At 43.0% G+C, this 56,597-nt stretch carries 62 protein-coding genes, 2 tRNA genes and 1 other RNA gene (2 of these 65 cut by a window edge); 36 read left to right on the top strand and 29 right to left on the bottom strand.

From position 1 onward, the window contains the following. On the bottom strand, nt 1-703 hold the 5' portion of the coding sequence (gene trhO, locus MAMP_RS09575; RefSeq protein ID WP_007145831.1) for an oxygen-dependent tRNA uridine(34) hydroxylase TrhO. It extends 290 nt beyond the left edge of the window; 703 of the gene's 993 nt are visible here — the first part of the coding sequence; it begins with the start codon at nt 701-703; its stop codon lies beyond the left edge, outside the window. Between the two features lie 183 nt (nt 704-886). Here trhO and MAMP_RS09570 point away from each other — a divergent pair, with 183 nt between their 5' ends. Beyond that, a complete protein-coding gene (locus tag MAMP_RS09570) occupies nt 887-1,294 on the top strand; it encodes a hypothetical protein (RefSeq protein ID WP_007145830.1) in 408 nt (135 codons plus the stop codon). Here MAMP_RS09570 and MAMP_RS09565 read toward each other — a convergent pair. Genes MAMP_RS09565 through MAMP_RS09550 form a run of 4 tightly spaced genes read right to left on the bottom strand, consistent with a single transcriptional unit; the run spans nt 1,291 to nt 4,511 of the window. Beyond that, the gene (locus tag MAMP_RS09565) at nt 1,291-1,833 is read right to left on the bottom strand and encodes a DUF882 domain-containing protein (RefSeq protein WP_007145829.1); all 543 of its coding nucleotides are present in this window, start codon (nt 1,831-1,833) and stop codon (nt 1,291-1,293) included. The two genes, MAMP_RS09570 and MAMP_RS09565, sit on opposite strands and share 4 nt — an antisense overlap. A gap of 41 nt (nt 1,834-1,874) precedes the next feature. Next, nucleotides 1,875-2,834 (bottom strand): FecCD family ABC transporter permease, encoded by a 960-nt coding sequence (locus MAMP_RS09560; RefSeq protein WP_007145828.1) that lies wholly within the window; start codon nt 2,832-2,834, stop codon nt 1,875-1,877. Continuing rightward, complete coding sequence (locus tag MAMP_RS09555) at nt 2,831-3,604, bottom strand: ABC transporter ATP-binding protein (RefSeq protein WP_007145827.1); 774 nt, start codon at nt 3,602-3,604, stop codon at nt 2,831-2,833. The genes MAMP_RS09560 and MAMP_RS09555 overlap by 4 nt, the downstream gene beginning before the upstream one ends. Beyond that, nucleotides 3,597-4,511 (bottom strand): ABC transporter substrate-binding protein, encoded by a 915-nt coding sequence (locus MAMP_RS09550; RefSeq protein ID WP_007145826.1) that lies wholly within the window; start codon nt 4,509-4,511, stop codon nt 3,597-3,599. Before MAMP_RS09550 ends, MAMP_RS09555 begins: the two co-directional genes overlap by 8 nt. Before the next feature lie 59 nt (nt 4,512-4,570). On the opposite strand from MAMP_RS09550, the gene MAMP_RS09545 reads away from it, so the two are divergent. Continuing rightward, nucleotides 4,571-5,110 (top strand): hypoxanthine-guanine phosphoribosyltransferase, encoded by a 540-nt coding sequence (locus MAMP_RS09545; RefSeq protein ID WP_040576266.1) that lies wholly within the window; start codon nt 4,571-4,573, stop codon nt 5,108-5,110. Beyond that, the gene (locus tag MAMP_RS09540) at nt 5,111-5,857 is read left to right on the top strand and encodes an S-methyl-5'-thioinosine phosphorylase (RefSeq protein WP_007145824.1); all 747 of its coding nucleotides are present in this window, start codon (nt 5,111-5,113) and stop codon (nt 5,855-5,857) included. Here the strand turns inward: MAMP_RS09540 and MAMP_RS09535 are convergent. After that, a complete protein-coding gene (locus MAMP_RS09535) occupies nt 5,854-6,489 on the bottom strand; it encodes a CsiV family protein (RefSeq protein WP_007145823.1) in 636 nt (211 codons plus the stop codon). The genes MAMP_RS09540 and MAMP_RS09535 overlap by 4 nt on opposite strands. A 142-nt stretch (nt 6,490-6,631) precedes the next feature. On the opposite strand from MAMP_RS09535, the gene MAMP_RS09530 reads away from it, so the two are divergent. The 4 genes from MAMP_RS09530 to MAMP_RS09515 are packed head-to-tail and all read left to right on the top strand — an operon-like array spanning nt 6,632 to nt 9,771. Beyond that, nucleotides 6,632-7,555 carry an SPFH domain-containing protein gene (locus MAMP_RS09530; RefSeq protein WP_007145822.1) on the top strand — a complete coding sequence of 308 codons (924 nt, stop codon included), beginning with the start codon at nt 6,632-6,634 and terminating at the stop codon, nt 7,553-7,555. 2 nt (nt 7,556-7,557) lie between these two features. Further along, nucleotides 7,558-7,998, top strand: a complete 441-nt coding sequence (locus MAMP_RS09525) for an NfeD family protein (RefSeq protein ID WP_007145821.1) — start codon at nt 7,558-7,560, stop codon at nt 7,996-7,998. Nucleotide 7,999: 1 nt separating this feature from the next. Continuing rightward, on the top strand, nt 8,000-8,602 hold the full coding sequence (locus MAMP_RS09520) for a histidine phosphatase family protein (protein ID WP_007145820.1): 603 nt from the start codon (nt 8,000-8,002) through the stop codon (nt 8,600-8,602). After that, nucleotides 8,599-9,771, top strand: a complete 1,173-nt coding sequence (locus MAMP_RS09515) for a cupin domain-containing protein (RefSeq protein ID WP_007145819.1) — start codon at nt 8,599-8,601, stop codon at nt 9,769-9,771. The genes MAMP_RS09520 and MAMP_RS09515 overlap by 4 nt, the downstream gene beginning before the upstream one ends. On the opposite strand, the gene MAMP_RS09510 is transcribed toward MAMP_RS09515, so the two are convergent. Further along, a complete protein-coding gene (locus MAMP_RS09510; protein ID WP_007145818.1) occupies nt 9,768-10,283 on the bottom strand; it encodes a zinc ribbon-containing protein in 516 nt (171 codons plus the stop codon). The genes MAMP_RS09515 and MAMP_RS09510 overlap by 4 nt on opposite strands. 71 nt (nt 10,284-10,354) lie before the next feature. On the opposite strand from MAMP_RS09510, the gene MAMP_RS09505 reads away from it, so the two are divergent. Next, entirely contained in the window at nt 10,355-10,858 is a 504-nt protein-coding gene (locus MAMP_RS09505) for a disulfide bond formation protein B (protein ID WP_007145817.1), read from the top strand. Nucleotides 10,859-10,946: 88 nt separating this feature from the next. Here the strand turns inward: MAMP_RS09505 and infA are convergent, their stop codons facing one another. The 8 genes from infA to ffs all read right to left on the bottom strand — a co-directional run bounded on the left by infA (nt 10,947) and on the right by ffs (nt 16,773). Then, on the bottom strand, nt 10,947-11,165 hold the full coding sequence (gene infA / locus MAMP_RS09500) for a translation initiation factor IF-1 (protein ID WP_007145816.1): 219 nt from the start codon (nt 11,163-11,165) through the stop codon (nt 10,947-10,949). Between the two features lie 55 nt (nt 11,166-11,220). After that, complete coding sequence (locus MAMP_RS09495) at nt 11,221-11,922, bottom strand: arginyltransferase (RefSeq protein ID WP_007145815.1); 702 nt, start codon at nt 11,920-11,922, stop codon at nt 11,221-11,223. Continuing rightward, nucleotides 11,919-12,641 (bottom strand): leucyl/phenylalanyl-tRNA--protein transferase, encoded by a 723-nt coding sequence (aat, locus tag MAMP_RS09490; protein ID WP_007145814.1) that lies wholly within the window; start codon nt 12,639-12,641, stop codon nt 11,919-11,921. The genes MAMP_RS09495 and aat overlap by 4 nt, the downstream gene beginning before the upstream one ends. Before the next feature lie 3 nt (nt 12,642-12,644). Then, the gene (locus MAMP_RS09485) at nt 12,645-13,835 is read right to left on the bottom strand and encodes an EAL and HDOD domain-containing protein (RefSeq protein WP_007145813.1); all 1,191 of its coding nucleotides are present in this window, start codon (nt 13,833-13,835) and stop codon (nt 12,645-12,647) included. 32 nt (nt 13,836-13,867) lie between these two features. Beyond that, on the bottom strand, nt 13,868-14,467 hold the full coding sequence (recR, locus tag MAMP_RS09480; protein WP_007145812.1) for a recombination mediator RecR: 600 nt from the start codon (nt 14,465-14,467) through the stop codon (nt 13,868-13,870). A 9-nt stretch (nt 14,468-14,476) separates the two neighbouring features. Beyond that, nucleotides 14,477-14,785 carry a YbaB/EbfC family nucleoid-associated protein gene (locus tag MAMP_RS09475; protein WP_007145811.1) on the bottom strand — a complete coding sequence of 103 codons (309 nt, stop codon included), beginning with the start codon at nt 14,783-14,785 and terminating at the stop codon, nt 14,477-14,479. A 16-nt stretch (nt 14,786-14,801) separates the two neighbouring features. Next, entirely contained in the window at nt 14,802-16,631 is a 1,830-nt protein-coding gene (gene dnaX / locus MAMP_RS09470) for a DNA polymerase III subunit gamma/tau (protein ID WP_007145810.1), read from the bottom strand. 45 nt (nt 16,632-16,676) lie between these two features. Continuing rightward, nucleotides 16,677-16,773, bottom strand: an RNA gene (gene ffs, locus MAMP_RS15915) — signal recognition particle sRNA small type. A gap of 277 nt (nt 16,774-17,050) precedes the next feature. On the opposite strand from ffs, the gene MAMP_RS09465 reads away from it, so the two are divergent. Beyond that, nucleotides 17,051-20,389: an EAL domain-containing protein gene (locus tag MAMP_RS09465; protein ID WP_007145809.1), complete on the top strand. Its 3,339-nt coding sequence runs from the start codon at nt 17,051-17,053 to the stop codon at nt 20,387-20,389. A 25-nt stretch (nt 20,390-20,414) separates the two neighbouring features. Here MAMP_RS09465 and MAMP_RS09460 read toward each other — a convergent pair. From MAMP_RS09460 to MAMP_RS09420, 9 genes are all read right to left on the bottom strand, one after another. Next, nucleotides 20,415-20,505 (bottom strand) — tRNA-Ser (locus MAMP_RS09460). 21 nt (nt 20,506-20,526) lie between these two features. Continuing rightward, nucleotides 20,527-21,546, bottom strand: a complete 1,020-nt coding sequence (locus MAMP_RS09455; protein ID WP_007145808.1) for a type III pantothenate kinase — start codon at nt 21,544-21,546, stop codon at nt 20,527-20,529. Continuing rightward, the gene (locus MAMP_RS09450; protein ID WP_007145807.1) at nt 21,543-22,346 is read right to left on the bottom strand and encodes a biotin--[acetyl-CoA-carboxylase] ligase; all 804 of its coding nucleotides are present in this window, start codon (nt 22,344-22,346) and stop codon (nt 21,543-21,545) included. Before MAMP_RS09450 ends, MAMP_RS09455 begins: the two co-directional genes overlap by 4 nt. Nucleotides 22,347-22,436: 90 nt before the next feature. Then, a complete protein-coding gene (locus MAMP_RS09445) occupies nt 22,437-22,664 on the bottom strand; it encodes a hypothetical protein (protein ID WP_007145806.1) in 228 nt (75 codons plus the stop codon). Nucleotides 22,665-22,708: 44 nt separating this feature from the next. Beyond that, nucleotides 22,709-23,080 carry a DUF2069 domain-containing protein gene (locus MAMP_RS09440; RefSeq protein WP_007145805.1) on the bottom strand — a complete coding sequence of 124 codons (372 nt, stop codon included), beginning with the start codon at nt 23,078-23,080 and terminating at the stop codon, nt 22,709-22,711. Then, nucleotides 23,070-23,666, bottom strand: a complete 597-nt coding sequence (gene wrbA / locus MAMP_RS09435) for an NAD(P)H:quinone oxidoreductase (protein WP_040576265.1) — start codon at nt 23,664-23,666, stop codon at nt 23,070-23,072. Before wrbA ends, MAMP_RS09440 begins: the two co-directional genes overlap by 11 nt. Nucleotides 23,667-23,672: 6 nt before the next feature. Further along, entirely contained in the window at nt 23,673-24,023 is a 351-nt protein-coding gene (gene arsC / locus MAMP_RS09430; RefSeq protein ID WP_007145803.1) for an arsenate reductase (glutaredoxin), read from the bottom strand. After that, nucleotides 24,020-25,201 (bottom strand): lipopolysaccharide assembly protein LapB, encoded by a 1,182-nt coding sequence (gene lapB, locus MAMP_RS09425; RefSeq protein WP_007145802.1) that lies wholly within the window; start codon nt 25,199-25,201, stop codon nt 24,020-24,022. The genes arsC and lapB overlap by 4 nt, the downstream gene beginning before the upstream one ends. A gap of 3 nt (nt 25,202-25,204) precedes the next feature. Then, nucleotides 25,205-25,498: a LapA family protein gene (locus tag MAMP_RS09420; protein WP_007145801.1), complete on the bottom strand. Its 294-nt coding sequence runs from the start codon at nt 25,496-25,498 to the stop codon at nt 25,205-25,207. A 165-nt stretch (nt 25,499-25,663) separates the two neighbouring features. On the opposite strand from MAMP_RS09420, the gene fdxA reads away from it, so the two are divergent. Continuing rightward, nucleotides 25,664-25,987 carry a ferredoxin FdxA gene (gene fdxA, locus MAMP_RS09415; protein WP_007145800.1) on the top strand — a complete coding sequence of 108 codons (324 nt, stop codon included), beginning with the start codon at nt 25,664-25,666 and terminating at the stop codon, nt 25,985-25,987. 53 nt (nt 25,988-26,040) lie between these two features. On the opposite strand, the gene rpoH is transcribed toward fdxA, so the two are convergent. From rpoH to ftsY, 4 genes are all read right to left on the bottom strand, one after another. Next, nucleotides 26,041-26,901 (bottom strand): RNA polymerase sigma factor RpoH, encoded by an 861-nt coding sequence (gene rpoH, locus MAMP_RS09410; RefSeq protein WP_007145799.1) that lies wholly within the window; start codon nt 26,899-26,901, stop codon nt 26,041-26,043. A 100-nt stretch (nt 26,902-27,001) separates the two neighbouring features. Further along, the gene (gene ftsX, locus MAMP_RS09405) at nt 27,002-27,928 is read right to left on the bottom strand and encodes a permease-like cell division protein FtsX (protein ID WP_007145798.1); all 927 of its coding nucleotides are present in this window, start codon (nt 27,926-27,928) and stop codon (nt 27,002-27,004) included. 1 nt (nt 27,929) lies between these two features. Then, nucleotides 27,930-28,580 (bottom strand): cell division ATP-binding protein FtsE, encoded by a 651-nt coding sequence (gene ftsE / locus MAMP_RS09400; protein WP_007145797.1) that lies wholly within the window; start codon nt 28,578-28,580, stop codon nt 27,930-27,932. Beyond that, nucleotides 28,577-29,647, bottom strand: a complete 1,071-nt coding sequence (gene ftsY / locus MAMP_RS09395) for a signal recognition particle-docking protein FtsY (RefSeq protein WP_007145796.1) — start codon at nt 29,645-29,647, stop codon at nt 28,577-28,579. Before ftsY ends, ftsE begins: the two co-directional genes overlap by 4 nt. A gap of 65 nt (nt 29,648-29,712) precedes the next feature. Between ftsY and MAMP_RS09390 the strand changes: the two genes are divergently transcribed. From MAMP_RS09390 to MAMP_RS09275, 24 genes are all read left to right on the top strand, one after another. Continuing rightward, nucleotides 29,713-31,080, top strand: a complete 1,368-nt coding sequence (locus MAMP_RS09390) for a M16 family metallopeptidase (protein ID WP_007145795.1) — start codon at nt 29,713-29,715, stop codon at nt 31,078-31,080. Then, nucleotides 31,070-32,374 carry a M16 family metallopeptidase gene (locus MAMP_RS09385; RefSeq protein ID WP_007145794.1) on the top strand — a complete coding sequence of 435 codons (1,305 nt, stop codon included), beginning with the start codon at nt 31,070-31,072 and terminating at the stop codon, nt 32,372-32,374. Before MAMP_RS09390 ends, MAMP_RS09385 begins: the two co-directional genes overlap by 11 nt. Further along, nucleotides 32,358-32,954 carry a 16S rRNA (guanine(966)-N(2))-methyltransferase RsmD gene (gene rsmD, locus MAMP_RS09380; RefSeq protein ID WP_007145793.1) on the top strand — a complete coding sequence of 199 codons (597 nt, stop codon included), beginning with the start codon at nt 32,358-32,360 and terminating at the stop codon, nt 32,952-32,954. The genes MAMP_RS09385 and rsmD overlap by 17 nt, the downstream gene beginning before the upstream one ends. Beyond that, on the top strand, nt 32,951-33,439 hold the full coding sequence (gene coaD, locus MAMP_RS09375) for a pantetheine-phosphate adenylyltransferase (protein ID WP_007145792.1): 489 nt from the start codon (nt 32,951-32,953) through the stop codon (nt 33,437-33,439). The genes rsmD and coaD overlap by 4 nt, the downstream gene beginning before the upstream one ends. A gap of 39 nt (nt 33,440-33,478) precedes the next feature. Next, nucleotides 33,479-33,733, top strand: coding sequence for a YfhL family 4Fe-4S dicluster ferredoxin (locus MAMP_RS09370; RefSeq protein ID WP_007145791.1), 255 nt, complete (start codon nt 33,479-33,481; stop codon nt 33,731-33,733). A gap of 149 nt (nt 33,734-33,882) precedes the next feature. Then, nucleotides 33,883-36,339 (top strand): leucine--tRNA ligase, encoded by a 2,457-nt coding sequence (gene leuS / locus MAMP_RS09365; protein WP_007145790.1) that lies wholly within the window; start codon nt 33,883-33,885, stop codon nt 36,337-36,339. 16 nt (nt 36,340-36,355) lie between these two features. After that, nucleotides 36,356-36,853, top strand: a complete 498-nt coding sequence (locus MAMP_RS09360) for an LPS-assembly lipoprotein LptE (protein WP_007145789.1) — start codon at nt 36,356-36,358, stop codon at nt 36,851-36,853. A gap of 3 nt (nt 36,854-36,856) precedes the next feature. Then, nucleotides 36,857-37,900 (top strand): DNA polymerase III subunit delta, encoded by a 1,044-nt coding sequence (gene holA / locus MAMP_RS09355; RefSeq protein ID WP_007145788.1) that lies wholly within the window; start codon nt 36,857-36,859, stop codon nt 37,898-37,900. Continuing rightward, nucleotides 37,901-39,157: a glutamate-5-semialdehyde dehydrogenase gene (locus MAMP_RS09350; RefSeq protein ID WP_007145787.1), complete on the top strand. Its 1,257-nt coding sequence runs from the start codon at nt 37,901-37,903 to the stop codon at nt 39,155-39,157. It begins immediately after the preceding gene. Further along, on the top strand, nt 39,138-39,812 hold the full coding sequence (nadD, locus tag MAMP_RS09345; RefSeq protein ID WP_007145786.1) for a nicotinate-nucleotide adenylyltransferase: 675 nt from the start codon (nt 39,138-39,140) through the stop codon (nt 39,810-39,812). Before MAMP_RS09350 ends, nadD begins: the two co-directional genes overlap by 20 nt. After that, nucleotides 39,805-40,629: a YdcF family protein gene (locus tag MAMP_RS09340; protein WP_007145785.1), complete on the top strand. Its 825-nt coding sequence runs from the start codon at nt 39,805-39,807 to the stop codon at nt 40,627-40,629. The genes nadD and MAMP_RS09340 overlap by 8 nt, the downstream gene beginning before the upstream one ends. Nucleotides 40,630-40,704: 75 nt before the next feature. Beyond that, nucleotides 40,705-41,061, top strand: coding sequence for a ribosome silencing factor (gene rsfS / locus MAMP_RS09335; RefSeq protein WP_007145784.1), 357 nt, complete (start codon nt 40,705-40,707; stop codon nt 41,059-41,061). Further along, on the top strand, nt 41,058-41,528 hold the full coding sequence (rlmH, locus tag MAMP_RS09330; RefSeq protein ID WP_007145783.1) for a 23S rRNA (pseudouridine(1915)-N(3))-methyltransferase RlmH: 471 nt from the start codon (nt 41,058-41,060) through the stop codon (nt 41,526-41,528). Before rsfS ends, rlmH begins: the two co-directional genes overlap by 4 nt. Further along, on the top strand, nt 41,525-42,103 hold the full coding sequence (locus MAMP_RS09325; RefSeq protein WP_007145782.1) for a Maf family protein: 579 nt from the start codon (nt 41,525-41,527) through the stop codon (nt 42,101-42,103). The genes rlmH and MAMP_RS09325 overlap by 4 nt, the downstream gene beginning before the upstream one ends. Beyond that, nucleotides 42,100-43,572 (top strand): ribonuclease G, encoded by a 1,473-nt coding sequence (gene rng, locus MAMP_RS09320; RefSeq protein ID WP_007145781.1) that lies wholly within the window; start codon nt 42,100-42,102, stop codon nt 43,570-43,572. Before MAMP_RS09325 ends, rng begins: the two co-directional genes overlap by 4 nt. Before the next feature lie 7 nt (nt 43,573-43,579). Further along, nucleotides 43,580-47,392 carry a YhdP family protein gene (locus MAMP_RS09315; protein WP_007145780.1) on the top strand — a complete coding sequence of 1,271 codons (3,813 nt, stop codon included), beginning with the start codon at nt 43,580-43,582 and terminating at the stop codon, nt 47,390-47,392. 47 nt (nt 47,393-47,439) lie between these two features. Then, the gene (tldD, locus tag MAMP_RS09310) at nt 47,440-48,882 is read left to right on the top strand and encodes a metalloprotease TldD (RefSeq protein ID WP_007145779.1); all 1,443 of its coding nucleotides are present in this window, start codon (nt 47,440-47,442) and stop codon (nt 48,880-48,882) included. 13 nt (nt 48,883-48,895) lie between these two features. Continuing rightward, complete coding sequence (locus tag MAMP_RS09305; protein ID WP_040576499.1) at nt 48,896-49,948, top strand: tRNA (5-methylaminomethyl-2-thiouridylate)-methyltransferase; 1,053 nt, start codon at nt 48,896-48,898, stop codon at nt 49,946-49,948. Next, a complete protein-coding gene (locus MAMP_RS09300) occupies nt 49,945-50,172 on the top strand; it encodes a sulfurtransferase TusA family protein (protein WP_007145777.1) in 228 nt (75 codons plus the stop codon). Before MAMP_RS09305 ends, MAMP_RS09300 begins: the two co-directional genes overlap by 4 nt. A 178-nt stretch (nt 50,173-50,350) precedes the next feature. After that, entirely contained in the window at nt 50,351-51,760 is a 1,410-nt protein-coding gene (gene glnA, locus MAMP_RS09295; RefSeq protein WP_007145776.1) for a glutamate--ammonia ligase, read from the top strand. Between the two features lie 96 nt (nt 51,761-51,856). Then, nucleotides 51,857-52,369 (top strand): DUF4124 domain-containing protein, encoded by a 513-nt coding sequence (locus MAMP_RS09290; protein ID WP_007145775.1) that lies wholly within the window; start codon nt 51,857-51,859, stop codon nt 52,367-52,369. 202 nt (nt 52,370-52,571) lie between these two features. Next, nucleotides 52,572-53,645: a nitrogen regulation protein NR(II) gene (glnL, locus tag MAMP_RS09285; RefSeq protein WP_139031856.1), complete on the top strand. Its 1,074-nt coding sequence runs from the start codon at nt 52,572-52,574 to the stop codon at nt 53,643-53,645. Further along, complete coding sequence (gene ntrC / locus MAMP_RS09280; protein WP_007145773.1) at nt 53,635-55,044, top strand: nitrogen regulation protein NR(I); 1,410 nt, start codon at nt 53,635-53,637, stop codon at nt 55,042-55,044. Before glnL ends, ntrC begins: the two co-directional genes overlap by 11 nt. Before the next feature lie 53 nt (nt 55,045-55,097). Continuing rightward, nucleotides 55,098-55,174, top strand: a tRNA-Met gene (locus MAMP_RS09275). Nucleotides 55,175-55,229: 55 nt separating this feature from the next. Here the strand turns inward: MAMP_RS09275 and MAMP_RS09270 are convergent. Further along, entirely contained in the window at nt 55,230-55,616 is a 387-nt protein-coding gene (locus tag MAMP_RS09270; protein WP_139031855.1) for a hypothetical protein, read from the bottom strand. A gap of 366 nt (nt 55,617-55,982) precedes the next feature. Between MAMP_RS09270 and rimP the strand changes: the two genes are divergently transcribed. Together rimP and nusA are read left to right on the top strand one after the other, a co-directional pair. Beyond that, a complete protein-coding gene (gene rimP / locus MAMP_RS09265) occupies nt 55,983-56,429 on the top strand; it encodes a ribosome maturation factor RimP (RefSeq protein ID WP_007145771.1) in 447 nt (148 codons plus the stop codon). Between the two features lie 75 nt (nt 56,430-56,504). Further along, nucleotides 56,505-56,597: the start of a transcription termination factor NusA gene (nusA, locus tag MAMP_RS09260; protein ID WP_007145770.1), read on the top strand. It continues 1,416 nt past the right edge of the window; only the first 93 of its 1,509 coding nucleotides appear in the window; its start codon is at nt 56,505-56,507; its stop codon lies off the right edge, out of view.

Raw genomic sequence — 56,597 nt, 5'->3', positions numbered from 1 at the left:
TGTGATTCACCGTGACGCGGTCATCAAACACAAAACATTCACCTTCCCACATGGATTCTTCTGCGGGGACTTCTTCCAGGTATTTCAGAATGCCGCCTTCCAGATGGTATACCTCTTCAAACCCTTGTTCTTTGAGGAATGCGGTAGATTTTTCACAGCGAATACCGCCGGTGCAGAACATCGCAACCCGTTTGTGTTTTTCAGGATCCAGATGCGATTTCACATAATCAGGAAACTCTCTAAAGCTCTCTGTTTGTGGGTTAACTGCGTTTTTGAAAGTACCCACCTGAACTTCATAATCATTACGGGTATCGATTAATAACACATCTGAGGCAGAGATCAGTTCGTTCCACTGTTTGGGTTTTACATACGTGCCGACGACTTGTTTTGGATCAATACCTTCTACACCCATGGTGACGATTTCTTTTTTGAGTTTGACCCGGGTGCGCATAAAGGGCGCAGTATCCGTGTAGGATTCTTTGTAACTTATCGGGTCCAGTCGCGGATCCTGTTGCAAATAAGCCAGCAAGGCATCGATCGCTTCTCTTGAGCCTGCAACGGTACCGTTAATGCCTTCTTGTGCCAGTAATAAAGTGCCACGAACCTCGTGTTCGAGCATGAAATCAAGTAATGGCGCTTTTAACTCGGTGTAATTGTCTAGCGTGACAAATTTATATAACGCACAAACGACAATATGGGACATGGTGTTTCCTGAAACTGAAATAAATCTCGTTATTTTACGTTTATTTAACGTTGCTGTCCTGCTATGAATCATTCATAAAAAGCCGGGCGAATTTACTGTGTCGGTTTGTCAGTATTAGGGGTAATATTTTTGTCAGACTACAAAAGAGATAAAGCGAGCAGCAAGGGGGCTGGAGTGAACACTATGGAAGAAAGGGAACAGCTAAAACAATATAACCTGCAATGGCAGGAGGATGATCAGCGCTGGCAGAAGGAAATTGAACACTGGCAGCACTCAACACAGCGTATGGTGGCGCTCATTTATCTTCTGGAAAAATCCTTACCAGAGCATTCATCGAGTATTGAGAAACATAAAAAACGCATTGATGAACATAATGCGGAACTTGTCCATTATGAGTGTGGCCTTGATGAACATTGTTTAACGACTTGCCCGAGTCATATCAATCTGGAAAAACATCAGAAAATGCATCGAAAAATGCAGTTAAGGCACGAGGAAATGAAAAAAGAGCATGAGCGCTTTTCCCGAAATTATCAGAAACAAATGCAGCGTGTCAGAGAGCTGGCAGAGCGATTGCTGAAAGAGTTAGATTAACCTTGCCAGTGCCGCGGACGACCGGTATCCAGGTGGATAAAATTCGATTTTGGATAATAACCAACACCCCCTACATTCAACTCCAGTGCTGCCTGACGAAGTTGAGCCAGTTCCACATCAGCTAAGCGCACATCAATCGCTTTACCGACCATATGCAGACTCTTTTTGGCCACACCATCGCTGGTTTTTCTGAGCATGGAATTCGTTTGACTGGAGCGATAACCCGAGATGATTTGAAACGGTTTTTTACTCTCGACTTTTTTATGTAATACGTTAAGTAAATCAATCAGATGTCGGTCGATGGGCATTTGTTCACCAGTTCGATGATCACGCAGAATATAATTAAGCAGCTTTAATGCATCAGTCTGATAAAAACCATTTTCCCAGTAAGTCAGCTCAAGTTTTTCACCGGTATGCAGATTATCAAAAGCAATATGTCTGGGCGGCTGTTTTAGCTTTTCCGCCAGTGATAAAGGCGCTTGTAAAAGCAATGTTGAGGTTAGCCCCCATTGTAGAAACTGTCTTCTTGATGTCTGCATCAGCGTTCTCCTGAGATCCTGGCAGAGTAGCAGATCCTGAATTAGCGTTGTCTACGTTTAATTAACAGCCACAGAAAAAAAGGGCCGCCGAGCAGGGTAGTAATAACGCCGACAGGGATTTCTGCGGGAGCAATAAGCAGTCTGGCAATACCATCGCACAGAATTAAAAAGCCACCGCCAAACATAAGGGTTGCTGGTGTCAACCAGCGATGATCTGTACCGATTAACAATCGACAGATATGAGGCACCATCATGCCTATAAAACCAATTGGGCCACACAAGGCGACAATGCCACCTACGCATAAAGAGGTGGAGAAAAATAACAGGTAACGTACCTGCTTCACTGAAACACCACGACTTAGAGCAATATCGTCACCGGCCATTAACAAATTTAATTCACGGCTCAGCCATAAAATGATAGCCGTACTGATCGTCACTATCGGAATAAGCTGTAACAGCGAATGATAACTGGCTGAACTCAATCCTCCCATCAGCCACCGCATGATCATAAAAGAATCGGTCATATCACTGAGGTATTGAATAAACAAAATCAGACTGGAGAAAAAGAAACTGGTCGCTACACCGGTGAGTAGTAAGGTTTCACTGGAAAAACCACGTTGTAATTGGCTGATAAAAAAGACAAAGGTAATGGCGACCAGCGCGCCAATAAAAGCACCTATGGTAATAACGTCAAATCCAAGTAATGTGACATTTAATCCCAAAAATACTGTACAAGCGGCGCCAAAAGAAGCGCCACTGGCGACGCCGAGTGTAAAAGGCGTGGCTAAAGGATTATGAAACATGGCCTGAAACACCATGCCACAGAGGGATAAGCCTGCACCGGCAACAAAGGCAAACAACACCCGTGGCAGGCGAATATCCAGCAGAATTTGTTGTTGAACAATCTCATTTTTAATATCACCGAGGCCTATCCAGGGTGCAGCAAAAGCAACGACAAAACTGCTCAGGGTAATAAATATCAGTTTATGCAATGACGTCATGGTGTTTCTGCCAGTGCAAATAAGCGCTGATTAGTCGGATGTACAACAAAGGTAAAATCTTGCTGGTAGAGTTGCTTCAGTCGCTGTTTATCGAGTAACTCCGGGCCGCTGCCTTGCCACAAGACTTTCCCTTCGCGTAAAGCTAATACCTGTTTATCAGGATGTGCGGCATGATTAATATCATGACTCACTTCAATAACGGTCATCTGATGTGTTTTGTTGAGCTGATTAATCAGCTGATGGATTTCTACCTGATGGTGAGGATCAAGATAGCTGGTGGGTTCATCCAACAAGATGAGCGGTGTTTGTTGGCTTAAGGCGGCCGCAATCATCACGCGCTGACATTCACCGCCGCTAAGGGTTTTCATCAGACGTGTGCGAAATGACTGGGTGTCAGTAATCACCAAGGCTTCTTCAATGGCCTGTTGATCTTGCTTGGACCATTCTGATAACGGGGAGTGATAGCTATAACGTGACATCTTCACAAACTCTTCAACGGTGAAAGGGAATTCCCGACCACTGTTTTGCGGCACATAACTCATCAATTGTGCCCGCTCACGTTGTTTGTATTGCTTGATATGACGTTGATTCAGGGTAATTTGACCGGAGTGAGGAGCTTGAATACCCATTAGGGTTTTCAGTAAGGTACTTTTGCCTGAGCCATTGGGACCGACAATGACCCAGTAATCGCCATCAGAGATATCAAGTTGAATATTCTCCAGCAATATTTTGTCCTGGATGTGTACTGAGAGGTTTTTGACCTTAATCATTGAGCTGATGATCCTGCCAGTCCAGTTCTGGATGTAATAACTGCGCCATCTCAGGTAATAATTTAAAAATCCGGGGGCCGGGAATGCTCGCATAATCATGTTCAATGATATAAATCCGCTGCTGTTTTACTGCATTGACATTGCGCAGGGATTGCCATTGCTTGATGACCTGTTTCATATCGGATTGATGATCTTTTTGTTCCGGAAAAACGTCAATAATGGCATCCGGATTCATCCGAATAATCCCTTCTGCTGATACGGAAGGGACTTTAACTGTGGTATCGGTGTATACGTTAACACCGCCGGCAAGTTTAAGTAATTCATTATAAAAGTCATGTTGTCCGGCAATATAAACTGTATCAAGTTGATCGCTATTTACATAGTGAGCAATACCCACCAAGGTTCTGACCGGGACAAGGCCACGGACTTTGTTGTGTACATAGTCAATCTGAGCCTGAATGCTGGTAAGTAATTTATCTGCTTCGTTTTGCCTGCCAGTCAGATCCGCTATTCTTTGAATGGTTTCTTTAATATCAGCAATCGTCGAGTTATCAAGTACTAAGGTTTTTATTCCTAATTGTTCCAACTGTTGTTGCCGCTGCTGTTGACCGTTTAACATAATGACCAAGTCGGGTTGCAGACGGGTAATGGCTTCAAGGCTGGTATTGGTGTAACTTCCGACGCTTGGTAAAGCTTGAGCTTGTGCTGGATAATCGCAATAATCGGTGACCGCGACAACATGATCTCCCAGGCCTAATGCAAACACGGTTTCTGTCAGGCTAGGGGATAAGGTAATGATCCGCTGATAGTTTTTTACTGTAGATAAAGGCTTCTGTGCATTATCTGCCAGTAGCCAGACGATGCAAAAAATCATTATAAACACGACTAAAGGCCAGAAACGGCGCATAAATTATCCTAAGCACAAATCGGTCATTATAAGGCCTGAATTACAATAGAGAGTATGCAATGACAGAGTATGACGAACTGCTATCCAAGTCGGATTTGCTTTTTGATATGGACCAAATAAGCGCGGCACTGGATAGTCTGGCAAATCAGTTACAGCAGGATTACGCCGATAAGCTACCGGTCATGCTGTGTGTGATGAATGGTTCGGTTATCACTGCGGGTCATTTATTACCTCGCCTGAACTTCAAGCTGGAACAGGATTATATTCATGCTACGCGTTATGGTGATAAAACCGTGGGTGGTGATATTCGTTGGCAAGTGAAACCCGTCACCCAATTACAAGGACGGCATGTGGTACTGATTGAAGATATTTTTGATGAAGGTGTGACCTTGGCTGCACTGAGAGAATATTGTGTCGGTGAAGGGGCTGCTTCAGTGAAATGTGTGTGTTTATTTGATAAAGACCACAATAATAAAGTTGGCATTCGTCCTGAATATATTGGTCTAACGGTACCCAACCGCTATGTATTTGGATTTGGTATGGATATGGCTGGTTTCTGGCGTAATCTGCCCGCTGTATATGCTCTGAAGGAGTCGTAAATGCGTTTATTAGGCATCATTGGCGGAAGTGGTCTGACGCAGTACCCAGGTTTGGAAATAACGGAACAAAAACACGTCGAAACACCTTATGGTGATCCCTCATCAGCGATAAAAATGGGCACGTTGAACGGTAAACAAGTAGCTTTTTTACCACGTCATGGCGATCGGCATAATATTCCGCCGCATCGCATTAATTACCGAGCGAACATTCATGCATTGAAAACCATCGGTGTCACCGATATTTTGGCTGTTGCCGCGGTGGGCGGTATTACAGATAAGTTTGCACCGGGTGTATTGGCTGTGCCGGATCAAATTATTGATTACACCCATGGTCGGGAACAAAGCTTTTTTAGTGAACAATTCCGCGCTGATAATCATATTGATTTTACCTGGCCTTATGATCGAGAACTGCGTGAAATATTATTAAAAGCTGCGGCTGATGCGGGCCTGACAGCTTTAGATGGTGCAACATATGCCGCGGTTCAGGGCCCGAGACTGGAAACTGCTGCGGAAATTCGTCGTTTAGAAAGAGATGGTTGTGATTTGGTCGGGATGACAGGAATGCCGGAAGCCTGCCTGGCCAGAGAAGCTGAGCTTTCTTATGCGACATTGGCTGTCGTGGCTAATTGGGCAGCGGGCATTACAAATAATGTGCTGACAATGGATGAAATTCAACAAACCCTTGCCGGTGGCATTGATGATGTGAAAACCATCATCGCCAATGTGATGAAACAGCTATCAGGCTAGTTTTCAGGTAAAGAATAAGTTTCCGGTGTTTTTGATACCGCTGAAGCCGGTGTCGCTACCGGAACAATCTCCAGAATGGCTGCCACACGTGGGTGATCAAAGTAAATTAAGTTTTTACTACGGATACGACGAATTTGGCTCAGATGTGGGTTATTGGGGTAGGTTTGTGATTCAGTCGCTGTGCCAGTACTGCTGACAGGCAGATTACCGTTTTCTTTAAACCAGACATCAATATCAGCATGCAGATAATTAACCCGATACAGTTTGATTTGGCCTTCGACCAGACCATTACTTGAATTAATTTGAATACTTCTTGCACTGCCTTTACTCATAATCGGTTGTTGCCAGGCTTGGTGGTAGAGCACGCGATAATTGGACGCATTATTGAGTCGTGATACAACGCCAGATAATAAATCGGTACCAGCCGGTTTGATGAGATTATTGTTGGCACTCGGGCTCAAGCTGCCATTGTTAATGGCGCGCATTTCAGGCCAGTGTTCAGCATTTGCACCACTATATCTTTCGAAAACCACTAATTCTGCTTTATACCACTGTTGAGCTGCTGCAGAGGTGCTTACCATCGAAAGCAGGAAGAAGATAAACAGTGAAAAAAACTGTGCTTGTGTTTTCATAATGACTCTATTCGGGAAGTATTTCTATGTATTGTCCACTGAATAAAACCTATTATTCAAGTGATAAACAATCTGAAGTAGCAATGCTGCTATTATTTCAACAATATGTTTGATCAATGTCGATGAACGAGAGGGTGTAATAATGGATGGATTTTCTAGTTTTGTGTTAATTATTGTTGTGCTGATGGTGGTCGTCATCATGATGGGCGTCAAGGCAGTTCAACAGGGACGCGAATATACCGTTGAACGTTTTGGCCGTTACACTAGAACATTATCGCCCGGCTTGCATTTGATTGTACCTGTCATTGATCGAATCGGTGCCAAGATAAATATGATGGAGCAGGTGCTGGATGTGCCTTCTCAGGAAATTATCACCAAAGATAATGCCACCGTGCGCGTAGATGGTGTGGTCTTCTTTCAGGTGATTGAAGCGGCTAAAGCAGCATACGAAGTCAGCGGACTGGATAACGCTATCTTAAATCTCACCATGACCAATATTCGTACCGTGATGGGCTCTATGGATCTGGATGAATTGTTATCAAAACGTGATGATATCAATGCGCGGTTACTCAACGTTGTGGATGACGCCACCACACCTTGGGGAGTCAAAGTCACGCGGATTGAAATTAAAGATCTGGAACCGGATCAGGGACTGGTTGAGGCGATGAGCCGCCAGTTAAAAGCAGATAGAACAAAACGTGCTTCTATCCTTGAAGCAGAAGGGCATCGTCAATCTGAAATTTTACGTGCAGAAGGTGAAAAACAGGCCGCAGTATTAGAAGCGGAAGGTCGTCTTGAAGCCGCTATGCGTGACGCTGAAGCGCGTGAACGTCTTGCCGAAGCGGAAGCAAAAGCCACCATGATGGTGTCAGAAGCCATTGCGAAAGGTGATGTTCAAGCCATCAACTACTTCGTCGCACAAAAATACGTGGAAGCCTTAAAAGATATGGCTTCAGCCGATAATCATAAAATCATTATGATGCCACTTGAAGCCAGCAATGTGATTGGATCCGTTGCCGGTATCGCGGAACTGGCAAAAGAAGCGTTCAATAAAAAAGGAGCGTAATCATGCCCTTTATTGTTGATTTCTGGCATTGGTGGATATTAGGTGTTGGCCTGATTATTATCGAAATACTATTGCCAACATTTTTTGCTTTATGGATGGGAATTGCTGCGTTTATAACGGGGCTATTCCTCTTACTTTTTCCAGACTTATCGTGGCAATATCAGTTATTAATATTCGCACTCTTATCGATAGTGAGCATTCTTGTCTGGCGACAGTATTATCGCGATCATCCTCTGTTAAGTGATCAACCTAATTTAAACAAGCGTGGCGAGCAATATATTGGTCGTATCATTACTTTACAAACCCCTATTGTTGATGGCGTCGGTAAAATAAAATTGGATGATTCAACATGGAAGATACAAGGCGTTGATAGTCCCGTAGGTAAAAAAGTCAGGATTGTGGCTTTAAACAATGTGGTATTTACCGTGGAGTCTATCGACTGAAATGTCTGTGACCACGATTGATTTATTACGACATGGTGAGACGGAAGGTGAGGGTGTTTATCGTGGTCAGCTGGATTATTCGCTGACTCGCATGGGTCTTGAACAGATGCGAGAGCATCTGAAAAATGACTTGCCCTGGCAGCAGATTATTACCTCACCTTTAAATCGTTGTGCCAGTTTTGCTGAAGAGCTGAGTCGTGATACCGGACTTTCTCTGACGTATGTTCCCGGCTTTATCGAAATGGGGTTTGGTGAATGGGAAGGTAAAACTGCTGAAGAATTACAGAAAACAGATCAGCAACGGTTCTTTGCTTTCTATGAGGATCCTATACGTAATACACCACCACAAGCCGAGTCGTTAATCGTGTTTCAACAACGATGTATAACTGCCTGGCAGGACATGCTGCAACAATATCAGCAACGTCATATCTTGCTTGTGACACATGCAGGCGTTATTCGTTTATTGTTGGCACATATTTTATCAATGCCGCTTGAAGCCGTATTTCACATTGATGTGCCCTATGCCTGTCTAAGTCGAATCGAAGTCTATCTTGATGGCAAAAATGAATTTGCAAGATTGTTATTTCATGCAGGACAGCTATGACTGAGTTTTTTAATACAGGTTTATCTCAACAGGCTTTTTTAGATGAATACTGGCAAAAAAAGCCATTACTGATCAGACAAGCTTTTCCTGACTTTGAATCTCCGATTACACCTGATGAACTGGCTGGTTTTGCCTGTCAGGATGATGTCGAGTCCCGTCTTATTGAAGAACATACCAACTCTGGTCCCTGGAAGTGTCGACATGGACCTTTTACGGAAGAAGATTTTTCTCAGTTGCCTGAGTCTCATTGGACGTTATTGGTTCAGGATATGGATAAACATGAACCTGTTTTGGCTGATATAACACGCCAGTTCAGCTTTATTCCCGAATGGCGGCGTGATGACTTGATGATCAGTTATGCGCCTGTAGGTGGAAGCGTAGGGCCGCATACAGATGGTTATGATGTATTTTTATTGCAAGCCAAAGGTATAAGGCACTGGCAAATAGGTGCTGAGCCCATATTAGATGCTGATTTAATCGATGGTTTAGATCTGAAAATTTTGGCTGATTTCAATGCAGATGAAAGTTGGGAACTCGAACCCGGCGATATGCTTTATTTACCACCACACTTTGCACATCATGGTGTCGCCATGAATGACTGTATGACGTTTTCTATTGGTTTCAGGGCGCCAACACAAACAGAAGTGTTAGATGCGTATTTACAGGAACTAGCAGAGTCAGTTGTTGGGGAAAGGCATTATAGTGATCCTGATTTGCGTCTTAATGTTAGTGAGACGCAAATTGATGGGGCGGCGATCGCACGTTTTAAACAAAGTCTGATTGATACTATTAATCATTCTGACGCGCTTTTACAGTCTGCATTAGGCCGTTTGGTCACCCAGACTAAACCCTCGCTGGAATGGTTGGCTGATGAATATCATACAGATGATAATACCCTGTCAATATCTGCCCAGTTTGAAGCGGGAGCAGAGTTACAGCGTAACCCATATATTCGATTAGCCTGGACAGTTGCTGAGCAAAATATTTTCCTGTTTGTTGCAGGAGAAAGGCTGGTTGTTGATCCATCGTATAAGGCGGTTGTCGATATACTCACTGGCAGCTCTGCAATTAAAGGTGAACAATGGCGATTACTTCAGCAGCATGAAGGAGCAGAGCGGGTACTGAGTTCTCTTGTTGAACACGGTGCATGGTACTGGCTAAGCCGTTAGACCAGTTTTTTCCTGTTAAAAGTAGTTTTATGACATTTCGGACAGGGTGGGATACGGCTTGTTTTCTTAAAGTGCATTTCACAACCACACGATTCACAATAGAGCGTACCGATGCCGGTAATTTCCCCCGTGTGATATTGCTGTGATTTTTCGGCTTGTTGGGCGAGCTGTTCTAATTCCAAGCGAGTTTTATCAGCCACACTAGCAAATAATTCGAGCATACGTTCTTCGACAAGTTGTAAGTCAAAGGTCAGCCAGTTTGAAAATGTTTTGCCTGATGATTCAAGATACTCAGCCGCATCATGTAAGTCACGGCGGAGATAAGCTGCTACTTTTTCTGCTTCATCATGTGTTAACTCTTTTAATTCGATGGCTTGTTGTTTGGCTTTATCAAGATTACGTTGAAGCGTCGGTAGCGCCTGTTGTTCCGCATCATCCAGAAAGTCATTCAGGCGTTCCATCATTTTGTCGTAGGCAGCGGTCAGTTTTTTTTCGAAATTTTCGTCATCCATCTCCGTAATCCTTTTATCCTTGCGTTTTTTAGGTTAACTTAACACAGATTAATTGACTTAAGGAGTCTGTTTTGAATTCATTTCGTGGCGTCTTTCTCGTTGGGTTTCTGGCCTGTTTGAGTATGTTGCTTATTGCTGGTTATTTTCAGTTTATTGAGCATTTAGAACCCTGCCCTTTATGTATATTGCAACGAGTCATGGTTTTTGTCGCTGGAGTGTTCTTTTTAATTGGCGCCATTCATAATCCCGTTACGACGGGACGACGGGTATACGGCTTTTTAGTCTTATTAGCTGCTGGAATCGGTGCGGCAATATCTGCACGTCATGTATGGATACAGAATCTCCCCGAAGATCAGGTGCCTAGTTGTGGTCCTGGATTGAATTTTATCTTGGAAAATTTTCCATTGAGCCAAGCTGTTGATATGGTGCTGAAAGGGTCTGGTGAGTGCGCTGACGTATTGTGGACATTCCTCAATCTAAGCATTCCAGCCTGGACATTCATTGCTTTTATTGTGATGTGTCTGGTGGGCTTAAAACAGCTGTTTGGGCATCATAAACATCCTGACTTCATCTGAATTAATTTTAATTCAGATGAAAATCATGGAGAGTTCAGAGTTTATTGTTTTTTCGCTGTGCCACATGACGTGGCTTATGGAAGAAGTTTTAGCGAGCGCGGTAGACGATGCGACCTTTGGTTAAGTCGTAAGGTGTAAGCTGGACAGTGACTTTGTCACCAGTAAGAATACGAATATAGTTTTTACGCATTTTTCCTGAAATATGCGCTGTTACCACATGACCGTTTTCCAGTTCGACACGGAAAGTGGTGTTAGGCATGGTATCAATTACTGTGCCTTCAAACTCAATATGTTCTTCTTTTGCCATAAACTCTAATGTTCTTGAATTAAAAAGACCATTTTGCCGTAAAATCACTGATTATTCAAAGTTTTTTATCTAACTTCTTCCAATCTGTGTAATAACCTTCCAATCCTGAAAAGTTTGTTTTATATGACATTTTAGGACTTTCAGCAATCCAGTAACCAAGATAAAGCCATGAAAGATCATAGTTTTTTGCTAATTCAATTTGTTTAAGAATGGCAAATGTACCTAAACTTCGTTTGGCAAGTTCAGGATCAAAAAAAGTATAAAAAGCAGAAGCTCCATCGGCAACGAAATCAGTTACGGCAACGCCGATCAGTTTATTTTCCAGCCAAAATTCAAGAAAAGCAGTATCGCACCAGCTACTAGTAAGAAAGTTCGTATAGCTAGATGGGGTGGGGTTATCCATCCCACCGCCAAGATGACGACCTGCGATATAGCGTTCATATAATTCAAAATGCACCGAGCTATATTCAGCGGGATGAATTCTAGTCTGTACGTCTTGATTTCGCTTCAAACAGCGTTTTTGGCTTCTGTTAGGTTTAAATTCTTTTATATTGATGCGCACAGGGACACAGGAATCACATTCCGCGCAGAAAGGACGATAGATGTGATCGCCACTTCTTCTGAATCCATGTTGAATAAGGTGACTGTAGAGATGTTTGCTCGCCGGTTTATTGGGATCCGGATACAGGTTTCTTGCTTGTCTGCCGCTTAAATATGAACAGGCATGTGGTTGATCTTGATAAAAATTCAGGCTCATAGTGAGTAAGGTAAATCAGTGTCTAAGTGCCATTGTTTAGGTGGTGTTTCATCAGCGCATAGGGGGCTAAGTTTTTTTATAAACTGAGTTCGGGAAATTTCTTCTGCCCCCATACGGGATAGATGATCGGAATAAATCTGGCAATCAATCATCGGCATATCCCAACGTTGTAATTGTTGACATAATGCGATGAGCGCTACTTTTGAGCTGTCAGGCACAAAACTAAACATAGATTCACCAAAAAACGCTTTGCCTATGGATACACCATACAACCCACCCACTAGCCTATCATCTTGCCAACACTCAATACTATGGGCATAACCCTGGTGATGTAAATCTGTATAAGCGTCGATCATATTGCTGTGTATCCAGGTTCGATTATCTGGATCGGTTGGCTGATTCTGCCGAGGCGCTGAACAGGCTTTCATGACTTGCTCAAAAGCCTGGTCGATAGTCACCTTGAAAACACCTTTGCGTATGACTTTATTCAAGCTCTTGCTGATATGTACTTTATCGGTAAACAGCACCATTCGAGGATCCGGACACCACCATAAAATCGGATCATTTTTATTAAACCAGGGAAAAATACCGTGTTGATAAGCCTTTAATAATCGTGTTGCTGATAGATCTCCCCCCGCAGCCAATAGGCCATGTTCTGTTGCTTTTTCTACAGGTGGGAAAATACTTTCAGGGCTGGCGGCCAACCATGTGATAGACATAACTTAATCTTGTAATTGTATGGTGAGTTGTTTTGCCCATTGAATAGATTCTAAATAGGTTCTGACTAATATTTCTTTGGGAATGGGAGACGATGATACTGTTTCCCAGTCAGCTTGTTCGTAACTAAGTGTATCAGCTAATGCTCTACCTGCAGGGCCTTGTTTATCAATCAGGGCAGTTTTGAGTTCTGCAGTCAGCGGTAAGGGTTCAATAATATCGGCAAGTGAGCTATCCAACATTGCATCAAGTACTGACAAAAGACCAACGGTGAAAAACATATCGGAATGGCCTTTATAATATTTGGCAAGCAGTTCACACATTCTGCCACGAAACATGGCTACATTACGTAGTTCATTGGGTTTATCATCCATACCTGACAGACATAATAAGCTTGCCCAGGTTTTGATTTTATTTAAGCCCAGCATGAGAATGGCTTGCTTGGTACTTTCCACTTTTTTTGGCAAACCAAAAAAAGCTGAATTGATCAAACGCAGGAGTTTATAGCTCAGACTAATATCCTGATTGATAATGTCGGTTAAATCTTCAGTTTCTACATCCTCTTCCTGCAGCCTGACTAATAAGGACATTAATGTCTGAGTCGAAGGGTGCAATGGCTGTCCAGCATGTTTGTCTGGTTTGGTATAAAAAATACCTTCTAACAGATCCAGCCGGTGAGACTTGCAGTAATGATACTGTTCAATATCATTAACATTGATAGCGCAGAGAATGTCATGGTGCTGTCGCCATGCTCGAATATCACTCTCGCTGAGTTGTTGAAGATTATCTAACGCGAGATCGATCAATAAGGTCTGATGGTCATGACCATTTGCCGATGTATTTAATCGTTTGGCATATCGAATGGCACCGTTATGCTGTGAAGAGGGGAGTGAATTAATATTAATATCAAGCGTTAACGATGCGCTTATTTTAGGAAGCGCAAGCAATGCCTGCTGCCATGAGTGCGGAATGGAGAGAAGTGCGTTTGGATTGTGATTGATATCTAAAATGATTTCAGGCAGATGTTGGACAAAGTCAGGAACTGCACTATCGTCATCTAACTTTTCGCCATTTTGATCGAAAAAGCTAATGTGATAGCCGGCAACATCCAGTTCATCATTGATGAATAAGGGCTGACGATGAATTAAACCTGAGAAGGTTTTTAATTGTTCTAATGCAACTACATCCTGCGCCATAAGCAAATGCTCTCTCTAAGCTAGCCATCACCTCAAAGCGACTCCCTACCTGAGAATGCGTGAGAAAGGGTGCTGCTGTCAATAAATTCAAGCTCCCCCCCCAATGGAATTCCATGAGCGAGTCGACTGACTTTGATATTGCGGGTTCTGGCGAGTTCACCAATGAAGTGAGCTGTTGCTTCACCTTCAATAGTGGGATTGGTGGCTAAAATAACTTCTTCTATTGTATTTTTGTCCAGCCATTCAATGAGCTTTGGAATACCTAAAGCATCGGGACCGATGCCATCCAGCGGTGATAAATGTCCCGATAACACAAAGTATTGTCCCTGGTATTGAGTCGCTTGTTCAATGGCCAATACATCACTCGGCATTTCGACAATACACAAGATATCTTGTTGTCGTCTGTCATCATTACAACGTGAGCAGAGTTCTGTTTCGGACAGAATTCTACAGCGTTGGCAATGTTTAACATTGTCTAATGCATGAGAGAGGGCTTGAACCAGACGCTGGGCACCATCGCGATTACGTTCAAGCAGATGAAAGGTCATGCGCTGCGCTGATTTGGGACCAACACCAGGTAAACAACGTAAAGCGCTGATAAGCTCATCAATACTGGGACCAAGCTTTGCCATATTATCGCACTAAAATGGCATTTTCATGCCAGCTGGCAACATGCCTGACATACGTTCTTGTGTTGTTTGTTCTACCTGACGGTTTGCATCATTAACTGCAGCAGCAAGTAAGTCTTCCAGCATTTCTTTGTCGTCTTCAAATAACGCATCTTCAATCTGAACACGCTTGACATCATGTTTACCGGTCATGGTGATTTTAACCATACCACCGCCAGCTTGTCCGATGACTTCAACCGATGCTAATTCTTTTTGTGCTTTTTCCATATTGGCCTGCATTTGCTGGGCCTGTTTCATCAGATTGCCTAATCCACCTTTCATGGAATGTCCTCTTTGATTAATCGATAGGTTTTATTGTGCTTTCTATTATACGAGCATTAAATGTATTTTTTATCACTTCAATAGTGGGGTCATTTTGAATCGATTCAATGGCCTGTTGCTGTTTTAAAGCTAATTGCTCGGCTCTTTCTACAGCTACGGTAGGGCCTGACTGCGCACTATCTGCATTATGATTAAATACGACACTGACATCCTGATCGAGTTTCTTTTGTAAGGCTTGTTCAAGTCGTTCTTTGGATTTGCTTGTTGCTAAGTGGGCAAGTTCCGATGATAAAGCGAGTTGTAGCGTTCTTTCTTCACAGCGAATAAAAGCACTGTTTTCAGCTAATTGTCGTGTTAATGCAGATAACTGCAATTCTGAAATAATTTGCGTCCAGTTTGCCGGTGAAAGATCAACACTGATTAACGTATCCTTATTGACCTCTGGCATGGCTTCGTTCACTTCCGTGGTAACGAATTTCTCTGCGTGTAGAGATGGTGAAGCCGTTTCAGGATTGATGTCAGCTCTTTGTTGTTTATCTGAGCCAGTTGACAATGCTGCTGAGGCTGTATGAGTTTCAGCCAGCGTATCATGTGTATTTAATGATGTTTGTTCTGAAGTAGCGGCAGGAGTGATTGTTGGTGTTTCAACATCTTTGTGGCCACTGGTGTTGTCATTCACGGCGGTCACCGGCGGTACATTGACGGCCGGCTTACGGAGCGTATCAGACTTTTTTCTTGGAAGACTCTCCGTAGTATTCGCGTCACTACGCGGCTGAAAACTTAGCATTCGCAGTAAGGTCATTTCAAAGCCGCTTTTCGGATCAGCCGCCCAAGGCAGGTCACGCTTACCATGCAGCGCAATTTGATAGAGCAGTTGTACCGTTTCAGCATCAAATGCGTTAGCTAACTCTTTCAGCTTGGGTGACTCATGTTCTTCCGAAGCTAAATCTGGGATTAATTGATGTGTAGCAATTTTTTGTAAACCATCCAGAATGGCATTCAAAATCACTTCAAAATCACGACCAAGTGCGGCTAGCTCTGCGGATTGTTGCAGCAGCCCCTTTGCATCTTGTTGGTACAAGGCGCTCAGCAGTTGATCGATTTGATCCTGATCGATACTTCCGAGCATTTGAAAAACAACATCGCCAGTCACATTGCCGGCACCAAAGGCAATAGCCTGATCTAACAGGCTAAGTGCATCACGCATGCTTCCATCAGCAGCGCGAGCAAGCTGCATCAGGGCGGCATGTTCAAAAGAAAGTTGTTCTTCACCCAAAATAAACGACAGGTGTTCACTGATCTGAGTGACATCTAAACGTCGGAGATTAAATTGCAGGCAACGCGATAATATCGTTACCGGTAACTTTTGCGGATCAGTTGTAGCAAATAAAAATTTAACGTGAGGAGGTGGCTCTTCCAGCGTTTTTAATAAAGCATTAAAACTGCTAGTGGAAAGCATGTGCACTTCGTCGATAAGGTAAACCTTATAACGACCACGGCTGGGCGCATATTGCACATTATCCAGGAGTTCCCGGGTATCATCGACTTTGGTTCTGGAAGCAGCGTCGACTTCGATTAAATCGACGAAGCGGCCACTGTCTACTTCTACACAACTTTGGCATTCACCACAGGGCTGTGAGCTGACACCTTGTTCACAATTGAGAGATTTGGCAAAAATTCTTGCCAGAGTGGTTTTACCTACGCCGCGTGTGCCTGAGAAAAGAAAGGCATGATGCAGTCGGTTTTGATCAAGACCGTTGATTAACGCACGCAATACATGCTGTTGCCCAACCACTTGTTCAAATGTTTTAGGTCGCCACTTACGGGCTAAAACCAGATAACTCATCGGTTATTAGACACCCGGTTAACTTAATATGTTTAGGGTGGCGACCCACACCAGCCGAATCTCGGCGCCCGAGTCCGAAGGCTCCGCTGCTCCCTTCCGGGCCTGACGGGGTGACCAACATATCGTCGCGAGGAGACCAATGCAGGCCACCATAGAACGACACATTCTATGTGTTTGTTACCGTTTTTTCCATCCCCTTTTAGTTTTACAACCGCATCATCACCACAAACAAGCAGTTAGGGTATTAAAAAGCATGAATGTCATATTGATAAGCTTGTTGATATGCGCATACTAACCGGAGGTGGTTACAAATTTAAGTTTATGAAACAAGGTTAATGGTCGATAAATAATGATATTGAAATGGTGATTATAGGTATCAGCGTGGATCATTTTTCACTGTGACTGAACATGAAAAATAAATGAAAAAGACATTTTTTACCGCTGCTTTTATTAACTTTATTATTACGCTGGCTTATGTAGTTACAGGCTGGCTTAGTATTCAGTTAGCGACATTTGAGCATTTTTCAGCATTGGTTTTTTTTCCTGCTGGAATTGCATTGGCATCATATCTGACATTTCGCCCTGTTTATGTCTTACCCGGTCTGTTTTTTGGGACATTTTTATTGGCAGTGGCAGTATGGTCAGAACTAAATTTAGCCTTCTCTAAAGTCATTGTTATTGCATCTACTATTTCGCTATCAGTCTGTTTACAAGTCGTTATTGGAAAATACATTTTCCGTCGATTTATTAAATATCCAATTACACTTAGTCGTGATCGCGATATTTTTCTATTCCTGCTACTGGTTCCTCTTATTTGTATAGCAACAGCCAGCATCGGCTTCGGGATCATTTATCTTTTCAATTTAGCAGAAATAGATTTTTTCCGAGTCTGGTTGACCTGGTTGGGAGGCAACATTATTGGCATCTACGTGATGCTGCCTTTGGCTCTTAGCTTTATAGGACGACCTCGATCTGTATGGAAAACAAGGCGTTGGTTTATAGGCACGCTTTTTGTGCTTTCTGTGATTATTATCAGTTCTGTTGTATGGAGTATTCGTCAGTTTGAAGTTAATCGCCTTGCTGATCAATTCAAAATAAGAACTCAGGAAGCATCTGAGCTGTTTAAAGTCGCCTTAAAAACGGAAGAGTTGATACAAGATGGCGTATCACGTTTATTTGCCTCTTCCGAAAAAGTCACACGAGAAGAGTTTAAGAATTTTGTGAACTGGACTACTTATCATGATCAGCATATCCAGGTCGTTGAGTGGTTGCCTCGTATAGAGCATTCACAACGTATAGCCTATGAAGAAGAACAAAAAAAATATTTTGGTGATGACTTTGTTATTACCGAAATTGTTTCACCAAAAACACTCGGAGCAGCAAAGCAACGCGATGTTTATTATCCGATTACCTATCTTGAACCTGAACTTGATAATTCGCTATCACGAGGATTTGATCCATACTCATCCGTTGTTTCAAGGAAAGTGATTGATCAAGCTATTGAAACCGGTCAGGCAATGGCCAGAAGTCCGTTGAAAATGATACGCAGGCAAGATCAAATCAATTCTTTAGTGATTTATCGCCCTATTTATCAGACCCCCTCAGGGAAGATGAGTGTTGAGAAAGAGGGAAACCAAGTTATTGGTCTAGTGAATATGATTATTCGGGTCGAAGAGTTTGTAGAAGATATTTTGAAGCAAGCAAGAAAGCCTGAGTTCGAAATAAATTGGCTTGATGTTCAAAGCGGTGAGTATTTTTATCAACAAAACGCTGAAAGCAACTCAGATATCAAGCACTACGTTGATTTCGAATTGGCGGGTCGTAAAATGCAATTACAATTTTATCCCACCATAAATTTTATCAATACCTATTCAACCAGTCTGGCATCTCTGGCATTGGTTTGTGGCTTTTTGATAACGACATTATTTACTTTGTTATTTCTCAGTATTACTGGCAGAACATATCGGATATCAACAGAAGTCATATTACGAACTCGTGAGTTGTCAAAAGCTACCTCACGAGCTCAGGAATCAGAAAGGCGTATCAGAGATGTACTGAAGAAAATGCAGCTGACGGAACAGCAGTTACATCTTTCTGATGTGGCGTTTAATTCCACCAGTGAAGCTATGATGATCACCGATGCTAATAAGTACATCATTGCAGTCAATCAGGCATTTATTGATATTACTGGATACAGTCAGGAAGAAGTGATGTATCAGTATCCTGATTTTTTAGTGACGGGAGTTTCACTATCTGAACCAATCAGACTGACACATGAGCTGTGGGATATCATGCAGCAGAAAGGCACATGGAGAGGAGAGGTCAGGACGATAACAAAATCGGGTGACTCTCTGCCTTCATATTTAGCCATATCAGCAATTTATGATGCAGAACAATCACTAACTAATATGGTGGCTGTTTTTACGGATATGACTGATGTCAAAGAAGCTCATGCCAAGATCGAAAGGCATGCTAACTTTGACACACTGACCAATTTGCCGAATCGACGTTTATTTACTGATCGTCTGCATCAGGAGATTAAGCGTTGTGAAAGACAAAAAGAAAGAATCTGTTTGATGTTTCTTGATTTAGACCGCTTTAAAGATGTCAACGATACGTTGGGGCACGACTTTGGCGATGAACTGCTTCGAGAAATGGCCACCAGAATTTCAAGCTGTATCCGGGAGATGGATACGGTGGCCCGACTCGGTGGTGACGAATTCACCATTATTTTATCTGAGTTTAATAACAAAGCGCATGCGATTACTGTAGCAAAAAGCCTGATTACTGAAATAGAAAAACCTGTAATTATAAAGGGCCAATCTATCCGGGTATCAACTAGTATTGGGATGACGTTTTTTCCAGATGATGCTGAAGAACCTGGTTTGTTAATTCAAAATGCCGACAGAGCGATGTATGCCGCAAAAGAAATGGGGGGCAGCGCATTCAAGTTCTACAATGCAGAGCTCGAGTCAAGCTGGTTGGCCAGGACATTTATCATTAATGAGTTAGAGTCTGCATTACTTAATGGGGAACTTGATGTTCATTATCAGCCCATTATTTCAATGAGTGAACATGAGCATTTATACGCTGAAGCACTAGTGCGGTGGAATCATCCGGAAAGAGGTATGATCCCGCCCTCAGATTTTCTACCCCAAGCCGAACGAATGGGGATGATTGATAAGATTGACGATTACGTGTTCAAGCGAGTTTGTCGAGATCTCAAACGATGGCAGAGCAAAGCTACTAAAACACCTCATATTTCTATTAATCGTTCAGCACATAATTTTGGTGGACAGCGTGGACGATTAGATTGGCTTGCTTATTTAGCGGAGCTATCGCTCTCAAGTGAACTTATTACACTGGAAATTACCGAAAGTACGCTAATGCAAAAACAATCGGAAAGTCGAATGTTGCTACATCGTTTACGTGATGCTGATATAAAAATCGCTGTGGATGATTTTGGGACGGGGTATTCATCGCTATCGTATCTGAAAGAAATGGATGTTGATTTTTTAAAAATTGATCGCTCGTTTATTCATGATATTGAAGAGAGTGAAGATGACAGAGCCATTGTAGAAGCGATTACGGAGATGGCTAAACGATTAGATATAAAAGTCATTGCAGAAGGCGTAGAAACAGCTACGCAGGCTGATATTTTGAATAATATAGGCTGCCATAGTCTGCAAGGTTTTTACTATTCTAAACCCTTACCTGTGGCTGAATTTGAAGTTTATATGTTTGGAATTGATAAGTGACGCAGGTAAGGCGGTATCACTTAAATGGCGGAGAACGAGGGATTCGAACCCTCGATAGGCTATTAACCTATACACACTTTCCAGGCGTGCGCCTTCAACCACTCGGCCAGTTCTCCTTAAGGGAGCGAAAGATTACCCTAGATTGCTTCTTCTGGCAATGATGTATCAGAAGCTTGGGTTTCTGTTTTTGCGGCCGCTTTTGGTTTTGTTGCTCTTGTTTTACGTGGTTTACGTGCGGGTTTCGGCTTGTCTTTCGTTGAACTGTCAGTCACCGGTTGAGCGTCATTTTGTGTATTTTCTTTTGCTGGTGGCGCAGATTCACTCTCTAGCTTGGCATCAGTATCAGACTCTTTGACAGCCGCCGTAGCTTCATCTTGTTCAGGTTTTGTTTTCTTTCTTACTGATGTTTTTGTTTTATCCTGTCTAGCGTAAAAGGCGAGACCTCTAAGCACAATATCTGGATAGTGGTGCACATCGTCGGATAGTAAAGGCAATAAAGCTTCTGCATCACCACCTGTGATGATAAAACGAATTCGATTGTTAAAGCTTTCTTTTAGATCGCTGATGATACGTTCTATCGTAGCGGTTACCGCATAAAGTGTGCCTGTATGAATGGCACTGTAGGTATTCGTTGCTAAAGTTTTGAACTCTTGGTTGTCTGTATCTGCAGTGAGTGCATCGGTATTGTTGACCAAGCTGCTTTTCATAATGCTGATACCAGGAATAATCATTCCACCTTGGTGCTGACCAGCTTTGGTCACAATATCAACAGTGATTGCGGTCCCGCAGTCGATAATGCATTGAGCAAGACGGGCATGTTGTCTGGCGGAAATAAGCGATAACCAGCGGTCTACACCGAGCTTTTCCGGCTCATCATAAGCGTTGATAACACCAAAATGTTTTTTCTCAGCTTGAATAAATTTTGGTGTCAGATTCCATTGTTTTTGTGTCCAGTCGCTGAGTTGTTCAGCTATTTTTTCTCCAGCAACATTGGCTACATAGATGGCCTTGATATCTGCTAATGTTTTCCATGCCTTATTTAGCGAGGCTTTAATACCGGATTTGTTTCGGTCAAAACTTTGGCTTTCAGTAAGACCATTATCATCCATAATGGCCCATTTAACTCGACTATTGCCAATATCTACCAGTAATTTCATGAGGCAAACCTAATGCTGATGTGGCTATTAGACAGCAGTTTTATTTCATTGTTTTGTAAATAACGTAATTCGCCCTGATCATTAATACCACAGGCTATTGCTGTCGATTTTTGAGCGCCATCGATCAAAGTAATCGCTTGCTCATGTAAGGCATCATACTGAGGCCAAAGTGGGACAAAGTCAGTAAGACCTCGATGTTCAAACAGTTCTATGGTTTCTATCATGTTCTGAAGTATTTTTCCTGCCAGCCAGTTACGACAGGGGACCGGGTCACAAAGCTGTTCGAGGCTGGTAGATGGTTGTTGAATTAATGTTTTTGTGGCTTCTGGAAGCTTGAAATTAAGGCCGATGCCCACAACGGTATATTGTCTGGTATTGAATCTTGATTCTACAAGAATTCCAGCAAGCTTTTGTCTTTTATGTAATACATCGTTAGGCCATTTTAGCGCTAACTGATTGATTCCAGACTGCTTGAGGGTATTTATTAAACTGATACCGACAGCAATGCTAAGTCCATGTCGGGCTTCTTCTGCGCAGTGAGGCCAAAATAGAGAAAGATATAAATTCCCCACTGCTGGTGATTGCCAGGCATCACCACGACGGCCTCGTCCCGCGGTTTGAGTTTCAGCAATACAAGCTGCTGGTCCTAATTCTCCTTGACTAAACCGTTGCCAGAGAATGTCATTGGTGGATGTTACTTCAGGCAGAATAAGAATCTCAGAAAGTGTATTAAAATTCCGAGGTTCCATAGCGCTGACAATGGCAGCATGCGATAGCGGTGAAAAAGTTGGATTGTTCAAAAGAGTGTTCGATTTGTGAAACGAAAGAGCAGTTTAACAGGCTAAGAGGAGTTACGGGAGTCTCCTCATAAATTTTATATTGGGTGATGGTTAGACTTTGATATCTAAGATGCTACCAACCATTTCATTGCTTGCTTTGACTACTTTTGCAGAAGCTTCAACTTGTCTTGCGTTGGCATCCAGTTCAAGCATCGCTTTGGTTAACTGTTCGTTAGAACCGGGATCCGCAGAAGCAATTTTGGCGCTACTTTGTGCCGCACCGTACATGCCACTCTGAATACCCGCTACACCTGATTGAAAAGCAGAAATGCTACTCATAAAATCTCTCCAGTTATGTTGACTTTATACCATTTTCCAACTAACTAGTTTGTGACTGAAGTCGCTTTTTTGTTTTTTGCGTTAGCTTTGACATAAATGATAGTAGAACAAAAACAAATACTACTGCAAATTAAAGCTAGCAATGGATAAATTGAAACCGCTGGCGCACTGTAGAGTTCTCCTACCGCATGACTGAAATAGAATAACATCAGAAAGCTTGTCCAGGCATGTGTATATGGACGACCATAAAGCAACCCACGCATGGGAAATAACAGTGGGACCAGACCGATGATTAGCATTGCTGCGACAGGATAATTTTCTGCATGTGGTGCAATGAATATCCAAGCCAGTAGCGTGAGCATTAACCCAAAAAAGCTGATTAACGTCAGTGCTCTGAATAATTTCTCAAGATTCATGTAGTTTCTTTGCTGTATTTGCGATCCGTCGACCTATTGCTTTACACAATTTTATCTCGTCGTCATCTAGGTTTCGTTTATTATCAGGTTCGGCTAAATGACTTGCTCCATAAGGCGTGCCTCCGCCTTTTGTTGTCATTAACTCAGGTTCACTATAGGGAAGCCCCATTAACAACATACCATGATGAAATAACGGTAACATCATCGACAATAAAGTGGATTCCTGACCACCATGCAAGCTGCCTGTTGAAGTAAAAACCGCTGCAGGTTTTCCTGATAAAACACCTGAAAGCCAGCTATCGCTAGTTGAGTCGATAAAGTACTTAAGAGGCGCGGCCATGTTGCCAAATCGCGTTGGACTGCCTAATACCAGTCCTGCACATTGTTTCAAATCTTCATGGCTGACATAAAGATGGCCTTCATTTGGAATGGTATCTTGAGTGGCTTCACAGACAGTGGATACAGGAGGAACCGTTCTAAAAACGGCTTCACAGCCAGTGACGGACTCAACGCCACGTGCTATCTGCTCGGCCATCGCTTTTACATGTCCTGTTCGGCTGTAATAAAGAATTAGAATTTTTGTCATGATAATTTAGAGGATGTCTAAAACAGACTCTGGTGGACGACCAATTTTTGCTTGATTGCCGTGGATAACGATCGGTCTTTCTATCAGTTTAGGGTGACTAACCATAGTCTTTATGATTTCATCATCACTTAAGGAATCATTTTTCAAATTAAGCGTTTTATATTCTTCTTCCCCTTTTCGTAATAAGTCTCTCGGACTGATTCCAAGTTTAGTAATAATCGCTTTTAACTCATCAAACGTTGGCGGTGTATCCAGATATTTTACAACGTCAGGATTAATGCCGTTTTCTTCAAGTAAGTTCAGTGTTTGTCTGGATTTGCTGCAACGCGGGTTATGCAAAATTGTGATAGTGCTCATCGGGAGGGTTCCAGTAGTTTTTCTAATGCGGATAAATGAATTTCGATTGGCCGAATTGTGGCCCATTGTGAACAGCCGGGACATAACCAGTGCATAGTTCGACCTGAAAAACCACAGTTTTTACAGGTATAACGATCACCTTTATGTATTAACGTAGTGGTGACCTCTTTTATCAGAGGTATTAAGGCCTGATGATTGTCCTCACCCAACATGATAAGTTGATGTAAGCCTTCAACGGATGGGTGCTGATGTAGTTGTCGATATAAAAAGCGTTGAGCAGCTTCTGTACCTTGTTTTTGTTCAACGAGTCTTGTCAGCATTAACCTTGCGGAAGTCAGGTGATGATGTCTTGTTAGTAGTGATTCTAACCAGTCTTTGAAATCATCCAGGTTATTTGTGTTGTCAAAGCAGGTATAGAGCAGTGGTAAGGCTTCGGGCAGAAAATAATGATTTTGTTTTTCGACATGCTGGAGGACGCGAACCGCTTTTCGATATTGTCTCATCTTGATTAGTATGCGGCCTTCCAACAGGCTTGCTCTGACACAGTCAGCATCATAATGATGCGCGCTGCGTAATAAATTCAAAGCCTGATGTTGATCTTTTTCTAACAGTGATTCTGCCAGTTCACAATAAAATTGAGCAATGAGTGCCCGTGTATTGGTTTTATTATTCGCCGGAATTTGCTTTGCCATATCGATGGCTTGCTGCCATTTTTTTTCTTGCTGATAAATACGTAATAATTGCTTGGGGGCTTCAGGTGGAGTGCCTGGTTGTTGTAATAATTCCAGAAATAATACTTCGGCCCTGTCCAATACACCGGCACTCATATAATCCAAGCCCAACTCAACCAGAGCCTGGCGCCGTTGTTGCGCGCTAAGTGATGGTCTGGCGATTAAGTTCTGGTGAATCCTGATGGCGCGATCACTTTCCCCGCGTCTTCGGAATAGGTTCGCTAATGCCAGGTGAGTTTCAACGGTTTCACTATTGACTTCCAATAGACCGATAAAGACATCAATCGCTTTATCAGGCTGTTCGTTTAATAAATAATTCAGGCCTTTGAAATAGTCAGGACTAAAAGAAGATTCTTGCGGACGATATCGACGTTTGTAATGACGACGAGCCATTATCCACCCAGAAAGGGCGGCAACAGGTAATAAGAAAAATAACCAGCCAAGCATCAATTAATGTGCGTCTTTAATCGGTAATATTCGTAAACTGTTAATTTCCTGTTCGGAAACAGAAAGTTTAGATTGTAGTCTGCGATTTTCGTAACGAAGTTTCATGGTACTGAATAACAAGATAACAGCACCTATGATGACACCAGTGAGCATGGATAGCGCGACCAGAACTGATAGAGGAATTGTTAATTCACCGAAATAATAATTCACCGTAACACTGCTCATGTTAAATGCGGCAAAAGCGGCACTCAATAAGAAAATAAGTCCGAATATCAGGAGTAATATTATTTTTCGCATTGTGCGGTGTTCCTTAAAATTACTGATGTTTTCTCGTTAATTTCATTCAACAGGGATCATACCCTAAAATCGAACCTTGCCCAGAATAAGGCGAAATCATGTAGAATTACATTTTTATTTTGACAGGTCGGTCCTGTATCAACTCGTGATTTTGGAGAATTCACCATGACCTTTGTTGTCACAGAAAACTGTATTAAATGTAAATATACTGATTGTGTTGATGTCTGCCCAGTAGATTGTTTTCACGAAGGTCCTAATTTCTTGGTTATCGATCCTGATGAGTGCATCGATTGCACACTTTGTGAACCAGAGTGTCCGGCAGAAGCTATTTTCTCTGAAGATGATTTACCTGATGAGCAAATGGAGTTTTTGCAAATCAACGAAGAATTATCTCGGGTATGGCCTGTGATTTCTGAAAAGAAAGATGCACTTCCAGATGCAGAAGAGTGGGATGGTAAATCTAATAAAACACCTTTACTGGAAAGATAAAAGCATTATCGAATGACATAAAAAAAAGCCCGCTTTCGCGGGCTTTTTTGTTTTTATACCATAAGATGTTTGAGTTTTTTCATGGCATTATTTTCAATCTGGCGAATACGTTCAGCCGAAACTTGATACTGATCTGCCAGCGTGTGCAATGTCGCTTTATTATCTTCATTTAACCAACGCTGCATAATGATATCTCGGCTACGTTCGTCTAGTGTTGCTAATGCGTTTGATAATTTTTGTTGCTGATAATCTGTGTAATTATCATCTTCTAATTGATTAGAAGGATCTGAATTATCATTAGCCGCTAAGTAGGCGACAGGCGAGTAATTATTTTCATCATCATCAACATCGTTGGGTAAATCAAAAGATGTGTCTGGTTGAGCTAATCTACGCTCCATTTCCATCACATTATCTGCTGTCACACCTAGGTCTTCTGCAACGGCTTCAACTTCTTCTTTATTTAACCAACCAAGACGCTGCTTGGCGCTACGAAGATTAAAAAATAATTTACGTTGTGCTTTGGTTGTTGCGATTTTTACAATGCGCCAGTTACGGATCACATATTCGTGTATTTCAGCGCGAATCCAGTGAACAGCAAATGAAACCAGACGAACCCCTTTTTCTGGGTTAAATCGTTTCACCGCTTTCATCAGGCCGATGTTGCCTTCTTGAATTAAGTCGGCAACGGGTAATCCGTAACCACTGTATCCTTTGGCAATACGAACTACAAAACGTAAGTGAGATAAGACCAACCGTTGGGCGGCTTTAAGATCACCTTCAGTTTGCAGGCGATTCGCAAGATCGTATTCTTCTTCCTCAGTTAATACAGGAATGGTATGCACAAGACTGGTGTAAGCATCTAAATTACCAATAGGTGCTAAAGCCATATCATATTGAGCTACATTCATTGTCATCTGTTCTTGTCTCCTGAGAGTCATTCCTTTAATCATAACACTAAAGGATTAATATCAACTATAAGAAGCTTATTTTTAGAAAAAGTTCCTGTATTTGCCACTATGTGGGTTCGATATCATTCAAGTGCCGGCCAACGGCTAGCCATGCGCCCGACACCCCCAATAGAAGCCCAAAAAGTGGTAGAGACAGAAACATTTGTCCAAGCATCCACTGGAGTGAAAACTGGCTATCATAGAGGGCTGTTAACCTAGTGATAGGTCCATTAATAGCGAGTAAGGCTATTAGTAAAGTGAACCAGGCAATAGCTCCACCTAACAGGCCGTACCAAAATCCCGTGTATAGAAAAGGCCTTCTGACAAAAGCGTTAGTACCACCAACCAGTTTTATCACGCGTATTTCAGTTTGCCTGCTAAGAATGGCTAGACGAATCGTATTGCCAATAACTAACAGCACACTCAAAGATAATAGAGTTGCAAGAATAGTAATGCCTCGTTCACCTGTTTGATTAATCGTTTTTAGACGTTTCAGCCAAGCCATATCAAGCTGGGCTAAGTCAACTTCCTGCATGTTTTGTAAACGTTCGAGTAAACCCTGAATAGCTTCTTCGTGCTCTGTTTCAACGGGTTTAATGATAATGACCGGCGGTAAGGGGTTCGTAGGTAGACTATCTAGAATCTCATCTAGCCCTGATAATTGCCGGAACTCCTGCAAAGATTGTTTGGCAGAATGATAGTCAACAGCACTGATGTCTGGCCAAGCAAGTAATTGTTCAGCAAGTTGTTTACCACGCGCATCGTTTGTGTTTGGTTTCAGAAAGAGTGAAATTTGACTGGCATCATCCCATTGTCCAGCCACTTGCTCCACATTTTTCAGTAACACATATAAGCCGGCTGGAAGTGCTAGCGCTATGCCTATAACTAAAACCGTCATCACACTGGCGACAGGCGTTCTGGAGAGTTGCCCTAAACTGTAGAGCATGACCTGTAAGTGTCTTAGAAAATAATTAGGTAAATTGAATGACAACATGTCAGGCAAGACGTCCTTGGTGTAGCGTGAGTTGGCGATAGGGCATCGTGCTGATCAGTTCGTGATCATGGCTAGCAATGAATACTGTGACGCCAACCTGATTGAACTGTTCGAAGAGATGCATGATTTCTCTTGATAATTCAGGATCCAAATTACCAGTTGGCTCATCTGCAAGTAGCACTGGAGGTCTGTTCACAACCGCACGGGCGATACCGACACGTTGTTGTTCACCACCAGATAAAGCAATAGGCAGATTACGTTCTTTTCCCAGTAAGTTGACTTTATCCAGAGCCGCTCTAACTCGACGTCCAATCTCCCGATGATTTTCACCTGCTATAATCAATGGCAGTGCGACATTATCAAAAACAGTTCGGTCATGAAGCAGATTGTGATCCTGAAAGACTAAGCCAATTTTGCGTCGGTAATAAGGGACTTTCCATTTAGGCAGACGGGTGAGATTTTGGTTATTTACCCAGACTTGACCATGCGTGCTGCGTTCAATCAATGCAATAAGTTTTAATAAGGTACTTTTACCGGCGCCCGAATGACCAGTGAGAAAAGCCATTTCACCTTTTTCGAGTTCAAAACTCAGGCCAGATAAAGCTTCGTATTGATTAGTATAACGTTTATAAACGTCAGTAAAACGGATCATTTAATCTCTTCTTTTCCCAACAAAGCATCTACAAATTCAGTGGCATTAAATGGACGTAGATCATCGATTTTTTCACCCACACCGATATAACGGATAGGCAATTTTGTTTTATTGGCAATAGCGAAAATAATACCGCCTTTGGCTGTGCCATCTAATTTGGTCAATGTAATGCCTGAAACACCAACAGATTGTTGAAATTGCTGTGCTTGCTGAAGTGCATTTTGTCCAGTACCTGCATCCAGCACGAGCATGACTTCATGAGGTGCTGTGTCATCTACTTTAGCCATGACACGTTTCACTTTTTTTAACTCTTCCATTAAGTTGGACTGTGTATGCAGGCGGCCAGCGGTGTCAGCAATCAGAATATCCATATTTCTGGCTTTAGCGGCTTGTAATCCATCAAAAATGACAGAAGCCGAGTCAGCGCCGGTCTTTTGTGCGATAACCGGGATATTGTTACGCTCACCCCATACTTGTAACTGTTCTACCGCTGCTGCACGGAAGGTATCACCAGCTGCCAGCATGACTTTTTTTCCTTGCTGTTGGAATTGCTTAGCGAGTTTGCCGATGGTAGTGGTTTTGCCCACACCGTTTATTCCTACCATCAGAATCACATAGGGTCCGTCAGTTTTTTCTGGTATTTCCAGTGGTTGACTACTCGGTTCAAGGATAGAAATCATATCCTCACGCATAGCGGCAAATAAGGCTTCTACGTCGTTTAATTGTTTGCGGGCCACGCGCTGAGTCAGATCAGTAATAATTCGTGTCGTTGCTTCAACACCAAGATCGGCTGTAAGAAGTTGAGTTTCAAGCTCTTCCAGCAGGTCATCATCAATGTTTTTACGACCTAAAATTAAGCTGGCGAAACCTTCAGTAAGTTTACTACTGGTTCGGCTCAAGCCTTGTTTCAGACGACTAAAAAAACCGGGTTGCGGTGCGTTATCTGTCTTTTCCTCTGCGGGTTCATCAGCAGGGGATAATTCTTGCGAATTATCAACAGTGTTATCTTCAGCAATAGAGGCGTCTGACGCGGGTGTTTTTGACTTTCTTTTAAGGAAACTAAACATATTCTCTGCTTGTCGTTAAACTTCGACGGTAAATCTTATCATGCGTTACAAAAAAAGAGATGCAGATGCTGAATATAAAAAAAATAGCTGGGCTTATTTTCTTCTTACCCACACTAGCTTTAGCCAATGTGAGTGAGTTTGAATTAGACAACGGCCTGAAGCTTATAGTGAAAGAAGACCATCGGGCACCTGTCGTCGTCTCTCAAGTCTGGTACAAGGTAGGGGCGAGCTATGAGCATGAAGGGATAACAGGGATTTCTCATATGCTGGAACACATGATGTTTAAAGGAACAAAGCACCTGGCACCGAATGAGTTCTCTCATATTATTGCTGAAAATGGGGGAGAGCAAAACGCTTTTACCGGACAAGACTACACGGCTTATTTTCAGAAACTTCATAAAGATAGATTAGAAGTCAGTTTTAAGAATGAAGCCGATAGAATGCGCAATCTTGTTATTGATCCTGATGAGTTGAAAAAAGAACAGAAAGTTGTTGCGGAAGAGCGTCGGATGCGGACAGATGATAATCCGCAGGCTTTACTAAGAGAACGATTCGATGCCGCTGCATTTGTGAGTAGTCCTTATCATCGCCCCGTGATTGGTTGGATGAGCGATATCAATCACTATCAAGTCGATGATTTAAGAGTGTGGTATCAAAAGTGGTATGCACCGAATAATGCCACTGTTGTTGTGGTTGGTGATGTTTCACCAAAAGCGGTGCTGGCCTTGGCAAAGAAATATTTTGGGCCATTAAAGCCAGAAAAAGTCGCGACATTAAAACCGCAGGTTGAAGTGAATCAAAAAGGCATCCGTGAAATTGAACTAAAAGCTCCTGCTGAATTGCCCTATCTAATGATGGGCTGGAAGGTACCTTCGGTCACCACTGTTTCCAAAGAAAATGCATGGGAACCATATGCGCTAGAAGTCTTGGCTAATATTCTTGATGGTGGTAACAGTGCAAGGTTTGCTAAACAGTTGGTGCGTGAGCAACAAGTCGCTTCGAGTGTTGGCGCGGGTAACAGTTTATTCTCGCGATTATCCGATTTATTTACGATTGCTGGAACACCCGCCAATGGTAAATCAGTAGAAGATCTGAAAAAAGCCATTATCGAACAAATTACTCAACTTAAAAATCAGCCTGTCAGTCAAGAGGAGTTAGAGCGTGTGAAAGCACAAGTTGTTGCTGATGCAGTGTATGAAAAAGATAGCGTGTTCTATCAGGCAATGCAGATTGGCATGCTGGAAACTATCGGTGTCGACTGGCGTGTGGGTGAGCAATATGTCGATAACATCAAAGCGGTTACTGCCGAGCAAGTGCAGACCGTAGCAAATAAATATCTTACAAACGATCAATTAACGGTTGGCGAGTTAGTGCCATTACCTCTTGATGGTCGTCATCCTGTTTCATCTGCTGGAGGTCAGTATGTCCATTAAAAAATGGATTTTCGTTATCAGCTTATTGTTCAGTTCTAGCCTTTTTGCCAGTCCTGATATTGAGCACTGGATAACGAATAACGGCGCCAGAGTATATTTTGTGAATGCGCCCGAGTTACCCATGGTTGATGTGAATATTGTCTTTAATGCCGGTGCTGCGCGTGATGGTGAATATCCGGGACTGGCAAAGCTAACTAACGCTATGCTTGATGAGGGGGCTGCTGACTTGGATGCGGATGCAATCGCTGATACTTTCTCATCGGTTGGCGCAAACTACAGTGCTAGTTCTGAGCGAGATATGGCCGTGTTGAGTCTGCGAACGCTGACGGAGAAAAAAGCGTTTGATACTGCACTGAATATGTTTGCTGAAGTAATAGCAAAACCGAGTTTCCCTGAATCGTCATTTCTTCGCATAAAACAGCAGTTATTAACCGCGTTACAGGCTGAAAAACAGTCTCCACAAAGCATCGCTACCCGCACTTTCTTTCAGAAACTCTATGGTCAGCATCCCTATAGCCGAATGTCTGTGGGAGATACTGTTAGTGTAGAAAAAATTAATCTGGATGATTTAAAAGCGTTTTATCAGCAATATTATGTGGCGAAAAATGCAGTCGTAGTTATTGTCGGAGATGTCAGTAAACAGCAAGCCAATGAAATGGCAACCACCTTAACTAAGAACCTGAAAAGTGGAAACACAGCACCAGAGCTACCTGCAGTCACACCTCTGACTAAACAGCAACAAGTCGTGTTACCGTTCCCGTCATCTCAAACCACGATTATGATGGGACAAATTGGTATGAGTCGGGATGACCCTGATTATTTTCCTTTGTATGTCGGTAATCACATCTTGGGCGGCAGCGGTCTAGTCTCGATGCTGAGTGATGAAATACGCGAAAAACGTGGACTGACTTACGGTGTTTATAGTTACTTCAGTCCCATGCAAAAAGCAGGACCATATGTGTTTGGTTTGCAAACACGAAATGATCAAACTGAAGAAGCACTTCATGTACTAAAAGATACGCTAAATGCTTATATTAAAAACGGACCGACTGAAGCACAGTTGAAAGCAGCAAAACAAAACATCACAGGTGGGTTTGCCCTCAGAGTAGATAGTAATAGCAAGATCGCTGATTACCTTTCTATGATAGGCTTTTACGGATTGCCGCTGGATTATCTGGATAGCTTTAACGATAAAGTGAATGCCGTGACTGTGGCTGATATAAAAGACGCCTTTAAAAGGCGTGTTCACGCAGACAAAATGTTAACGGTATTAGTAGGTGGCGAAACAAAATAATAAAGCCAGAACTGGCGCTGGCACTCTTAGAATTATCGGCGGCATTTGGCGCGGTAGAAAACTTGGTTTTCCTGAAGTCGAAGGCTTGAGGCCAACCAGTGACCGTACTAGAGAAACGGTATTTAACTGGTTGCAGCCTCATATTGGCGCCAGTCGCTGTCTCGATTTGTTTGCTGGCAGTGGCGCATTAGGATTTGAAGCGGCATCAAGAGGGGCTGCTGAGGTGGTGCTGGTAGAAAATGACCGTCAGGCTTTTTTAAAGCTTAAACAGAATGCTGAAGCCCTCCAGGCAGCCAATTGTCATATTGAAAATACATCTGCTGAGCAGGCTATTGGTGTGCTCGATAAATCGTTTGATATCGTGTTTGTTGACCCACCATATCAGGCCGATTTATGGACAAAAACGGCATTTGCATTGTTGTCACATAAGCTCTTGAATGACGGAGCCATGATTTATCTCGAGTATCCGGCAAAGCATGACCTGCCTGATTTACCATCCGCTTGGTATTTATTGAAAGAAAAGAAAGCAGGTGATGTAAAATACTGCTTATTTGAATTTCATGCTGGAGAAGACGCTTGAGCACTGTTGCCATATATCCGGGTACATTTGACCCCATTACTTATGGGCATATTGATCTTATCAAGCGCGCTTCACCCTTATTTGAGCGCATCATTGTGGCTGTGGCTATTAACCCTGGCAAGAAACCGATGTTTAGTCTTGATGAGCGGGTCGAATTAGTCAGAGAAACGACCAAAGGCATCGAGAACGTGGAGGTCTGCGGTTTTAAAGGTCTGTTAGTCAATGAAGCACTCAGTATGGGTGCCAATGTCATTATTCGTGGCTTACGAGCCGTCTCAGATTTTGAGTATGAATTACAATTGGCCACCATGAATCGCCGAATGCAGTCAAAAGTGGAAACCTTGTTCTTAACGCCTGCGGAAAATTTAAGTTTTGTTTCTTCTACTTTGGTTAAAGAAATTGCTGTATTAGGTGGGGATGTCTCTGAATTTGTTGCCCCATGTGTACAAGAAGCCTTGAAACGCAAATTGCCTGCCCATAACTAACCGCGCTAAGATCATTATTGAATTTTACTGGAGTAAACCATGTCGCTGTTTATCACTGATGAATGTATCAACTGTGATGTCTGTGAACCAGAATGTCCTAACGGAGCTATTTCTCAAGGTGCTGAAATCTATGAGATAGATCCTGACTTATGTACTGAATGTGTAGGCCACTTCGATACACCACAATGTGTTGAAGTTTGTCCGGTCGATTGCATACCAAAAGACCCGGATAATGAAGAAACACATGATCAGCTCTACGCAAAATATGAAACATTGATGGCGGCAGGAAAATAGCTGAAGCTGATACCCAATGTCACATCAAATAGAGCAGCTGAAGAGCTGCTTTGTTTTTTTAGCTAAACAAAACGACAGATTATTTTGAGCCTTAATGATGCTCTGAGTTATGCTTAGCGCTTTTCAAGTCCCTGATTTAAAGAGAATCCATGCAAAACGAATACCGTCCCGACCAAGTAGAATCGGCTGCACAGCAATACTGGCAGGAAAATAATAGTTTCCATGTTGTGGAAGATACTTCCAAAGAAAAATTCTATTGTTTGTCGATGTTTCCATACCCTAGTGGACAGTTACACATGGGGCATGTGCGTAACTACACCATTGGTGATGTGATTGCACGTTATCAGCGTATGCAGGGGAAAAATGTATTACAACCTATGGGCTGGGATGCTTTCGGTCTACCTGCAGAAAATGCAGCGATAAAAAATAAAGTCGCGCCTGCTGCATGGACATATCAGAACATTGACTATATGCGTGGTCAGTTGCAGCGTTTAGGACTTGGTTATGACTGGCAACGTGAGTTAGCCACTTGCACACCACAATATTACCGTTGGGAACAATGGTTGTTTACCTGCTTGTTCGAAAAAGGCTTGGTTTACAAAAAAACGGCAGCAGTGAATTGGTGCCCACATGATCAGACGGTATTAGCCAATGAGCAAGTGATTGATGGCTGCTGTTGGCGCTGTGACACCAAAGTGGAACGTCGTGAAATTCCACAATGGTTTATGAAAATTACCGACTATGCCGATCAGTTACTTGCTGATTTAGACCAACTTGATGGTTGGCCAGAGCAGGTGAAAACCATGCAGGCGAATTGGATTGGACGTTCAGAAGGTGTGCAGATTCAATTTGATATGGTCGGCAGCAAGGAAACACTTGAGGTCTATACAACACGCCCGGATACCCTGATGGGAGTGAGCTATCTTGCGGTGGCAGCTGAACACCCGTTGGCGCTCAGAGCCGCCAATGATAATCCTATTCTGCAAACATTTATTGATGAATGCCGAAAAATGGAAACTTCTGAAGCGGCGATGGAAACCGCTGAGAAAAAAGGCGTGGATACGGGATTACTGGCTATTCATCCGGTAACGGGAGAACAAGTACCTGTCTGGGCGGCTAATTTTGTTTTGATGGGCTATGGTACTGGCGCAGTAATGTCTGTACCGGCTCATGATCAGCGTGACTTTGAGTTCGCACAAAAATATCAGTTGCCGATAAAACAAGTCATTAAGCCAGTAAACCAGCAAGAAATTGACTTAACAAAAGCCGCATTCACTGACAAAGGTGAGTTGATCAACTCTAAACAATTTGATGGCTTAAAAGAGCAAGAAGCCTTTGATGCGATTGCTGATTTTCTAGTGAGTCAGAATAAAGGTGAGCGTCAAGTTAATTACAGACTTCGTGACTGGGGTGTGTCTCGTCAGCGTTATTGGGGAACGCCGATTCCGATTATCAATTGTGATGATTGTGGAGCTGTTGCCGTACCTGAACAGGATTTACCGGTCGTTTTACCTGAAGATGTGATTGTGGATGGTTCAGGTTCACCAATTAAATCCATGCCTGAGTTTTATGAGTGCAGCTGTCCTAAATGTGGCAAGCCTGCTCAGCGTGAAACCGATACCTTTGATACCTTCTTTGAATCCTCGTGGTATTTCGCCCGTTTCGCTTGTCCTGACAATAGCGAAGCGATGCTGGATGAAAGGGCAGATTATTGGTTACCTGTGGATCAATATATCGGTGGTATTGAGCATGCGGTTTTACATTTATTGTATGCGCGCTTTTTCCACAAACTCATGAGAGATGAAGGGCTGATTTCAGGAGATGAGCCATTTAAGAACCTGTTAACACAGGGCATGGTGCTGAAAGATGGTGCCAAAATGTCAAAATCGAAAGGCAATACCGTCGATCCGCAAGCCTTAATCGATCAGTATGGTGCGGATACATCACGTTTGTTTATGATGTTTGCAGCACCACCTGAAATGTCGCTGGAATGGTCTGACCAAGGGGTAGATGGTGCGAATCGTTTCCTCAGACGTCTGTGGCGTGCGGTGACTGAACATGCTGAACAGGGCGTGGTTAAAGCGGGTGATTTAAGCGATTTATCTGAATCATTACAGGCTTTACGTCGTCAGGCACATCAGACATTGGCAAAGGTGAGTGATGATATTGGCCGTCGCCATACTTTCAACACAGCAATTGCCGCCGTGATGGAGTTGATGAATAGTCTCACTAAATTAAATGATGATAATGAAAAAGCGCATGTCGTAATGCAGGAAGCACTTGAGCTGGTGGTACTGATGTTATCGCCGATTACCCCGCACATTTGTCATCATTTATGGCAAACTTTGGGGCATGACGAAGCTATTGTGAATGTCTCGTGGCCGACGATAGATGAGACAGCTTTAAAGCAAGACAAAATTGAGCTAATGGTTCAGGTGAATGGTAAATTACGGGCCAAAATATCTGTGGCGGCTGATGCTGAACAAAAAGATGTCGAGGCGCTGGCTTTTGCTGATGAAAATGTACAGCGGTTCACGGATGGCAAAGAAGTACGTAAAGTGATTCTGGTACCAGGCCGTTTATTAAATATTGTGGTTGCCGGCTAAATTTAAGGATATGAAAATGAATCGTGTATTGATGAGTTTGATGACCGGTATCTTGATGCTGACACTGACAGCCTGTGGTTTTCATCTACGAGGTGAAGCCAATGTGCCCGAATCGTTAAAAACCATCTACATACAAGGTCTGAACATACGACAAGATTCATTTGGCTTGCAGCTAAAACGTGCCTTGACGCGCAATGGTATCCAGGTACTGGATACTTATAAAGAAGGTGCTGCTGTGATGACCGTTGTGGAAAATGTGTTTGATCAGAACGTACTGTCTGTTGGTTCAGATGCCAAAGTCACAGAGTATGAGTTGGAAACCCGTTTTTCTTTCAAAGTCTCTTCGCCAAGCGGTGAACCGATGAGTGATGTGATTACAGTTCAGGCCAGACGTGACTATCAGTTTGATCGTAATCAACTATTAGCTATGGACGAACAACAGACCGTTATTCGCGATGATTTGAATAAACAGATGGTTCAGAATGTGCTGAGACGCTTATCAGCACTGAAGTAAACCATGCGGATAAGACTGGAACAGTTAAGCAATCATTTATCGGCTTCATTAAAACCTGTTTATTTATTATTCGGGGAAGAAGCGCTTCTGATCGAAGAGTCGGCGGATATTATCCGTCAACATATTCGTCAGGCTGGGGCCAATGAACGTGAAGTATGGAGCGTTGAAGGTCGCTTTGATTGGGCACAAATTAAATGGCAGGAACAAAGCTTATCTTTATTTGCTAGTCAGCGTTTGATCGAAATCCGTCTGCCTTCCGGAAGCCCTGGCAAGGAGGGTGGTGAGGCTCTACGCAAGTTTGCAGCCAACCCACCACAAGATACAACACTGTTAATTATCAGTGGCAAAATTGATGCCCGATCACAAAAAGCAAAATGGTTTACTGAGCTGGATAATCTTGGAGTGACACTGCCGATATGGCCTGTTGCTCTGGCTCAACTTCCACAGTGGGTCGCACAACGAATGCAAGCAAAGGGACTGAAGGCTGATCTTAAAATTGCTACACTTATTGCAGAACGAGTGGAAGGTAACTTGTTTGCTGCAGCACAAGAAATTGAAAAGCTTTCCTTGCTGAGTCTTGATGGTCAAATTGATGAAGCTTTGGTGTTGGCATCAGTCGCTGACAATGCCAAGTTTGAGGCTTTTGGACTTATGGATGCTGTATTTGCAGGACAGTATGCAAGAATCCCACGTATAATAGCCCGTTTACGCGCCGAAGGTGTTGATATTCTGGCTGTTTTTTCTGCGGTAAATTGGTCATTACAGCGTGTGGTTGATATGGCTGCTCAAGTGGCTGCAGGCGAACAGATTGAACGTGTCTTTGCTTCTCAAAAACCTCCTGTTTGGGATAAAAACAAAGCGGTAATGCGACAAGCTATCGAACGCTATAACCACAGTCGCTGGCAGTTCTTCTTACAGCAAATGTCTGATATCGACCAGGCTGCGAAAGGGATAACAAAAAACTGTCCTTGGCGTCTTTTGGAAACACTTTGTTTGAGTGCTTCTGGCATAGACATAAAAACCAATATATTGGAAAGGAGTGCTTAATTGAACGTTGTTGAGTACATGCACACATTAGGTCAGCAGGCTCGGCTAGCCAGTCGCAAGCTCGCGAGCGCGGGTACAGATATTAAAAACCGAGCACTGCTGGCGATAGCGACAGATATTCGCGCTCATGCCGAACTATTAAAGCAGGAAAATGCCCGTGATTTGAAGTCAGGGCAAGAGAAAGGACTGGATGCTGCTTTATTAGATCGCCTGACATTAACGGATGCTCGCATTGAATCCATGGCTGAAGGCTTGGAGCAAATTGCCGCTTTGGCTGATCCTGTCGGTGAAGTGAGTGATATGACGTATCGCCCTTCAGGCATTCAATTAGGCAAAATGCGTGTGCCTCTCGGAGTCGTTGGCATTATTTATGAGTCACGTCCGAATGTAACCGCTGATGCCGCTGCATTATGTCTGAAATCAGGTAATGCCACTATTTTACGAGGTGGTAGTGAAGCGATTCATTCTAATCAAGCGATTGCTGCATGCATTAAACGAGGTTTGAACCTGGTTGGTTTACCTGAGACCGTTATTCAAGTCGTTGAAACCACTGACCGTGACGCTGTAGGCGCCTTGATTACCATGTCACAATATGTGGACGTTATCGTACCAAGAGGTGGTAAAGGATTGATCGAACGTATCAGCCAAGATGCCAGAGTGCCTGTTATTAAACATCTGGATGGTATTTGTCATGTCTATATCGACAAAGGTGCTGATCTGGATATGGCTGAAACCATAGCGATTAACGCAAAATGCCATCGTTATGGCGTGTGTAATGCGATGGAAACATTGCTTGTGGCGGCTGATGAAGCGAATGCCATTTTACCTCGTTTAGCCGTGAAATACGCTGAAGAAGGTGTTGAGTTAAGAGGCTGTGAGCGCACTTTACAGATTTTGACTGATATCAATAAAGCAACAGCCGAAGATTGGGATACTGAGTACTTGGCCCCTATCTTATCAATTAAAATTGTCGATGATATTGATGAAGCAATAGCGCATATCAACAGGCATAGTTCGGGTCATACTGAGTCCATTATCACTCAGGACTATCAGCGTTCAAGACAATTCCTGGCTGAGGTGGATTCCAGCTCGGTGATGGTGAATGCATCGACACGATTTGCTGATGGATTTGAGTATGGACTTGGTGCTGAAATCGGTATTTCCACAGATAAAATTCATGCTCGCGGTCCAGTAGGGCTTGAAGGTTTGACGTCACAAAAATGGATAGTATTGGGCAGTGGTCAGATCAGAAAATAAACCAGCAATTGGGATTTTAGGCGGCACTTTTGATCCTGTTCACTTTGGTCATTTACGTACTGGGTTAGATGTCGTTGAGCAGTTAAGCCTGGATCAGCTACGCCTAATCCCGTGTGCCATACCGCCGCATCGTATCGAACCCGTTGCCAATGCAAAACAGCGCCGTATGATGTTGGAACTGGCGATCAAGAACCATCCCAAACTGCTTGTTGATGATCGTGAACTGAGCAGGGAAGGGCCTTCCTATACGGTTGATACCTTGTTAAGCCTGCGAGAAGACTTCCCTGACACACCACTGTTTCTATTAATGGGAACCGATGCGTTTTGTAGCTTACCCAGTTGGTCACGGTGGCAGGAAATCATTGATTTAGCACATATTGTCGTGATGCAGCGGGCCGATGAGGCGTTCTTATTAAGCGATGAACTTCAGGCTTTTTATGATAAACATCAGGCTGAACCGGCGGATATTGAATTAAACGCGGGCAAAATTTGGTCGGTGCCTGTGACACAAATGTCGATTTCAGCAACCGCGATTCGTGAGGCATTAGAACAAGGTCGGGATGTACGTTATCTTTTACCGGATGCCGTGATCAGCCTGATTGAGCAATTAGGTCTTTACTCTCAAATATCATCAGCTTCAGCAACAGATGGATAATCTGTTTTTTGTTTTATCAAAACTGGTGTGGGGATTACTCAGCCCGACAAGCTTAATGGTCTGGCTGCTTGTTTTTGTCACGTTGCTACTCTGGCTCAATTACGTTCGACAGGCTAAAAAATTACTACTCTTGATGAGTATTGTGTCGTTTATCGTGATGGGCTATCCGGTCGGTGATTATTTAATACACCCTTTGGAAACCCGTTTTTCGGTACCAGAACAAATGCCTGAACCCTTAGCAGGCATTATTATGCTGGGGGGTGCAGAACAATTAAAATTATCGGACAGTTGGCAAGCGCCACAGGTTGGCGATGGTGCGGAACGAATTTTACAAACAGCTGAGTTAGCACAACAGTATCCAACATTGCCGATAATTGTGACTGGTGGTAGTAATTTGGTACAGATGCAAGATCTGGATAGTGAAGGACAAGTTGCTAAGAAGCTGCTTTCGCAGGCGGGGGTGGAGCCAGCACGAGTAATTATTGAAACGCAGGCGCGTAATACCTATGAGAATTTCCAAAAAATAAAACCATTACTTCCGAAACCCGCTGGCAGATACATACTGGTCACATCAGCTTTTCATATGCCCAGAGCGGTAGGTGTCGCTAAGCAACAGCATATCAATGTGATTCCATACCCAGTGGATTACCGGAGTGACAAACCCAATAATCGCTATTGGGATTTTGATTTATCAGCACATCTGGCGGTGTTGGAAACAGCCTGCCATGAATGGCTTGGCCTGGTGGTTTATTACGCCACCGGAAAAACACAAAGCTGGTTTCCGCAAGCAACTGTAAGCGTTGATAAAAAAGACTAATTGATACGTAATAATCGGGATATTAATAAGCCCTTACGTTACACTATGAAACAGATAGATTAAATGGAGTGCCCAATGCAGGCAGAACAACTAAAATTACTGGTCATCGATGCTCTCGAAGACATTAAAGCAGAAGATATCCAGGTACTGGACGTAAAAGAAATGACTGATGTGACAGACATCATGATTATTGCCACAGGTAAATCAAGTCGTCAGGTGAAAGCCTTAGCAAATGAAGTCGTCATGCAAGCAAAAGCAGCAGGTGTACAACCTCTAGGGGTTGAAGGGGAAACAGTAGGCGAATGGGCGCTGGTAGATTTAGGGGATGTGATTACACATATCATGACTCCGCAAACGCGTCTGACCTACAACCTCGAAAAACTATGGACTGTACCAGCACAGAGTGAACAGGCATCGGCTGAGCGGGAATGAAAATAAATCTCGTCGCTGTTGGCAATAAAATGCCAGGCTGGGTGACTGAGGGCTATGAAGAATACAGCAAACGAATGCCTCGGGAATGTGGGTTACAACTGACAGAAATCACGCCTGCACGCCGAACGAAAAATGCGCAGCCAGAACAGTGGAAGAAAGAAGAAGGCCAGCGAATTCTGGCTGCGATTCCAGATAATCAGCACGTGGTGGCATTGGAAGTGACCGGTCAAAGTTGGAGTACCGAAGTCTTATCATCACAAATGCAGCAATGGCTGACAGATGGACGTGATGTTGCTTTAATGATTGGTGGGCCAGATGGACTGGATCAGAGTTGTTTACAGCGCGCTAATCAGAAATGGTCTTTATCTGCAATGACTTTGCCTCATCCACTGGTGCGTATTGTATTAGCTGAACAACTCTATCGAGCCTGGACTATCCTGCAGAATCATCCCTATCATCGATCATGAATTTTCCGTCAATTTATCTTGCTTCACGTTCACCACGACGACGTGAGCTGTTATTACAGATGGGCGTGGACTTTTCTGTCATCAATCCAGATGTCGATGAATCTGTCTTTGACAACGAACTCCCGCTTGATTATGTGAGTCGTATTGCTAAGTTAAAGGCACAAACGGGACGAGGTTTGTTATTAGCCGCTGATAAAAAGCCTGTGCTGGCTGCTGATACTGCCGTTGTCGTTGATAACACTATTTTGGGTAAACCCGAGAATGATGAGCAGGCGATAAGCATGTTAAAAATGTTATCGGGTAAAACGCATCAGGTAATGACGGCGATTGCATTAGCAAAAGAAAATTCGATATCAAGCTTAGTTTCTGTAAATGATGTTCGCTTCACTGAGATGAAAGAAAAGGATATTCTCTGGTACGTCAACACTAAAGAAGGTGTCGATAAAGCCGGTGGTTATGCGGTACAAGGCCTGGCTGCTTTGTTTATCGAGCATATAGAAGGCAGTTATTCTGGCATTATGGGATTACCCATCAGGGAAACGGGACAACTTTTATTAACAATGGATGACCAATGAGTAGTGAAATATTGATCAACGTGACGCCGAGTGAAACCCGTGCAGCTGTAGTTGAGAATGGACTACTTCAAGAAGTATTTATTGAGCGTAATGAATATCGTGGTTTAGTAGGGAATATTTACAAAGGAAAGGTGTGTCGCGTTTTACCTGGCATGCAAGCGGCTTTTGTTGAAATTGGCCTTTCAAGAGCGGCGTTTTTACATGTATCAGACATTTCAATACCTAAAGGCCAGACCGGTGATCTGAAAGAAGCCCCCAGTGTTGAGCCGACTATCAGTAGTTTGTTACGTGAAGGTCAGGAGATCCTGGTTCAGGTCATTAAAGACCCAATGGGCACAAAAGGGGCGCGTCTTACCACGCAACTCTCGGTTTCATCACGTTATTTAGTGTATATGCCGGAAACGGAAGGCATTGGCGTTTCATTAAAAATTGAAACAGAGCAGGAACGTGAACGACTAAAAACCTGTTTGATTGATCTGCTAGAAGAAGGTGCCGGTGGATATATTCTGCGGACTGCAGCAGAAGGTGTATCAGAAGCTGAATTAAAGGCTGATCTCAAATTTCTTTACCGATTATGGGCGAAACTGCAAGAACGCAAACAACTCGTCAAGTGCGGCGAGCCTCTACATGAAGATCTATCGCTTGCAATGCGCGCATTACGTGATTTATTTTCTGCAGATATTGACCGAATTCGTATTGATTCTGAAGAAACATTTCATAAAGCCGTGCATTTTGCTGAGGGGTTTATGCCTGAGTGTGCCGCTCGGCTTGAGCATTACAAAGGCGATTTACCGCTATTTGATTTGTTCAGCGTGGAAGATGAAATCCAGAAAGCATTGCAGCGTAAGGTACCGTTGAAATCTGGCGGCTATCTTATTTTTGATCAAACGGAAGCCATGACAACGGTGGATGTAAATACCGGCGGTTTTGTTGGGCATAAAAATCTGGAAGAAACCATTTTCAAAACAAATCTCGAAGCTGCGCATGCCATTGCCCGCCAGTTACGGGTACGCAATCTGGGCGGAATCATCATTATCGACTTTATTGATATGGATGAAATTGGCCACCGTGAGCAAGTCTTACGTGCCTTAGAAAAAGCCATGCAGTTAGATCGGGCACGTCATAACATCAGTGCGGTATCAGAGCTTGGTCTGGTGGAGATGACACGAAAAAGAACTCGTGAAAGTTTAGGTCACATTCTGTGCGAAGCCTGTCCTTGCTGTGAAGGTAAAGGCTACACCAAAAATGTTGAAACGGTATGTTATGAAATATTCCGTGAGATTGTACGTGAGTCTAAACAGTATGAGACCAAACAGTTTCTTATTCTGGCTTCACAAGACGTGATTGACCGTCTGAATGATGAGGACTCTACGAAAGTAGCTGACTTAGAACACCATATCGGTAAGCCCATATTATTCCAGTGTGAACCGCAATATGGCCGTGAGCAGTTCAACGTGGTTTTAATGTAGGTATTTGATGCTAAAGCGCAGCCTGCATATTGCCGGACGGCAATTATTTTATCTCACCGCGATTTCGATCACGTTGGGGCTTTTATTACTGATAACCGCTATCTGGCTGTCAGATCAGGTTGCCGAGCGAAAAGATGAAATTGCCAGCTGGGCGTCTCAGCAAAGTGGTTACCCTGTAGAAATCGAAGAAGCTGGCCTGTATTGGCTGGACCTCATCCCCAAACTTGAAATTCGTCAGCTAAAGGTATTGACGAAACAAGGGGATACGCCCATTTTCCAGGCTGGCCAAGTTTATCTGGCGGTAGACGTCTTTTCATCTGTTCGCAGTGGCGAGTTGATGATAGCGGATGCCAGTATTCGTAATGCCCAACTAAAGGTAGAACATACAACGGATGGTCAATTCCGGGTAAAAGGCTATCAGCATCAATCACAGCAACCGCTTTCTGACGATAATATCCAAACGGTTTTTAACTGGTTAACCAGACTCAAGCATTCACGTTTAGCGAATGTGCAGGTCCAATACAAAGATGATAATGAACCTGCACTGTCTGGTCAGTACATTATCGAACAGGCATCACTACGATTTAATAACCAACAATTCATTTCTGAAGCCACGTTAGCACTCCCTGAGACTTTGGGGAATAGTCTTGAGTTATCAGCAACCGCCCAAATTAATGATGCACTAAATATTACTTCCTGGCAGGGGCTGTTACGTCTTGATGAGGTTTCTCTGGGCAAATTACTGAAAAAACGCGCATACAGAGGGGCTAAATTAGATGACGGACTATTAACCGCCACATTAAACGTACAGAAAGCAAGCCAACAAGCTTTGCTGGCGGGACTTGAGTTGGAGCTGACTGATGCTACCTTGTCTTCGTCCAAACCTGATGATGAGTTCACAGAGGTGAGCCTTGAACAGCTGATGGGGCATTTTCAACTTGATTATGCTGATAAGCAGTGGCAATTACAGGGTAAACAAGTTCAAATTAAAATGGCGGGTGAAGAATGGCCCACGACTTTTTTTGATATAAAACAAGAAACAAATGGTGAATTGTCAGGAAAGGCTTCATTTATTCGTTTGAGTGACATTACTTCCCTAGCGTTATTGATGAATGATATGCCGGCTGTTTTGGTGAATACAAAACCCGCAGGTGATTTGCAAAATGTCTCTTTTGCTTATTCTGAGCAGTCAGGATTGGATAAGCTTGCCATGAAAGCCAGTGGTGTTTCTTTCTTACCTTGGCAGGACTACCCAGGTGCTAATGACCTAAGTTTTTCCATTGATAAGGATAAAAATAAAGGCACACTTGAGCTGGATAGCCGAGCAAGCGCCATTTACGCTGATACCTGGCTGCCAGATTCTGTTTTGTTTGATTCGATCAAAGGCAAAATACGTTGGCATAAACAAGATAATGAGTGGGCGGTGAATACAGATGCATTACAAATCTGGAACGATGATTTAAATATTCTGCTTAGTGGCGAAGTTGAACAGATAAAGGGTGTTACCGATACCGACTTAACCTTGACATTGCAGGATATTGCCGCAAATAAATGGCGACAGTATGTGCCTAAAAGAATTTTGCCCGACGACTTTGAAAAGTGGTCAGCTGATGCTTTTCAGCAGGGTATTATTCGTTCTGGCACGATTGTGATGAAAGGTGACCCGGCAGCCTTTCCTTTTGATACTGAACCTGATCAAGGTAAGTTTGATATGCAACTGAACGTCGAAGATGTTCAGTTGCATTATGGCCCTGGCTGGCCTGACTTAATGCATGTTAATGGCACAGTGGAAGGTCAGGGTAATAATTTGCTCATTCAGAGTGAGTCCGGACAGATAGCGGGTTTTAACTTTAATAAAGTTACCACCACTATCAGTAATCTCGTTAGGAGTAATCCGATTCTGAAAGTCAGTGGCACACTAAATGGTTCGACCAGTAATGCCTTAGCTTTTTTGAAAAAGAGTCCATTAAAGTCACGCTTTGGCAGTGTTGATGACTGGCTCCAGGCCAAGGGACAAAGCAATATTCAATTAGATTTAACCGTGCCATTAGTGGACCCTGATAATACCCAGGCCAAAGGTTATGTCAGTTTTAATCAAAGTGCTTTGACGACCAAAGCCATAGCAGGGCTGGAAATAGGTAATATTAACGGTCGTCTTCTGTTCAGTAATGACGGTGTATCAGCAGAAAAAATCACGGCGACAGCCTTTAATGAGCCCATAGTCATTAATGCGAAAACTGAACAAGCAAAAACCTATGTTGATATCAATGGCAGAGTAGCTGTTGCAGCACTCAATAACACATGGCCAGGTGCCGTGCCTGCATTTGTCCGTGGAGAAAGTGATTATTCAACAGGAATTGCCATCAGTGAACCGAAACCGGGTAATTTTGAACTCAATGTCACAGTCACCAGTGATTTACAAGGTATTCAGATTGATGCACCCAAGCCATTGGGAAAAACGGTCTCAGAGCCTGTCCGGCTTCAGGCTGTGATGCATGAGAAAAGTGATGGCCTTATGTATAACATCCATTATGCAGACTGGTTAAAGGCTGCCATTTATGCTGATAAAAATAGTGAAATTTCTGGGCAAATTATGCTGGGCGGTCAGGCCGCTAACGAATCGCTTAGCGGTTTACAAGTCGCCGGAGTGATTAACAATCTGGATATTCAGCCATGGTTAGACTGGCAAGACAGCTTGCCTGAAACAACTGGACCATCATTGCTCGATAAAATTGATAGTCTTGACATCCGGCTGGCTAAACTTCAACTGAAAGACCAGTCGCTTGATAATTTACTTATTAAAGGTAAACAAACCGATTCTAAATGGTTACTAGATTTAAGCTCACCTCAAGTAAAAGGCGTTGTGAGTGTGCCGGAGGATATCAATAATTCGGCACCTCTTGATGTGAGTCTTGAGTATCTTAAGCTAAACGTAAATGACGAGGATGAGAACGAGCAAGAGAAGAATAAGCAGCCGGCTGATTTATGGCCGCCTATTAAGTTGGCAATTAACTCATTGACGATTAACAATCTTGATTTGGGGCAGTTAGACCTGGAAGCACAGACAACACCAAATCAATGGATAATAAAAACTGCATCATTATCATCAGCGGCCATGAAGGCATCTGCGACTGGAGAATGGCAAAAAACGGAGTCTGGTGATCAAAGTCATTTTGTGCTGGGTATTGAAAGTGATGACTTAAAAGCATTACTCGACCATTTTAATTATCAGAAAGTGATTGCAGCTAAGCAGGTCAAAGTGAATGCTGACCTGAGTTGGAGCCATGATCCCTTGTCATTTTCTCGTCAGAGTCTAAATGGCAAATTAGATTTGTCTGTAGGTCGGGGAAGTTTGCTAGAAGTCGAACCTGGTGCTGCGGGCAGAATTTTTGGATTACTCAGCATTGCCGCTATCCCACGGCGATTATCTCTGGATTTTAGTGACCTGTTCGGTGGCGGCTTTGATTTCAGCAGTATCAAAGGCCATTTTCAGTTTGACAATGGTATCGCTTCAACCAATGATCTGACCATGCAAGGGGATTCGGCTGTGATTGAAATGAAAGGCCCTATTGATATGGTTAATCAGACCTATAATCAAGTCGTTAAAGTCACACCTAAAGTGTCGTCGACCTTGCCTATCGCTGGGGCTGTCGCCGGTGGTCCAGTGGGGCTTGGCGTAGGTACCGCCATCTTGCTGTTTGATAAAATCGCAGGCAGTGTATTGGATAGGGATGTAATTAACCTAATCAGCTATAGTTACAAGCTGACTGGACCTTGGAGTGACCCTAAACTCAATGTTATGAATCCAGCTCAGCAGTAGAATCTGATATCATGTGCCCATCCTAAACAAACGATGATTCTTTATTGATGAGCGCCTCGATTCCCGAAAAAGTTCAACAGCAACTCTTAGTTCCTGTTGGTTTAACAGACACTGATTTGGAAAATGCATTAGCAACGACAATGACCGCTGGTGTCGATTACGCCGATCTGTATTTTCAACAGTCCAGACAAGAAAACTGGGTGTTAGAAGACGGCATTATTAAAGACGGTGGTTATCATCTTGAACAAGGTGTTGGCGTCCGAGCCTGTAGTGGTGAGAAGACGGGTTTTGCTTATTCAGATGACCTGGTTTTGCCTGCTTTACAAAAGGCAGCTAAGGCGGCTCAGGCAATTTCCAGACAAGGTTCTCAACAATCTGTCGCCGTCTGGACAAAACAGCAATCTCCCGTACTGTATACCCCGGATGATCCTATCCTCGCGTTGACCGTGACTGAAAAGCTCAACTTATTACGAGAAGCAGATGCTGCAGCAAGAGCCGCTGATCCTCGTGTTAAACAAGTGAGTGTGAGTCTGGCAGGTGGTATTGATACAGTGTTGATCGCCGCAAGTGATGGCACATATGCCACAGATATCAGACCTCTTGTTCGTATGAATGTCAGTGTGATTGTTGAGCAAAATGGACGCCGTGAGCGTGGTAGTGCTGGTGGTGGACGTCGAATGGATTATCGTTACTTCCAACAAAATAGTCTGGCTGTTAATTATGCAAAAGAAGCGGTCAGATTGGCTTTAGTTAACTTAGAAGCCGTTGCTGCTCCAGCGGGGACAATGCCCGTCGTACTCGGTAATGGTTGGCCAGGAGTTTTATTACACGAAGCCGTTGGTCATGGTTTAGAAGGTGACTTTAATCGACGAGGTACATCCACGTTCTCAGGGAAAATGGGTGAGCAGGTGGCCTCTCCTTTGTGTACGGTCGTCGATGATGGCACCATGCCGTCACGAAGAGGTTCATTGAATGTGGATGATGAAGGAGTGGAAACCCAATTCACTACCTTGATCGAAAAGGGCAAACTAACAGGTTACATGCAGGATAAGCATAATTCACGGCTTATGGGCAGCACGAGTACGGGTAATGGACGCAGAGAGTCATACGCGCACTTGCCGATGCCTCGCATGACGAATACCTACATGCTGCCTGGTGAGCATAAAGCAGAAGAGATTATTGCTTCTGTCGAGAAAGGCATTTACGCCGTTAATTTTGGCGGTGGCCAAGTCGATATTACCTCTGGCAAATTTGTTTTCTCGACAAGTGAAGCCTATCTCATTGAAAACGGTAAAGTCACCACACCTGTAAAAGGGGCAACACTCATTGGTAACGGACCAGAAGTCATGCAACGCATATCAATGGTTGCTGACGATTTGGAACTTGATACCGGTGTGGGTAACTGTGGTAAAGAAGGACAGAGTGTACCTGTAGGGGTGGGACAGCCTACTCTGAAAATTGATGCACTAACTGTTGGTGGAACAGCTTAGATTTAAAATAATGATGGAAAAAAAACATAAAGCAGTCGCCTTGATTTCAGGCGGTCTGGATTCAATGCTGGCCGTCCGGGTCATGCAAGAACAAGGTATTGAAGTAGAAGGGATTAATTTCTATACCGGTTTTTGTGTTGAAGGGCACACCCATGCCATTCGTAATCAAGATAAGAATAAACAAAAACGAAATAATGCACTCTGGGTGGCGGAGCAACTAGGCATTAAATTACATATCGTTGATGTTATTGAAGAATACAAAGAAGTATTACTGAATCCTAAACATGGTTACGGGGCGAATATGAACCCCTGCCTGGATTGTAAGATTTTCATGGTCAGCAAAGCAGTTGAGTGGATAAAAGAAAATCATCACGATGGTTTTGACTTTATTATTACTGGCGAAGTGATTGGCCAACGCCCAATGTCGCAACGTAAAGCGACCATGCCGATTATCTCTGAAGAGTCTGGTGCTGAGGATTTATTACTCAGACCGTTGTGTGCTAAAAATCTTCCTGAAACATTACCAGAGCGTGAAGGCTGGGTAGATCGTAGTAAATTGTACGATTTTCATGGTCGTAACCGTAAACCACAAATTGCTTTGGCCAAACAGTTTGGCTTAACTGATTTTGCGACTCCAGCGGGTGGTTGTTGTTTTCTCACCGACAAAAGTTACTCTGACAAGCTTGTCGATTTATGGCAAGCGCGTAATAGCAGAGAGTATGAGATGGACGATATCATGCTGCTGAAAGTGGGCAGACATATTCGTCCAAAGGCAGAATTTAAGTTGATTATCGCGCGTGATGCCGGTGAAAGTAAGTTTTTAGAAGGCTATCGAAAAGAGTTTATTAGTATTCACGCCTTAAGTCATAGTGGCCCGATGGCGCTGGTTGACGGTGAGCTTGATGAGGAACAATATGAACTCGCCGCAGCTATTGTTGCTCGCTTTGGGCAAGGTAGAATGGCGGATGAAGTTGAGTTGGATATTGCATTACCAAAACAAGGTAGTTTGCAGGTAAAAACTCCCCCACTTTCTGCGGAGCAAGTTTTACAGGAGTGGTATGTGTGAGTAAGCAAACTTTAGATGCTCGAAAGATGTTATGCCCTTTACCAGTAATAAAAGCTCAAAATCAAATTAAGCAGATGACTAAGGGCGATGAGCTGGATGTAATATGCACGGATCCTGGTGCTTTACATGATATTCCTGCATGGGCTCGCATCAATGGCCATGAAGTAATAGCCACGCAACAAAATGATGATGAACTTGTCATTACGGTTCGAGTTGGTGCGTAGCACTAATATGGTGCGTTTATGGGTTTTTATGCACTTTATTGGTGCTTAGTGTTGGTGCAAATGCACCTAAATAGTTGATTTTTTTATGTAGTAAAAGTTGGCGTGATTTCTGCTGTATTGTGTCGCGTGTTTAGTTTGCACTACAGAAAGTGCAGTTTATAAAAATTGGAGAAGTTAAATGTCAGTCGAAAATGTGCTTCAAATGATCAAAGATGAGGATGTCAAATTTGTTGACTTCCGTTTCACCGATACGCGTGGTAAAGAACAGCATGTTTCTTACCCTGCACACACAATTGATGAAGATACCTTCACAGAAGGCGCAATGTTCGATGGCTCTTCTGTTGCAGGATGGAAAGGTATTAATGAATCAGACATGATTTTAATGCCAGATCCTGAAACAGCTGTGATGGATCCATTTATGGACGACAACACACTAATTATTCGTTGCGATATCGTCGAACCTGCAACTATGCAAGGTTACGAACGTGACCCACGTAGTGTTGCTAAGCGTGCTGAAGCTTACCTGCAATCTACTGGCCTTGGTGATACTGCTTTCTTCGGTCCTGAACCAGAATTTTTCATCTTAGATGATGTTCGCTGGGGAAGCGATATGTCTGGTTCATTCTTTAAAGTCGACTCTGATGAATCAGCATGGAATACAGAAAAAGTATTCGCTGATGGTAACAAAGGTCACCGTCCAAAAGTGAAAGGAGGATATTTCCCTGTTCCTCCTGTTGACTCACTCAACGATATCCGTGCTGCAATGTGCTTAACCATGGAAGAAATGGGCTTACCTGTTGAAGTTCATCACCATGAAGTAGCAACTGCAGGTCAGTGCGAAATCGGTGTTAAATTCAACACACTGGTTAAAAAAGCTGACGAAGTACAAATCCTGAAATACGTTGTTCATAATGTTGCTCATGCTTATGGCAAAACAGCGACATTCATGCCTAAACCTATCGTAGGTGATAATGGTAGTGGTATGCACGTTCACCAATCTTTCTCTAAAGATGGTGAAAACCAATTCACTGGTAATAAATATGGTGGTTTATCTGAAACTGCGCTTTACTACATCGGTGGTATCATCAAACATGCGCGTGCTCTGAATGCGTTTACTAACTCTTCAACAAACAGCTACAAGCGTCTTGTGCCAGGTTTTGAAGCGCCTGTTATGTTGGCTTACTCAGCACGTAACCGTTCAGCTTCAATCCGTATTCCTTTTGTTAGTAATCCAAAAGGTCGCCGTATTGAAGTACGTTTCCCTGATCCAACCGCGAATCCATACTTAGCATTCTCAGCGATGTTAATGGCTGGTTTAGATGGTATTAAAAACAAAATCCATCCTGGTGATGCAATGGATAAGGATCTGTATGACTTACCAGCTGAAGAAGCAGCAGAAATTCCAACAGTATGTCATTCACTAGATCAAGCACTTGATTGTTTGAATGAAGATCGCGCTTTCTTGACTGAAGGTGGTGTATTTACTGATGACATGATCGATGCATACATTGCATTGAAAATGGAAGAAGTCACACGTATCCGTATGGAAACACACCCAGTTGAGTATGACTTGTACTACAGCGTGTAATCACTTATGTGATGAAGCTAACAAAAAGCGCCTTTCGGGGCGCTTTTTTTATGGCTGTGAGTTGCGGTTAGAGACATGGTGGAATATGCTTAGCCAATGAGAGTTATATATCTGATTTTCTTGTTATTATTCAGCAGTCAGGTTCTGGCAGCTATATACCGCTGGGTAGAACCAGACGGTACAGTTGTATTTTCTGATGAAGAAAGGCCCGGTGCTGAACTGATTGAATTGCCACCTTCAGCCACGTATTCTCCACCAGAAGTTCAACAAATAACCCAAACAGAGTCAGAAACAGATTCCTCGCCAGTACCTGATTATCAGATTTCAATTACCGCTCCAGCAGCAAATGAAAGTATTTGGGTAAATAATGGTGATGTGAAAGTCACATTGAGTATAGAGCCAGCACTGAATCCCGACAGAGGGGATGCGATTCAGGTGTATCTTGACGGGCAGGCTGTCGGTGAGCCCCAGGCATCAACCTCTTATCAATTTACTAACCTTAGTCGAGGTTCACACCAAATCACGGCAAAAATTATCAGTGCCGATGATAAAGAATTAGCCTCTGATAACATCGTATTTCATTTACACCGAGCATCTAAGCTAAATTAGCTAACGCGCCGATTAATGAGAAAAAGTACGAATATCCAATGCACAGTTATGGTGCATAGGTAGTGGTAGTCTGTATTATTTTTCATTACACCACTGAGTAAATCTGAGAAGAATTTAATGGTGTTGTTATAGCAATCAATAGCTTAACTATAACCCCTTTGACAGTGCTCAAATGTGGAGCGTTTTTTGCTACCAACTGAGCATGAATATGAGTGTTACCACTATGAGCCACAATGCTTTCGCCAGCAATGATGTATTAGAAAGTTTATCTACTTCTATACTGATTCTGGACTCCGCTTTACGCGTTTGTTACATCAATACAGCCACAGAAATTTTATTTGAGATCAGTCAGCGTCAGGCTGAAAACATTCCACTACAAACCTTGTTACCTGGTGAGAGAAAATTATTTAAATCGCTTGAGCGTGTCGTCTCTAGCGGACAAGCACTGATTGAACGTGAAGTACATTTGTTTTTGCCTGCAAGTGGCGAAGTCTTGGTGGACTGCTCTATGAAAATGTTGGATGTGGATGATTCTTACGTCATCCTTGAGCTTGCACTTCTTGATTATCAACAGAGAATAACGCGGGATGAAAATCTCCACACTCAACAGCAAGTCGTTCGTGGCTTGGCTCATGAAATAAAAAACCCGTTGGGGGGATTACGTGGTGCCGCACAATTACTTGAAAGGCAACTGGACTCTGAAGATTTAAAAGAATACACACGAATTATTATTACCGAGGCAGACCGCTTACAGAACTTGATGAATAGAATGCTGGGACCAAATCAGCAACCTGAAAAACGCCACACAAATATTCATGAGATTTTGCAACATGTTCGTCAATTAGTTGATATTGAAGTAGACGAGCGTCTTCGATTTAAAATTGATTATGATCCCAGTATTCCTGAACTGTATGCTGACTTTGACCAGCTTATTCAGATTTTTCTTAATATTGTAAGAAATGCTGTTCAAGCCATGCATGGTGTAGGTTTGATTATTCTCCGCACCAGAATTCAGCGAAATATCACCATAGAAAAACAGTATTACAAATTGGGCGTTTTAGTTGAGATTGAAGATAACGGCCCAGGTATTCCCGAATCATTACAAGATAGTTTGTTTTATCCATTGGTCACGGGTAGGGCTGATGGAACAGGACTTGGTCTGTATCTAGTTCAAAACTTAGTCCAACGCAATGGAGGAACAGTTTGCTGTTGCAGTAAACCTGGACAAACTATTTTTTCAGTAACATTTCCTTTGGAGTTTGCACGTGAACGCTAGTAGAGCGATAGCTTGGATTGTAGATGATGACCGATCAATTCGATGGGTCTTACAAAAGGCCCTAGAAGTTGTTGACATTACTGTTCGTGCTTTTGAAACTGGTGATATTGCATTAAATGAGCTAAAACAGGGACGTGAACAAAGACCAGATGTCTTGATAAGTGATATCAGAATGCCTGGTATTGATGGCTTGGAATTATTATCCGAGATCAAAGAACGTTATCCTGAACTACCGGTCATTATCATGACGGCATATTCCGATCTCGATAGTGCTGTTTCTGTCTATGAAGGTGGTGCTTTTGAGTATCTGCCAAAACCATTTGATGTTGATGAAGCGGTTGAACTGGTTCAAAGAGCAATAAGTCATAGCCGTGAACAGAATAATAAGCCTGTTGAAGATGTAAATATCAGCACAGAGATAGTCGGTGAAGCACCGGCTATGCAAGAAGTCTTCAGAGCCATAGGTCGTCTTGCCCGCTCGAATATAACGGTCATGGTGAATGGCGAGTCAGGCACAGGTAAAGAGTTAGTTGCACAGGCTTTACATCGCCATAGTCCACGCAAACATGGCCCTTTCATCGCTTTAAATATGGCCGCTATTCCAAAAGAATTATTGGAGTCAGAATTATTTGGTCATGAAAAAGGAGCTTTTACTGGTGCACATGTACAGCGAAAAGGGCGCTTTGAACAGGCTAATGGCGGTACGCTGTTTTTAGATGAAATTGGTGACATGCCCATTGAGTTACAAACGCGCCTGTTACGTGTGTTATCGGATGGTGAATTTTTCCGAGTGGGTGGGCATAGTGCCGTCAAAGTCGATGTACGTATCATTGCGGCAACACACCAGAATTTAGAAAAATTGGTTGAACGTGGCGATTTTCGTGAGGACTTATTTCATCGCCTCAATGTGATTCGTATTCATATTCCTTCACTTCGTGAAAGACGAGAAGATATTCCTGCCCTGGTTGCGTATTTTTTAAATAAAGCAGCAAAAGAATTAAATATGTCGACCAAGTCTGTAGCCTCGGATGTCGAAATGTATTTATCCCAATTACCCTGGCCTGGTAATGTACGCCAATTAGAAAATACTTGCCGCTGGTTAACGGTGATGTCGCCCGGGCAAGTTGTTCAGATGGACGACCTGCCAGTAGAGCTTTCTACAGAAACCATAGATGCTCATAGTGGCAGACAAGGTGGAGACTGGCAGCAATTATTCAGACAATGGGCTGCTAATAAAGCCTTGACCGGGCAGGAAGGGGCTTTAGCTGATGTCGTTCCTTTGATAGAGCAACTTTTGATGGAAGTGGCTCTGGAAAAGACGGCTGGAAAACGCCAGGAAGCAGCCAAATTATTAGGTTGGGGTAGAAATACCTTAACGCGTAAATTAAAAGAAAATTAGAATAAGACTTGCGTGCCTATGAAGTGGTATGTATAATGCATTGCTTAATCAGGTGCGGGGTGGAGCAGCCTGGTAGCTCGTCGGGCTCATAACCCGAAGGTCGTTGGTTCAAATCCAGCCCCCGCTACCAAACTGAATATAGAAGCTCAAAACAATTTATTGTTTTGAGCTTTTTTATTGGGTCATTAATACAACGTCCCATAGCGTTGCAGAGCATCTTCTTTGCTGATGAATTCAGCACTAATCAATTCCCAATGTTGTTCGCTATCCATAACGATATTGCAGCCGAGTGCTTGGCTGTGGCCATTTTCCAAAGCAAACATTGACCGACCAGCTTGTCGGACAGTGGAGAAGTAGCGGTCTAAACTCAGGTCAATCGTTTTTTCGGGGTGGGTGTTTTCAACATAAATTCGCAGTCCTCCTCGTTGTGTACAATCACTACTGGTATCTTTGTCTTCAAGCGTTTTAAAGACAATAAAATCAGCAGCAGCGTTTTCATCGGCTAGAGCGACTTGACCGGCGACATTGATAGATGAGAAAAATAAAATGAAAATTGATGCTAATGATTTCATAAAGCGTTTTCCTGCTGTTTTTTTCATTTGGAAGTTGACTCACTCGGTTATGGATAGTTTTGTGATTGAAAATAAAAGGTATATTTCATATTGATTGAATCCTTTTTTTCATGATCTAAAAATGACAAGATATTGAGCTAAAAGTGAGAGAAAGCAGTTTAAGTTGCTGTGCTGGGTAGGTATCTGTTAATATTCTGTGCTTTCTGGAGAGTAATCAGTACTGGGGACATGTGTATTCCGGCGCAGATACTTATGGCAGAGCGGTGAACATCAGCCGCATGACAATATTTTGAATTCCGGGCCCCTGTATGGGGTTTTTGTTTTTCTGGAGAATTGATTTAGGCCGAGAGGCTTAATACATACTTTATGGCCATTACTGATCAGATTGAACAACTTGTTGAGTCGTCGATAGAGACGCTCGGATACGAATTGGTAGGCGTTGAATATATTCAAGGCGGCCCTGATCCGATCTTGCGTATCTACATCGATGCTGAACAGGGGATTGGTATAGAGGACTGTGAAAGGGTTAGCCATCAGGTGAGCGGTATCCTTGATGTTGAAGAACCTATCCGTAGCGCCTATTTGCTGGAAATATCCTCACCAGGATTTGATCGACCTTTATTTAAGGCTCGGGACTTTGAAAGATTTAAAGGTGCTGAAGCGAAAATATCCATGAAATTACCGGTCAATGGCCGACGCAATTTTAAAGGTATTTTAGAAGGCTTTAGTGATGGTGACATCTTAATAGAAGTGGATGGTGAGGTGTATGCCTTACCTTTGGCAAAGTTAGCAAAAGCAAGACTTGTTGCCTAAAAAAAGCGTATTATTAGCGGTTAATAATTGAATACTGAGCTGGATTGGTCTGCTACGTAATCCACTGGGGGCGTGATGAATAACAAAGAAATTTTATTGGTTGTCGATGCCATGTCTAATGAAAAAGGCGTGGGTAAGGAAGTCATTTTTCAGGCAATTGAAGCGGCG

Origin of the sequence: Methylophaga thalassica MP, from assembly GCF_000214595.1 — a bacterium.
In the GTDB taxonomy this organism is placed as follows: Bacteria; Pseudomonadota; Gammaproteobacteria; order Nitrosococcales; family Methylophagaceae; genus Methylophaga; species Methylophaga thalassica.
The sequence above is the reverse complement of the archived record's forward strand: the minus strand, read 5'-3'. Positions and strand labels throughout refer to the sequence as shown.

Coding starts and splice junctions, on each gene's coding strand:
- rsfS (WP_007145784.1), top strand. CDS start 40,705: ATGCAGGCAGAACAACTAAAATTACTGGTCATCGATGCTCTCGAAGAC.
- MAMP_RS09445 (WP_007145806.1), bottom strand. CDS start 22,664: ATGAGTAGCATTTCTGCTTTTCAATCAGGTGTAGCGGGTATTCAGAGT.
- MAMP_RS09550 (WP_007145826.1), bottom strand. CDS start 4,511: ATGCGCCGTTTCTGGCCTTTAGTCGTGTTTATAATGATTTTTTGCATC.
- MAMP_RS09515 (WP_007145819.1), top strand. CDS start 8,599: ATGACTGAGTTTTTTAATACAGGTTTATCTCAACAGGCTTTTTTAGAT.
- MAMP_RS09315 (WP_007145780.1), top strand. CDS start 43,580: ATGCTAAAGCGCAGCCTGCATATTGCCGGACGGCAATTATTTTATCTC.
- MAMP_RS09420 (WP_007145801.1), bottom strand. CDS start 25,498: ATGCGAAAAATAATATTACTCCTGATATTCGGACTTATTTTCTTATTG.
- ftsY (WP_007145796.1), bottom strand. CDS start 29,647: ATGTTTAGTTTCCTTAAAAGAAAGTCAAAAACACCCGCGTCAGACGCC.
- rimP (WP_007145771.1), top strand. CDS start 55,983: ATGGCCATTACTGATCAGATTGAACAACTTGTTGAGTCGTCGATAGAG.
- tldD (WP_007145779.1), top strand. CDS start 47,440: ATGAGCGCCTCGATTCCCGAAAAAGTTCAACAGCAACTCTTAGTTCCT.
- leuS (WP_007145790.1), top strand. CDS start 33,883: ATGCAAAACGAATACCGTCCCGACCAAGTAGAATCGGCTGCACAGCAA.
- glnL (WP_139031856.1), top strand. CDS start 52,572: ATGAATATGAGTGTTACCACTATGAGCCACAATGCTTTCGCCAGCAAT.
- MAMP_RS09385 (WP_007145794.1), top strand. CDS start 31,070: ATGTCCATTAAAAAATGGATTTTCGTTATCAGCTTATTGTTCAGTTCT.
- wrbA (WP_040576265.1), bottom strand. CDS start 23,666: ATGACAAAAATTCTAATTCTTTATTACAGCCGAACAGGACATGTAAAA.
- MAMP_RS09370 (WP_007145791.1), top strand. CDS start 33,479: ATGTCGCTGTTTATCACTGATGAATGTATCAACTGTGATGTCTGTGAA.
- MAMP_RS09545 (WP_040576266.1), top strand. CDS start 4,571: ATGACAGAGTATGACGAACTGCTATCCAAGTCGGATTTGCTTTTTGAT.
- aat (WP_007145814.1), bottom strand. CDS start 12,641: ATGTCTATCACATGGTTGGCCGCCAGCCCTGAAAGTATTTTCCCACCT.
- MAMP_RS09495 (WP_007145815.1), bottom strand. CDS start 11,922: ATGAGCCTGAATTTTTATCAAGATCAACCACATGCCTGTTCATATTTA.
- MAMP_RS09520 (WP_007145820.1), top strand. CDS start 8,000: ATGTCTGTGACCACGATTGATTTATTACGACATGGTGAGACGGAAGGT.
- MAMP_RS09305 (WP_040576499.1), top strand. CDS start 48,896: ATGGAAAAAAAACATAAAGCAGTCGCCTTGATTTCAGGCGGTCTGGAT.
- MAMP_RS09325 (WP_007145782.1), top strand. CDS start 41,525: ATGAATTTTCCGTCAATTTATCTTGCTTCACGTTCACCACGACGACGT.
- rlmH (WP_007145783.1), top strand. CDS start 41,058: ATGAAAATAAATCTCGTCGCTGTTGGCAATAAAATGCCAGGCTGGGTG.
- ftsX (WP_007145798.1), bottom strand. CDS start 27,928: ATGTTGTCATTCAATTTACCTAATTATTTTCTAAGACACTTACAGGTC.
- MAMP_RS09475 (WP_007145811.1), bottom strand. CDS start 14,785: ATGAAAGGTGGATTAGGCAATCTGATGAAACAGGCCCAGCAAATGCAG.
- MAMP_RS09360 (WP_007145789.1), top strand. CDS start 36,356: ATGAATCGTGTATTGATGAGTTTGATGACCGGTATCTTGATGCTGACA.
- lapB (WP_007145802.1), bottom strand. CDS start 25,201: ATGCTTGGCTGGTTATTTTTCTTATTACCTGTTGCCGCCCTTTCTGGG.
- MAMP_RS09555 (WP_007145827.1), bottom strand. CDS start 3,604: ATGATTAAGGTCAAAAACCTCTCAGTACACATCCAGGACAAAATATTG.
- MAMP_RS09290 (WP_007145775.1), top strand. CDS start 51,857: ATGAGAGTTATATATCTGATTTTCTTGTTATTATTCAGCAGTCAGGTT.
- MAMP_RS09455 (WP_007145808.1), bottom strand. CDS start 21,546: ATGAAATTACTGGTAGATATTGGCAATAGTCGAGTTAAATGGGCCATT.
- infA (WP_007145816.1), bottom strand. CDS start 11,165: ATGGCAAAAGAAGAACATATTGAGTTTGAAGGCACAGTAATTGATACC.
- MAMP_RS09540 (WP_007145824.1), top strand. CDS start 5,111: ATGCGTTTATTAGGCATCATTGGCGGAAGTGGTCTGACGCAGTACCCA.
- MAMP_RS09525 (WP_007145821.1), top strand. CDS start 7,558: ATGCCCTTTATTGTTGATTTCTGGCATTGGTGGATATTAGGTGTTGGC.
- MAMP_RS09485 (WP_007145813.1), bottom strand. CDS start 13,835: ATGGCGCAGGATGTAGTTGCATTAGAACAATTAAAAACCTTCTCAGGT.
- MAMP_RS09340 (WP_007145785.1), top strand. CDS start 39,805: ATGGATAATCTGTTTTTTGTTTTATCAAAACTGGTGTGGGGATTACTC.
- arsC (WP_007145803.1), bottom strand. CDS start 24,023: ATGAGCACTATCACAATTTTGCATAACCCGCGTTGCAGCAAATCCAGA.
- MAMP_RS09270 (WP_139031855.1), bottom strand. CDS start 55,616: ATGAAATCATTAGCATCAATTTTCATTTTATTTTTCTCATCTATCAAT.
- glnA (WP_007145776.1), top strand. CDS start 50,351: ATGTCAGTCGAAAATGTGCTTCAAATGATCAAAGATGAGGATGTCAAA.
- MAMP_RS09465 (WP_007145809.1), top strand. CDS start 17,051: ATGAAAAAGACATTTTTTACCGCTGCTTTTATTAACTTTATTATTACG.
- rng (WP_007145781.1), top strand. CDS start 42,100: ATGAGTAGTGAAATATTGATCAACGTGACGCCGAGTGAAACCCGTGCA.
- dnaX (WP_007145810.1), bottom strand. CDS start 16,631: ATGAGTTATCTGGTTTTAGCCCGTAAGTGGCGACCTAAAACATTTGAA.
- MAMP_RS09440 (WP_007145805.1), bottom strand. CDS start 23,080: ATGAATCTTGAGAAATTATTCAGAGCACTGACGTTAATCAGCTTTTTT.
- holA (WP_007145788.1), top strand. CDS start 36,857: ATGCGGATAAGACTGGAACAGTTAAGCAATCATTTATCGGCTTCATTA.
- rpoH (WP_007145799.1), bottom strand. CDS start 26,901: ATGACAATGAATGTAGCTCAATATGATATGGCTTTAGCACCTATTGGT.
- recR (WP_007145812.1), bottom strand. CDS start 14,467: ATGGCAAAGCTTGGTCCCAGTATTGATGAGCTTATCAGCGCTTTACGT.
- MAMP_RS09390 (WP_007145795.1), top strand. CDS start 29,713: ATGCTGAATATAAAAAAAATAGCTGGGCTTATTTTCTTCTTACCCACA.
- MAMP_RS09510 (WP_007145818.1), bottom strand. CDS start 10,283: ATGGATGACGAAAATTTCGAAAAAAAACTGACCGCTGCCTACGACAAA.
- MAMP_RS09560 (WP_007145828.1), bottom strand. CDS start 2,834: ATGACGTCATTGCATAAACTGATATTTATTACCCTGAGCAGTTTTGTC.
- MAMP_RS09530 (WP_007145822.1), top strand. CDS start 6,632: ATGGATGGATTTTCTAGTTTTGTGTTAATTATTGTTGTGCTGATGGTG.
- fdxA (WP_007145800.1), top strand. CDS start 25,664: ATGACCTTTGTTGTCACAGAAAACTGTATTAAATGTAAATATACTGAT.
- MAMP_RS09535 (WP_007145823.1), bottom strand. CDS start 6,489: ATGAAAACACAAGCACAGTTTTTTTCACTGTTTATCTTCTTCCTGCTT.
- ftsE (WP_007145797.1), bottom strand. CDS start 28,580: ATGATCCGTTTTACTGACGTTTATAAACGTTATACTAATCAATACGAA.
- MAMP_RS09570 (WP_007145830.1), top strand. CDS start 887: ATGGAAGAAAGGGAACAGCTAAAACAATATAACCTGCAATGGCAGGAG.
- MAMP_RS09565 (WP_007145829.1), bottom strand. CDS start 1,833: ATGCAGACATCAAGAAGACAGTTTCTACAATGGGGGCTAACCTCAACA.